The organism is Novosphingobium sp. 11B, from assembly GCF_054589055.1.
Window position 1 is genome coordinate 83,354 of record NZ_BAAILP010000114.1, and the last position, 44,052, is coordinate 127,405.

32 protein-coding genes are annotated in these 44,052 nt (G+C 67.0%); 9 read left to right on the forward strand and 23 right to left on the reverse strand.

All coding sequences use genetic code 11. The annotated features are described in order from the left end of the window. Positions 1-2 precede the first annotated feature (2 nt). The 3 genes from ACYPYD_RS10575 to ACYPYD_RS10585 are packed head-to-tail and all read left to right on the forward strand — an operon-like array spanning position 3 to position 5,322. Entirely contained in the window at positions 3-1,265 is a 1,263-nt protein-coding gene (locus ACYPYD_RS10575) for a TolC family protein (protein WP_459663062.1), read from the forward strand. Next, positions 1,262-2,287, forward strand: a complete 1,026-nt coding sequence (locus ACYPYD_RS10580) for an efflux RND transporter periplasmic adaptor subunit (RefSeq protein WP_459663064.1) — start codon at positions 1,262-1,264, stop codon at positions 2,285-2,287. The genes ACYPYD_RS10575 and ACYPYD_RS10580 overlap by 4 nt, the downstream gene beginning before the upstream one ends. Beyond that, positions 2,284-5,322, forward strand: a complete 3,039-nt coding sequence (locus tag ACYPYD_RS10585) for an efflux RND transporter permease subunit (protein WP_459663065.1) — start codon at positions 2,284-2,286, stop codon at positions 5,320-5,322. Before ACYPYD_RS10580 ends, ACYPYD_RS10585 begins: the two co-directional genes overlap by 4 nt. A 3-nt stretch (positions 5,323-5,325) precedes the next feature. Here the strand turns inward: ACYPYD_RS10585 and ACYPYD_RS10590 are convergent, their stop codons facing one another. From ACYPYD_RS10590 to ACYPYD_RS10645, 12 genes are all read right to left on the reverse strand, one after another. Next, positions 5,326-6,411, reverse strand: a complete 1,086-nt coding sequence (locus ACYPYD_RS10590) for a glycosyltransferase (protein WP_459663141.1) — start codon at positions 6,409-6,411, stop codon at positions 5,326-5,328. After that, positions 6,411-7,715, reverse strand: a complete 1,305-nt coding sequence (locus ACYPYD_RS10595; RefSeq protein WP_459663066.1) for a lipopolysaccharide biosynthesis protein — start codon at positions 7,713-7,715, stop codon at positions 6,411-6,413. Before ACYPYD_RS10595 ends, ACYPYD_RS10590 begins: the two co-directional genes overlap by 1 nt. A gap of 90 nt (positions 7,716-7,805) precedes the next feature. Then, a complete protein-coding gene (locus ACYPYD_RS10600) occupies positions 7,806-8,999 on the reverse strand; it encodes a hypothetical protein (protein WP_459663068.1) in 1,194 nt (397 codons plus the stop codon). A 60-nt stretch (positions 9,000-9,059) separates the two neighbouring features. Continuing rightward, positions 9,060-10,214, reverse strand: coding sequence for a glycosyltransferase (locus ACYPYD_RS10605; protein WP_008828756.1), 1,155 nt, complete (start codon positions 10,212-10,214; stop codon positions 9,060-9,062). 3 nt (positions 10,215-10,217) lie between these two features. After that, positions 10,218-10,748, reverse strand: a complete 531-nt coding sequence (locus ACYPYD_RS10610; protein WP_051587062.1) for a DUF2141 domain-containing protein — start codon at positions 10,746-10,748, stop codon at positions 10,218-10,220. Beyond that, complete coding sequence (locus ACYPYD_RS10615) at positions 10,742-11,626, reverse strand: hypothetical protein (protein WP_008828754.1); 885 nt, start codon at positions 11,624-11,626, stop codon at positions 10,742-10,744. Before ACYPYD_RS10615 ends, ACYPYD_RS10610 begins: the two co-directional genes overlap by 7 nt. 91 nt (positions 11,627-11,717) lie before the next feature. Further along, entirely contained in the window at positions 11,718-12,881 is a 1,164-nt protein-coding gene (locus tag ACYPYD_RS10620; RefSeq protein WP_459663070.1) for a glycosyltransferase, read from the reverse strand. Positions 12,882-12,939: 58 nt separating this feature from the next. Continuing rightward, the gene (locus ACYPYD_RS10625) at positions 12,940-13,686 is read right to left on the reverse strand and encodes a DUF2334 domain-containing protein (RefSeq protein WP_459663071.1); all 747 of its coding nucleotides are present in this window, start codon (positions 13,684-13,686) and stop codon (positions 12,940-12,942) included. Then, positions 13,673-16,048, reverse strand: coding sequence for a TonB-dependent receptor (locus tag ACYPYD_RS10630; RefSeq protein ID WP_459663073.1), 2,376 nt, complete (start codon positions 16,046-16,048; stop codon positions 13,673-13,675). The genes ACYPYD_RS10625 and ACYPYD_RS10630 overlap by 14 nt, the downstream gene beginning before the upstream one ends. Next, the gene (locus ACYPYD_RS10635) at positions 16,026-16,973 is read right to left on the reverse strand and encodes a FecR family protein (RefSeq protein WP_036528375.1); all 948 of its coding nucleotides are present in this window, start codon (positions 16,971-16,973) and stop codon (positions 16,026-16,028) included. The genes ACYPYD_RS10630 and ACYPYD_RS10635 overlap by 23 nt, the downstream gene beginning before the upstream one ends. Continuing rightward, positions 16,957-17,580: an RNA polymerase sigma factor gene (locus tag ACYPYD_RS10640; RefSeq protein WP_008828749.1), complete on the reverse strand. Its 624-nt coding sequence runs from the start codon at positions 17,578-17,580 to the stop codon at positions 16,957-16,959. The genes ACYPYD_RS10635 and ACYPYD_RS10640 overlap by 17 nt, the downstream gene beginning before the upstream one ends. 90 nt (positions 17,581-17,670) lie before the next feature. After that, on the reverse strand, positions 17,671-18,387 hold the full coding sequence (locus ACYPYD_RS10645) for a hypothetical protein (protein WP_459663074.1): 717 nt from the start codon (positions 18,385-18,387) through the stop codon (positions 17,671-17,673). A 147-nt stretch (positions 18,388-18,534) separates the two neighbouring features. Between ACYPYD_RS10645 and ACYPYD_RS10650 the strand changes: the two genes are divergently transcribed. Then, positions 18,535-19,539, forward strand: coding sequence for an endonuclease/exonuclease/phosphatase family protein (locus ACYPYD_RS10650; RefSeq protein ID WP_036528381.1), 1,005 nt, complete (start codon positions 18,535-18,537; stop codon positions 19,537-19,539). A 102-nt stretch (positions 19,540-19,641) separates the two neighbouring features. Here the strand turns inward: ACYPYD_RS10650 and ACYPYD_RS10655 are convergent, their stop codons facing one another. After that, entirely contained in the window at positions 19,642-22,131 is a 2,490-nt protein-coding gene (locus ACYPYD_RS10655; protein ID WP_231958336.1) for a PstS family phosphate ABC transporter substrate-binding protein, read from the reverse strand. A gap of 205 nt (positions 22,132-22,336) precedes the next feature. Here ACYPYD_RS10655 and ACYPYD_RS10660 point away from each other — a divergent pair, with 205 nt between their 5' ends. The 4 genes from ACYPYD_RS10660 (at position 22,337) to ACYPYD_RS10675 (ending at position 26,783) form a co-directional block, all read left to right on the forward strand. Continuing rightward, positions 22,337-23,011 carry a response regulator transcription factor gene (locus tag ACYPYD_RS10660; protein WP_008828745.1) on the forward strand — a complete coding sequence of 225 codons (675 nt, stop codon included), beginning with the start codon at positions 22,337-22,339 and terminating at the stop codon, positions 23,009-23,011. 34 nt (positions 23,012-23,045) lie between these two features. After that, a complete protein-coding gene (locus ACYPYD_RS10665) occupies positions 23,046-24,392 on the forward strand; it encodes a sensor histidine kinase (protein WP_051587063.1) in 1,347 nt (448 codons plus the stop codon). Continuing rightward, positions 24,389-25,453, forward strand: coding sequence for an ABC transporter substrate-binding protein (locus ACYPYD_RS10670; protein WP_036528386.1), 1,065 nt, complete (start codon positions 24,389-24,391; stop codon positions 25,451-25,453). Before ACYPYD_RS10665 ends, ACYPYD_RS10670 begins: the two co-directional genes overlap by 4 nt. Positions 25,454-25,565: 112 nt before the next feature. Next, complete coding sequence (locus ACYPYD_RS10675) at positions 25,566-26,783, forward strand: PstS family phosphate ABC transporter substrate-binding protein (protein ID WP_008828742.1); 1,218 nt, start codon at positions 25,566-25,568, stop codon at positions 26,781-26,783. Positions 26,784-26,828: 45 nt separating this feature from the next. Here the strand turns inward: ACYPYD_RS10675 and ACYPYD_RS10680 are convergent, their stop codons facing one another. The 6 genes from ACYPYD_RS10680 to ACYPYD_RS10705 all read right to left on the reverse strand — a co-directional run bounded on the left by ACYPYD_RS10680 (position 26,829) and on the right by ACYPYD_RS10705 (position 35,296). Beyond that, positions 26,829-27,470 carry a YjbE family putative metal transport protein gene (locus ACYPYD_RS10680; RefSeq protein WP_036528388.1) on the reverse strand — a complete coding sequence of 214 codons (642 nt, stop codon included), beginning with the start codon at positions 27,468-27,470 and terminating at the stop codon, positions 26,829-26,831. Between the two features lie 65 nt (positions 27,471-27,535). Beyond that, positions 27,536-28,942, reverse strand: a complete 1,407-nt coding sequence (locus tag ACYPYD_RS10685) for an efflux transporter outer membrane subunit (RefSeq protein WP_081799147.1) — start codon at positions 28,940-28,942, stop codon at positions 27,536-27,538. Positions 28,943-28,947: 5 nt separating this feature from the next. After that, entirely contained in the window at positions 28,948-32,103 is a 3,156-nt protein-coding gene (locus ACYPYD_RS10690; protein ID WP_459663076.1) for a multidrug efflux RND transporter permease subunit, read from the reverse strand. Between the two features lie 6 nt (positions 32,104-32,109). Beyond that, a complete protein-coding gene (locus ACYPYD_RS10695) occupies positions 32,110-33,270 on the reverse strand; it encodes an efflux RND transporter periplasmic adaptor subunit (protein ID WP_459663077.1) in 1,161 nt (386 codons plus the stop codon). 4 nt (positions 33,271-33,274) lie between these two features. Continuing rightward, positions 33,275-34,618: a CitMHS family transporter gene (locus ACYPYD_RS10700; RefSeq protein WP_459663078.1), complete on the reverse strand. Its 1,344-nt coding sequence runs from the start codon at positions 34,616-34,618 to the stop codon at positions 33,275-33,277. 90 nt (positions 34,619-34,708) lie between these two features. Continuing rightward, on the reverse strand, positions 34,709-35,296 hold the full coding sequence (locus ACYPYD_RS10705; protein WP_459663080.1) for a hypothetical protein: 588 nt from the start codon (positions 35,294-35,296) through the stop codon (positions 34,709-34,711). On the opposite strand from ACYPYD_RS10705, the gene ACYPYD_RS10710 reads away from it, so the two are divergent. Further along, complete coding sequence (locus ACYPYD_RS10710; RefSeq protein ID WP_459663082.1) at positions 35,265-37,607, forward strand: TonB-dependent receptor domain-containing protein; 2,343 nt, start codon at positions 35,265-35,267, stop codon at positions 37,605-37,607. The two genes, ACYPYD_RS10705 and ACYPYD_RS10710, sit on opposite strands and share 32 nt — an antisense overlap. Positions 37,608-37,615: 8 nt before the next feature. On the opposite strand, the gene ACYPYD_RS10715 is transcribed toward ACYPYD_RS10710, so the two are convergent. From ACYPYD_RS10715 to ACYPYD_RS10730, 4 genes are all read right to left on the reverse strand, one after another. After that, on the reverse strand, positions 37,616-38,962 hold the full coding sequence (locus ACYPYD_RS10715) for a HAMP domain-containing sensor histidine kinase (protein WP_459663084.1): 1,347 nt from the start codon (positions 38,960-38,962) through the stop codon (positions 37,616-37,618). Between the two features lie 13 nt (positions 38,963-38,975). Further along, complete coding sequence (locus tag ACYPYD_RS10720) at positions 38,976-39,650, reverse strand: response regulator transcription factor (protein WP_008830052.1); 675 nt, start codon at positions 39,648-39,650, stop codon at positions 38,976-38,978. Between the two features lie 9 nt (positions 39,651-39,659). Further along, on the reverse strand, positions 39,660-41,042 hold the full coding sequence (locus tag ACYPYD_RS10725) for an efflux transporter outer membrane subunit (RefSeq protein ID WP_459663086.1): 1,383 nt from the start codon (positions 41,040-41,042) through the stop codon (positions 39,660-39,662). Next, positions 41,039-44,052, reverse strand: a 3,014-nt coding sequence (locus ACYPYD_RS10730) for an efflux RND transporter permease subunit (RefSeq protein WP_459663088.1), incomplete at its 5' end; no start/stop codon positions are given. The genes ACYPYD_RS10725 and ACYPYD_RS10730, both read right to left, overlap by 4 nt.

The window sequence follows — 44,052 nt, forward strand, 5'->3', positions numbered from 1 at the left end:
CCCTGCCGCTCTCGACCGCCGCCCCGCTTGCGCCGAGCCTCGGCGCCCTCGATGCATCGACGCCGCAAGCTCCCCTGACCGTCGCGCAGGTGATAACGCTGGCGCTCGCCAACAACCCCGACCTCAAGGCAGCGCGCCTGCAACGCGGCATCGCCGCCGGACAGACGGAGCAGGCCGGGCTGCTTGCCAACCCCTCGCTGAGTGCTGCGTTCCTGCCGTTGCTGTCGGGTGCCGGAACGGTTCCCGCCTGGAACCTCGGCCTCGCGCAGGACATCAAGAGCATCCTGACGTACAAGTCGCGCCAGCGCGCGGCCCGTGCCAGCGAGCGGCAAGTGGACGCCAGCGTCGTCTGGCAGGAATGGCAGGTCGCAGGCCAGGCCCGGCAGATCGCCACCGACCTGATCATCGGCGCCCGCAACCGCCAGAACTATCTCGCGGCCTATCAGCTCCTCGCCGAACGCAGCGCCAAGCTGGACAAGGCCCTCGCCAGCCAGACCGTCACGCTGGTGACCGTCGCTCCCGATCGTGTCGCTCTGCAATCCGCCCGCTCCGCGCTGGACGCGCTCGACCAGCAGCAGTTGAACCTGCGACACCAGCTCAATGCTCTGCTGGGCCTGTCCCCGGAAGTGGTTGTCCCCCTCGCCGCCGAGCCTGATCTGCCGCCGTTCGATCCCGCGCAAGTGCGCGGCGAGATCGCCACCCTGCCCGATCGGCGACCGGACCTGCTGGCCCTGCGCATGGGATATGCAGCATCTGACGAGCAACTGCGTCAGGCGATCCAGTCGCAGTTCCCCGACCTCATCCTCGGCGGCAGCGTCGCCAGCGACAATGCCAAGGTCATCAATGGCGGCCCGAACCTGCAGATCGGCCTGCCGATCTTCGATCAGGGCCAGGCCGCCGTCGCGACTGCCCGCGCGACCCGCGCACAGTTGCATGCCGATTACGATGCCCGCCTCTCCGCGGCCATCGGCACGATCGGTTCGCTGCTGCGCGAGTATGAGCAGTTGTCGGCGCAACTGGAGGTCGCCAGGCGCGACCTGCCGAACGCACGCGCCGCCGCCGCTCGCGCCCAGGCCGCGTTCGGCGCATCAAATCTGGACGAGCGCGGCTATGTCGACCTCGTCCTGAACCGCTTCACCAAGGAACAGGAAATCATGACGCTGGAGCTTGCCCTGCTCGATCGCCAGATCGCGATCCAGACGCTTATTGGCGCCGGGCTGCCGACCGTCGATCTTGAATCGACGACCCCGGTGGACGCCCGATGAAAAGGCTTTTCGCTTTCTCGGCCGTGGCGCTGCTGGCGGGCTGCGGCTCGAATGCACCGACCCCGACCCCGTCGCCCACCGTGCTCGTCACCACGATCCCGGCCAGGCAGGGTTCCCTGCCGGCAACGGTCGTGGCCTACGGATCGGTCGGCCCGGCCCTCAACGGCACCATGACGTTCAGCGAGGCCCAGCCCGGCCAAGTGACCGCACTGGCCGTCGCGCCGGGCATGGCAGTGCATGCGGGCCAGACGCTTGCGACGTTCGTCACCGCGCCCGCATCGCGCAGCGGCTACCTGCAGGCCGTGACCGCCCTTGCCGCGGCACGCAAGCAGGAGGCCAGCACCGCGCAGCTCCTGTCCCAGCAGCTCGCCACGCGTGACCAGCTGACCCAGGCCACCAAGGCCGTCACCGATGCGCAGACCGCGCTCGCCGCCTTGCAGGCGGACGGCGCCGGCCGAGCCAGCCACACCATCGTCGCCCCGTTCGACGGGGTCGTCACGACCGTCGCCGTCGCGCAAGGGGACCGCACGCAGGCCGGAGCCCCGATCCTCACCGTCGCCAAGGCAGGCGGGATCGTCGTAACCGTAGGCGTCGATCCGGCGGCGCGGGCCGGGATCGCCGTCGGCCAGTCCGCCAGCCTCAAGCGCCTTTCCGGCGGCGGCGAACTGCACGGCAAGGTGATCCGCGTGGACAGCGCACTGAACGCGACCAGCCGCCTCATCGACGTCGATCTCAGCTTCCCCGCCGGTACGCTGCTGCCGGGCGAATCGATGCAGGTCGCGATCGAGACGGGCGCAGTCCAGGGCTGGGTCGTGCCGCACAAGGCGGTCGTCACCGCCGGAGGTCCATCCCGCGTGTTCCAGGTCATCGGCGGCAAGGCCCGGTCGGTGCCCGTTCGGGTCCTGCTCTCGTCCGACAAGGGCGATGTGGTCCAGGGCAAGCTCGACGCCGGCCGCCCGCTGATCGTCGATGGCGCCTATCAGGTCGATGACGGCGGAGCCGTACGCCGGAGCAACCGATGATCGAGAAATTACTGGGCTCGCAATCGCGGGCCATTGTCCTGGTCGCGCTGGCAATGGCGCTCGCCGGGATCGTCGCCGCCCTCGCGCTGCCGATCGGGCTGTTCCCGCAAGTCTCTTTCCCTCGCGTCGTCGTGGATCTCGATTCCGGCAGCCGCCCTGCCGACCAGACCGCGCTGACCGTCACGCGCCCGGTGGAAGAGGCGATCCGCGCCATTCCCGGCGTGCAGAACGTGCGTTCGGAAACGAGCCGGGGCTCCGCGCAGATCTCGGTCGATTTCGGCTGGGGCCGCGACATGATCGCCAGCACCCTGCTGGTCGATACCGCCGTTGGCCGGGTCGTGCCGACGCTGCCTGCGGGCACGCAGTACGACGTGCGCCGCATGGATCCCACGGTCTTCCCGATCATCTCCTACGCGCTGGTTTCCGACAAGGTCGACCCGGTCACCCTTCAGGATTTCGCCAGGTACCAGATCACGCCGCTGCTCTCGTCGATCAGCGGCCTGGCGCGCATCGGCGTGCAGGGCGGTGACACGGCGGAAGTGCAGGTCCTCGCCGACCCGCACCGCCTGGCCGATTACAACCTGTCGATGACCGACCTCTCCACCGCCATCAAAAGCGGCAACGTCCTGAGCGCGGTGGGCCAGGTGCAGGATCGCGGCCGCCTCTCGCTGGTGATCGCCGACCGCAGCGTCAGCAGCGCCGCCCAGATCGGCGACATCGTGGTCAAGGCCACGCCCACCGGCGTGGTGCGCGTGCGTGACGTCGCGACCGTGCAGAACGGCGCACTTCCGGTCTGGCAGCGCATCGTCGAAGACGGCAAACCGGCCGTCCTCTTCAACATCTACGAACAGCCTGACGGCAACGCGGTCAAGATCGCGCAGGAAGTCGAGCAGAAGCTGAACGGCCTCAAGCTGCCGCCGGGCGTCAAGCTGGTGAACTGGTACGACCAGAGCCAGCTGGTCACGCAGTCCGTCTCCAGCGTGCGCGACGCTGTGCTGATCGGCCTCGTCCTCGCGGGTCTCGTCCTCTTGTGGTTCCTGCGCAGCTGGCGGGTGACGCTGGTGGCGGTGATCGTGGTGCCGGCAACGCTGGCCATCACCGTGCTGGTGCTGAGCATGCTGGGGATGAGCTTCAACATCATGACCCTTGGCGGCATCGCAGCGGCGGTCGGCCTGCTGATCGACGACGTCATCGTCATGGTCGAGCATATCGCCCGCCGCGCAGGGGCAAAGGACGCCGACGGCAAGCTCGCCGGAGACGCCGCCGTCATGCCCGCCGCGCGCGAGTTCATGACCCCGCTGACCGGGTCGAGCATGGCGACGCTGATCGTCTTCCTGCCTCTCTCGTTCCTGACCGGCGTGACCGGCGCGTTCTCCAAGGCGCTGTCGGTGACGATGGCGGCGGCGCTGGCGATCTCCTGGGCGATGACCGCATTCGTCGTGCCCATCCTCGCCCGCCGACTGGTGGACTTCAACAAGTGGCATGACCCCGGCGCGGCCGGAGAGGGCCGTCTCGCGCACGTCCACGACGGCGCGCTCGACCGCCTGTCCGCGCGGCCCTGGCTGCTCGCGGTGATCGCGGTGCCGCTGCTCGTCATCGGCTACGTCGGATATTCCAATGTGCCCACCGGCTTCATGCCGAAGGTAGACGAGGGCGGCTTCGTCATGGACTACCGGACTCCGGCGGGCACCTCGCTGGACGAAACCGGCAGGCAGGTTGGCCAGATCGACGCGATGCTGCGCGCCAATCCCGAAGTCGCGACGTTCTCCCGCCGCCTCGGCACCGGCCTTGGCGGAGACCTTGGCCAAAGCTACCACGGCGACTACTTCGTACGCCTGAAACCGGACCACAGCCGCCCCACCGAGGAAATCGCCGCCGCCGTAGCCGACGAGATCGCCGTCAAGGTGCCCGGCGTGCAGGTCGAGGTCGCGCAGCTGATCGAGGACCTTATCGGCGATCTCACCGCCGTGCCGCAGCCGATCGAGGTCAAGCTCTACGCCTCGGACCCGTCGATCCTCGAAGGGGAAGCGCAGAAGGTCGCCGCGACGATCAGCAAGATCTCCGGCGTCGTCGAGGTCAACGACGGTGTCCAGCTGGCAGGCGATGCGCTCAACGTCCATGTCGATCCGGTTCGCGCCGGGATGGAAGGGGTCGTCCCCGCCGATGTCGAGAGCCAGCTGTCCACCGCGCTGACCGGCGCCGTCGCGACGACGCTGGCCCAGCCCAACAAGGCCGTCGACGTCCGCGTGCGCCTGCCCGACGCCATGACCATGAGCGAAGCGGGTCTTGCCCAGCTGCCGATCCGGGCCACCGATGGCCACGTCTTCCCGCTGTCACGCGTGGCGACGATCGAGCCGGTCACCGGGCAGCCGCAGATCGGGCGCGAGAACCTGGAGCCGATGATCGCCGTCACCGGCCGTATCCAGGGGCGCGGGATCGGCGCGGCAGTCGCCGACGTCACCACCGCCCTCGACAAGCCCGGCGCCCTGAGCCCCGGCGTGCGCTACGAGCTGGGCGGCCTTTACCAGCAGCAGCAGATCGCGTTCTCCGGCCTCATCAAGGTGTTCGCCGCCGCGCTGATCGCCGAACTGGTGTTGCTGCTGGTACTGTACCGCCGCTTCTGGCTGCCGGTCATCATCATCGGCTGTTCGCTGCTCTCGACGACCTCGGTGTTCACGGCGCTGTGGCTGGCGGGCGTCGATCTCAACATCACCGCGCTGATGGGGATGACGATGATCATCGGCATCGGCACCGAGATGGCGATCTTCTACGTCTCGGAGTTCGAGGAACTGGCCCACACCATGCCGCCGGAGCAGGCCACGCGCGAGGCAAGCCGCAACCGCCTGCGGCCGATCACGATGACGACGCTCGCGGCGATCCTGACGCTGCTGCCGCTCGCCTTCGCGATCGGACAGGGATCGGGCATCCAGCAACCGCTGGCCATCGCGATCATCGCCGGTCTGCTGCTGCAGTATCCACTGGTCCTGCTGGCGATGCCGGTGCTGGTGCGGCTGACCCTGCCGAAGACCGCATGACCGTTACCCCAGGCGCGACCAGATGGCCCTTCCGGTCCGTTCGAACCGCGCCTGGGAGTACTCGTCCAGCATCTGCGCCCGGGCCTGCCGCCCCAGCGCCGCCAGGGTATCGGGAGCGGACAGGGCGTCGCGCAGCGCCGTGGCGAGCGAAACCGGGTCGTCGGGCTCGGCGAGCCAGCCGTTGACCTGCGGCCGGACCGAGAAGGCCAGTTCGCCCACGCGCGATGCGATGACCGGAAGGCCAGCAGTCAACGCCTCGTGGGCGGCAATGCAGAAGCCCTCCCGCCGCGAAGGCTGGAGGTAGAGGTGCAGGGTTTCAAGGAAGGCCCGAGGTTCGGTGGCGTAACCGGTGAGGCGCAGCCCTTCGATACCGGCTTCGGCAGCCAGTGCCGCCAGTCGCGGGCCTTGCGCACCGCCGCCCGCAATGGCGATCTCGAAGGGAACCGGGGAACGGAACCCCTGCTCTCGCAATCGGACCAGCGCCGCGATCAGCACGTCGTAGCCCTTGGCCGGGTGAAGCCTGCCGAGACTGCCGAGACGCAGGACTTCCCCAGGGTGCCAGGTGCGCGCCTGCGGCATCGCGGGATCGGCGGCATAGATCGGCCATGTCGCCAACCGGTCCGCAGGGACACCGAGGCGCCGGGCGGTGAGTTCCTCGACCACACGCGAATCCGCCACCCACATTGCCGCGCGGGCTTGAAGCAGGCGCAGGAGACGCTCGTTCCAGGGCTTGAGGAAGGCGTTATGCTGCCATGCGATCACGGGAATTCCCAAATGCGGCCCCAGTACCAGCCCGAGGATCGTCGCGCGGCTGAGCGAGGTCCACAGATGGGTCGCCTCCCACCCGCGCAGTTCGCGGGTCAGCCATCGGGCGGCGGCGAGATGGTCGGTCTCTCCGCCTTCGCGCACCCCGACATCGAGGCCCGCCGCCTCCATGGCAGGCAGAGCCCTGCCGTCTCGGCGGGTCAGGGCAAGGACGCGGACTTGTGCACCGGCACCGCGCAGCACCGCAAGGATGGCAGGCACCGGAAGCGCCGCGCCGCCACCCTCCAGCGAGTTGATGACATAGGCGATCCGGGGACCCGTCATCACCGGCCGCTGGTGCGCCACACGAGGACCGCGAGCAATCCGTTGGCCACGACCGCCTGCGCCACCGCCTGAATGCCCGCCCCCATCAACCCGAACGTCGTCAGCAGCCAGGGCAGAAGCGGCAGGAAGGCGAAGCTCGACAGCAGGTTGGCCCACATCGACCGGGCCGGGTGGCCAAGCGCCGTGAGTGCCGAGGTGCAAGGCGGCCCTATGAGCGCAACAGCACGCGCGGCGACCAGCGCGATCATCACGCCCGACGCGGCTCCGAAGGCCGGACCCGCCATCAGCCGAATGATCTGGGTCGGGAATATCCCGACGATCAGCACGACGGGAACCGCCGCCAGCACCGCAATGCCGACGACCTTGAGAAGCGTCTGGCGCAGCGCCCTGCCCCCGTATCCACCCGCAACGATGTGAGCCAGTTCGGCGTAGGAAGCATTGCCGAGGATCTGCGCGGGCTGCGCAAGGATGACGGTAGCGCGCTGCGCGACCGCGAAGAGGCCCGCCATGGCCGGTCCCATCACCCATCCGATGACCAGCGGCGCGACGCGGCCGGTCAGGTCTCCGAGGGTCACGTCCGCATTGCTCGCCAGCATGAAGCGCCAGATGCCGGTGTTGTCGTCGGTCACCCGGCCGGGTTCGGGACGCACTATCGCATTGCCCAGGCGCTTCGCCGCCATCCACAGGCCGAAGCCCCACATCGCGGCGAATTCCGCCAGCGCCGCGAGCAGCCATGCGAAGAGGAACGATTTCACGCCCCATCCGCACGCGATCACCACCAATGTCCCGATCAGCCTTACCGTAGGCTGCACGAGATTGTGCAGGCCCAGCAGATCGAAGCGCCCGCACAGTTGCAGGTAGCCTGAAGGCGTCGAGCGCACCGATCCCAGCACGGCGAAGGCGTAGTACGGCGCAAAGGCCATCGCCTTCGGAGACCAGCCGAGATGGGGACCGACGAACGGCACCAGCGCCATCGCCGAGATCACTGCGAGGGCGCCCCCGGCCAGTTCGACCTTGGCGCCGAAGCGCAGCAATCGCGAAAGGCGGTGGGCTTGCCCGTCGCGGTCGGCCTCGGCGCCATAGCGCACGATCGCCTGCCACGAGGGGAATTCGATCACCCCGCATACAGTGGTCACATAGGCATGGACAAGGACCAGCACGCCGTAGTCCTTCGGCCCCAGGTAACGCGTCGCCAGCAGCAGATAGCCCAGGCTCATCACGCCTGCGCCCGCCTTGCCGCCCAGCACCAGGCCGAGGCTCGCAAAGATGCGGCGGACCCGGCCCGCCGGTCGATCGGTCACCATTCGCCCATCAGGATTTTCGGCGCGACGTGCTGTTGCCCATTCATCGTGCGCTTCTAGCGGCTTGCTATCCGACATTGCCAGTCTTTGTACTCACGCCGGAACGAGCTTGAGATGGCGGTTATCCCGGCGGCGCCGTTCCGCGAAAGCCGCTACGGCATTCGCGGCACGAATGGAAGACGGGGTGTCCTGAAGATCGAAGCTCTGCGCGAACAGGTCCTGCTGCACGGTACGGTAACGGGTCGCGTGAAGCTCTTCGGCCCGCTCCAGCGCCTGTGGCAATGCTTCGGGCCGGGTGATGACCTCCCCGGCCGTCCAGTGCCGGAAGTTGGGGTCGCCATGCCACTCGTGGCCATGGGTGTTCAGGAAGATGCAGGGCCGCGGCCGCAGCAGGAATTCGTAGACCTGGCTGCTCGCGTCGCCGAGATAGACGTCGGCCGAGAGAGTGTAGCTCATGTCGGTCGATGCCCGGCTGCCGAGATCGACCTTGATGTTGTCGCCGCGCAGGAAACGGGGCGGTATCTCTCCCGCCCGATCGACCGTCAGCCTGTCGATCGTCACCACGTATTGCCGCTGGAACAGCATCACGTGCGGGGCGAACAGCAATCCTTGGTCGGCGCGTCCCAGGAACTGCTCGAAGACGCCGTGGCCGTGGCGATACCATGAAGACAGGTGCGGCGACGGGTGGGGGTTGTAGAGCACGACCTGCTCCACGGTGGGAAGAAAGCTGACCTGCCGGGTTTCGCGGACCAGATCGAACTTGGGGTAGCCGACGATGGTGATCGCCTCGGGGGCCATCCCGGCTTCCTGAACAAGCCGGTCGCGGATTTTGGGGCCTGAGCACAGCACATGGTCGAAGCAGGCGCTGGCCTTGTTGAAACCGATGGCCCTGTCGCCGGCGCCGTGCCGGGTGTGAACGATGCCGAGGTTGGTGAGACCGTATCGCTTCTTGAGGATCAGCGAGGTCTTCTCCGCCACCACCAGTACGTCAAGACCACGGAAAAATGCCAGATTGTCCCGATAGATCAGCAGCTTTCCGGCTGGCACCACTTTGCCGAGCAGTGCATCCACCCGCCGCGACAGCGGGGACGGTTCGAGTTCAACATGTTCGATGGTCGAGCCGATATGTGCGCCGCCGATGCGCCGCACCTCGGCCGCCAGCGCCGCGTTCGTCGTGGCGACCACGATCTTCCCGCCGAAGCCGATCTCGACGAGGGCCATTGCGATCGGAAGACTATGGGCGACCTGGTGTATCTGGTCGTGATTGAACAGGAATCCGATGCGCATAGTCGCTTGACTCCGCGACCTGCGAAGACCCGCACCCCATCCGTCACAATTTTTTCGAGGTCAGGCGGCCCTGACGCTGCGGCGCAGTTCCCCGTAAGCGGCGAAAAGCCCCTCGAAATGCTGAAGGTTGCTGACGACCTTGCGTTGGCCTTGCGGGATTTGCGGGCTCTCGCAGAATTTCACGATCGCATTCGCCAGCGAGAAACGGTTGCCGGCCTTGAAGGTCAGCCCGCCGCCGTTCAGCGCATGATCGGCAGCGCCGCCCGCATCGGGTACGATCACGGTTGTTCCGCTGGCCCGTGCTTCGGCGCCGACCATGCAGAAGGTCTCGGCCTCGCAGCCGTGGACGACAGCATCGGCGCTCGCCAGGATTGCGGCGAAGGCAAAGCGATCGCGCTCGGGCTCGAACAGGCGGACGTGCGGATTGCCGGCGATAGCGCTGCGGATCGCACGCTTCTCGCGGCCTTCGCCGAACAGGACCAGGCCCACCGGCACTTGCGCACTCGCCGCGACGACCGCATCCACCACCATCGGCCAGCGCTTTTCCGGCGCCAGCCTGCCCGCCGCCACCAGCAGTCGGGCATTCGGATCAAGGCCGCACAAGGCCAGAAGCCGTGCCCGCAACTCCGGATCACGTCGCTCGGGCGTGAAAACGCCGGTTTCGACGCCGAGCGGATGAACGCGCACGCCGGACACCCCGCCATCGCGAAGCCTGCCTGCGAGGTCGTGGTTGGCGCAGACGGTCATGTCGAACGCCAGGCCGAGTTCGCGCAGGTGATCCCAATAGCGCTCGAACCCGCGATCGATACGGGAGCGCGCGAGGAACGGCTCGAACCAGCGATAGGCGTAGGCGGACAGCGGATCGGCGTGCATCACCAGGCTGCGGCGCGCGTTGCCCTGCCAGCGGGCCACCATGGCCGGACTGCGCCAGGGCGACGAGACCTCCACCACATCGGGTTTCTGCGCATCCAGTGCGGCATGCAGCGCGGCCTCGTCGGCGAAGTAGCCGTACTTGCGGTCCAGCGGGAAGCGCGGGGACGGCAACGTGACGATCGATGCGCCGGGGCCGCGCTCGACGATCGCATGTTCCTCGCCCGGGACGATGACGACGATCTCGTGGCCGAGTTGCGGCCCGATCCGCAGCTTCTGCTCGATATAGGTACGCACCCCGCCGCCCTGGGGGCTGTAGAAGGCGCAGACATCGACGATTTTCAAGGCTCAGCCCTTTCGCTTGAGCGGCGCGACGCCCAGGCCGCTGCGATAGTTCATCAGGATGGACAGCAGTGTCGGCCCGGCGCCGGTTGTCACCGCAACCCTGGCCGCCTTCGGCTTGCTCCAGCCCAGCTTCGGGTTTCCGGAGAAGCCGATGCCGTCGACGGTCCATCCGAACTTGCGATTGCCATCCCTGTCATGCAGCAGCGAGACCGCATATGCGCCCGGTCCCGGAACACGGATGCACAAGCGGACACTTCCTGTCTGCGGAACCGGCACCTCGACCCGTCGGAAAACCTTTCCGGCGTTGAGCAGGACGTTATCGTCCGCCAGGAAGTCTTCGTCGTTGGCGGGATAGACTTCCAGCTTCAGGGAGCCCTGCCGGTCCTTCAGTCCCTCGACATCGACAAGCAGCGACGGCCCCTGCTCATCCCGGCGGCATTGCCCTTCCTTCTTTCCCAGGTCAGGCGAAGAGGGGAGCGCCGCCGCGCCGAGCAGCAGGGCAGTCACAAACAGCGACGTGGCGCGGATCACCATGCGTCGACGGCTCGGCGCAGCAGGTCGGACATCACCAGGCCGAGCCCCAGGACAAGGTGCACCAGCAGGATCGCCGAAGCCATCATCGTCATGAGCGCGGCGATGTCGGTCTCGTGACCAAGCGTGAAGACGGCGATGCCCGCGAAGACCACGTCCTTGTTCGGGATGAACGGCAGGCGCGAGATCAGCAGGCGCATCGTCGCCAGCAGCAGCCACCACATCGCCGGAACCGAGGGGAGTACCATGTGCCACAGCACCGCCGAGAGGATCGTCGTAAGGACTATGCGCCCCAGATGCATGAAGGTGATGTACCAGAGCGCGTCCCGGTCCAGCGAGAATATCCGGCGCCGGAACGCCATCGCCAGGATCGACGTCGCCAGCACCACCGAAAGCGACAGCATGACCGCCCGGTTCTCGAACCCGATCGTGGACGAGCCCAGGAAGGGCCACAGCACCACCAGCAGGACGAGCGTGACGCCGTTGCCCGTCATCGCGGACAGGATCGACACGTCCTTGATCGCTCCGAAGGGCGCTGCGGTCATGGCGGCACGCTGGCGCGCCCAGGTGTAGAAATAGGCTTCGCCCAAGTAGCCGAGCAGGAGTTCGTTGCACACCAGCTTGCGCAGCAGCGCCGCGAAACCTTCCACGGGGAGCTGCCACAAGCGGCGATAGATGAACCACTCGCTGCCGGGACCGGCGAGATAGCTGAGCGCGAAGACGATCCAGAAGCCCGGATCGCGAGGGACCATGGACAGGATCCGCACCGTGTCCATGCCGCGCAGCTCGAGGACCACCCCAAGCGCGATCAGGATCGAGAACAGGACCGGCAACAGCGCAGTCCGGCGCTTCCACGATAGCGTATCCTGCGCGCGAAGCATCACGTTCGGTCGTTCCGCCATTGAAAGAGAAGGGGGCTGAAGCACAAGGAATTCCTTGAGAGTGAACGGGATATTCAGGGGAAGTTCGCGATTATCGCAGCGTTGGCGAGGCCATCAGGACCTGCATATGTCTGGCCGAAGCAATGGCCCGCCGCATGGTCGTCACGTAGGCTCCGGCAGCGATCTCGACAGTAAAGCGGTGCGAATACTCGCGCTGCATCGGGCCGGGCCGCGGAAGCTCGTCCGCATGCGCAATTTCCCGCGCCATCGCGTCGATGTCCCCGACCGGCACCAGCGTGGCGCGCACCCCTCGTCCAGCCAGTTCCTTCATGCTGGAGGAACAGTCGGTGGCGACGATCTGAAGCCCGGCGGCGATCGCTTCCAGGACGACGGCCGGAACGCCCTCGTAGTTCGAGGAAAGCAGAAGGCAGTCGGCGTCCCGCAGATAAGGGTCGGGATCGATCACATGGCCGCGAAAGCGCACCTTCTCCTCGATCGCCAGACCACGCACGAGCGCTTCGAGTTGCGCCCGTTCCGGCCCGTCGCCCACGATCGTGAGTTCGTCGCCCGGCCTGAAGCCGGCTGCGAAGGCCCGCAGCATGACTTCGAGGTTCTTCTGGGGCACGAGACGCGAAAGCGCCAGGAAGCGATAGCGATGGCGGCTCCTCTGAATGCGGGGGATCGTCAAAAGACGGTCATAGCGCGCCTCGGTGAGCGCCGGATCGTGGATGGTCGTGACACGATGTGCCCCCACTGACATGGATTGGACGATCTCGCCGTGCATGGGTTCGGCCAGCGCCACGAACCGGTCCAGAGTCATCCCCTGCACCCGCAACCACAACTGGTAGACGCGCCGCCGGAAGATCGACTTGTCGCGCCGCACGAGGTCGTTGCTCACCTTGCTCACGATGGGCGGGCAGCGCTCGCCCAGCAGAAGGCGGGCGGCGACGCAGACGATCGCGTATGTGTTGCCGGGGCAGAAGATCACGTCCACCCGCTCGCGGGAAAGATGCAGGAAGAAGCACCAGATCATCCAGAGCGTCTCGAACCGCGCGGTCGGCACGCGGCTCGAGACGATCCGGTAGTCGAGGTGCGCGCTGACGCGCCCCCGATCCGAGCCTTCGTCCCGTCCCAGGACGATGGACACCTGGTGGCCGGTCTGCTGCCAGCGTTCAGCCAGATTGAGAGCCACACGCTCGACCCCACCGGGTTCGAAGCTGTGGATGGGTATTGCGATCCGCAAGGGCTCCGTCATGCCCATGGGACTCCGCGCCCCGACAGGACCCGCACTCCCCGGTGCGGGGATATGCAAATTATTTCAGAAGGTCGGCGTAGCGGCCCGGGACATGGCGGCGGGAGAAAGCCCGCAAGGTGGCATCGACGCTGGCGACGATCGAGGCCTTGGTCACGTCCCCGGGGTGGACCGCCAGCCGCAAGGTCCGCAGCGGCTGCAGCGCCGGCCGCGCCAACGCCGCGAAGGCCAGCGAGGACGCCGTGCGCATCGTGCTGCGCGATGCCCAGGTGACTACCGGTCCGCGCGCCAGCGGCTTGTCCTCTTGCCCCGGTCGCCACACGCGCATGTGGTCCTCGGCCAGAGCAAAGCCGCATTCACCCAGCGCCTGCATCGCGCCCGGACCGTAGAGCCAGGCGGGCGCGATGAAACCGGCGGCCGGTTTGCCGATGATGTCCTCGACCAGCGCCTTGCCGTCGCGCATGCGCTGCAGGGCCTCGGCATGGGAAAGGCCCAGGAACTCCCCCTCGCCCGCCGTCATGTGCCGCGCCTTCAGGCTGGCCGCGCCCTTGTGCTCGGCGGTATCGCGGTGGAACCAGCCATGCACGAACATCTCCACCCCGCTGTCCGCCCAGGCACGCAGCCGGGCCTGGAACCCGCGCGCCTCGGCAAGCGGAGCACGGCCCCAGTGATCGGGCACCACCAGCATGGCATAACGCGCCGGGCCGAGCCGCGCCTCGATCAGGTCGGCAAGCCGGTCCACCTGGCTTTCGAAGCAGGGCGCGACGTCGTGGATCGAGGCCAGCAGGCGCTTCTCAGAAACTTGCATCGAAACCTATCCTGATCGAGCGCGGACGCATCGGCGTCTGCTGCAGTCCGTCCGCGACGGAGAAGGGATTGCCGAAGGCGAATGTATTCGCACGGGTATTGAGTAGGTTGTCGAGGTCCAGCGCCAAGCCCCATTTGCCGAAGCCCAGTCGCGCGCCCGTCGATACGTCGTAGTAGCGCCCCTGCCCCAGCGCGAAAGGCGCCCGGATCGCGAGCTTGGAATGACCGACATAACGTACCGCTGCGTCGAGCGTGATCCGCGCCCATGACAATTCCCGATCGTACTTGGCCGCCACGCGCCAGCCTTCGTCGGCGATGTTGGGCAAGTCACGATCGGTGGCGTCGGCAAAGGCGGCCGCCGGTTTGGACAAGTCGCTGGAATTGAGGAAGCCCGCGGCTTCGAACGACAGATGGTCCTGAGCGCGCCATGCCAGCGAAAACGCCACGTTCTTCACACGGCCGGAACCGATGTTGGCGATATAGGGTAGCCCGTCCAGGCCCACGAGATCGGCCTGCACGTCCCGCCACTGCGCCAGCGAGACCGCGAGGCTTCCCGAGAGGCGGGCATCCTTCTCCATCCCGAAACGAACGCCCGCCTCGACGGTGCGGATACGGTCGGCCCCGAAACGCTCGGCGCTCTGCGAGTTGGAGGAACCCGTCACTTGCAGCCCGCCGGGACGATAGCCCTGCTGGAAACGGCCATAGGCGAGCAGTCCGGGCCGCGCCGTCCACGAAATCGCGGCAGAGGGAAGGAACCGCTTCTGGGTGCGTACCGGCTCGAAGTCCTCGGACGCCATCTGCCCGATGAACTGGCTCGTCTGCCGCACGTAGCTCAGCCGTCCGCCTGCGGTCAGCACGAGCGTTTTCGTGATCGGCACCCCGACTTCCCCGAACCCGGCCAGGTCGAGCGTCGTGTTCGACAGGCTGGTGAGCAGGTCCGGCGAGCCGGGCGTGCCCATGCTGCGCACGACCCGGTCGTCGTTGTGCACGACGCCGAACCCGGCCAGCCAGGTCCCCGATCCGCCCCAACTGCCGGACAATCGCGTCTCGTGGGACAGGAGGTGCACCGTGATCTCCTCGGTGAACTCGGTCGGCGATGCGGCTCCGCCAGGCGTCGCGTCGAACGTGGAATCGATCGTGTGATCGGCGTAGCCGGTGGAGGACACCAACTGCACCGCGCCCCAGTCCCGCCGCACCGTGAGGTCGGCGAGTCGATAGTCGTTGTCGAACGGTTGCGCGATCGCGGACCGGCGGGTCAGGTCCGGCTCGCCCCGCAAGGTGTATTGCCCGTCGCGAGAGGCGATGTCCTGGCTGAGGACCGACAGGTCGACGGTCCACGCCATGTCCGGCTGCCAGCGCAAACCGGCGCGGAAGCCCGTGGTCTTGTTGCGGTTGATGTCGCGCAAGCCCCGCTCGACATCGTCGATATAGCCGCCGTCAACGGTTTCGTAGGCAACTGCGCGCAGCGCCAGCTTGCCCCGCGCGAGCACGAGATTGCCGGTCACCGCCCCGTCGCCGCCCGGCGCACCGTCCTGCGTCAGGCGAACGCCTGCGGACACGTCGAAGGTATCGGATTGCAGGTCGGGCGCGTTGGGCACCAGCCGGATGATGCCGCCCAGCGTCCCCGCACCGTAGAGCGTGCCTTGCGGCCCTTCGAGCACTTCGACACGGGCGATGTCGTAAAGCGCCAGATCGGGATCGGGCGCACTGTAGATCAGACGCGTTTCGCCCAGGTACTGGCTGATCGTCGCCTGGCTGGAACCGTTGAAGCTGCTGTCGGCGATCCCGCGAATGAACACCTTGTTGCGGCCCGGCCCCAGGTTCGTCGAGGACAATTGTGGCAGCTTGCCGAGAATGAACCCGGTGCCCTTGCCACCGGCGCGCGCAAGCTCGGTCCGCTCGGGCGCGACGACCGAGATACTGGCAGGGTAGTCGAGCAGCCCAAGGCGCTGCTTGGTCGCGGTGACGACGATGTCGGGGCCGGAACCCTCCGCAGGCGGGGATGGGCGCGGGGGGCGGGGATTGCTTTTGCGCGGGGCCGGGGCCTGCCGCACCAGCTTCACGGTCCGGGCATCGACGAAGACGAAACCGTAGCCACTGCCCGCAAGCAGCACGGCCAGCGCCTGCTCCGTGTCATAGCGCCCCCTGATCCCGCGCGTACGCAGGGTATCGAGGCGGCTGTCCCCGATCGCGATCGAGATACCCGCCTGCTCCGACAGCACGATCAGTGCGTCCGACAGCCGCCCGGCCGGAACCGAGAACTGCTGCGCGGGCCGCGCCTGAGCCGATACGGGAAGCGCCAGAGCAACCGCCGTTGCCAGGCTTGCGCGCGCCCATCTCCTACCGCGTAATCGACCAACCATCGGCAGTTGCCGTCACCTTCAAACCAAGCAGAGTGCCGACGCGCTTTTGGAGGGAGACGTCATCGCCATCAAGCTGAATGACGCCGGAAAAACGACGATGCGAGATATCCGAACCCAGTTCGACGGCAATGCCCCGCGCGCGGGTGATATCCGCCGCGACCTCAACCATCGGTGCATCGTGATAGACCAGCCGTCCGCGTGTCCAGCCGCCGATCTCCGCCGCCGGCTTCGAACCTTCGACGATGCTGCCGCTCCCCGCATCGAGCGTATCCCCGGCATTCAGGCGCAGGCGAGTCATGCCGTCCTCGAAGCGCACCGCGCCTTCGGCCACTTCGACCCGCAGCACGTCCTTGCCACTGCGCACGTTGAATACGGTGCCCACATCGACGATGCGCTGGTCACCGACCGACAGCGTGAAGGGCCGCGCGGCGTCATGACTAACCGTGAACTGCGCCTCACCGCCCTTGAGCGTGGCGACCCGGGGATCGGACTTGTCCAGCACGATCTCCGTCCCGCCGTTAAGGACGATACGCGTGCCGTCAGACAGCGCGAAAGTCCGGGTCTCTCCAGGTGCGGTACGCACCGAATAATCGCTCGACAGAAGGCCGGAACCGGCCCAGGTGCCCAGCGCTGCGAAAGCGACGGAAGCGGCCATTGCCGGCCACATCCAGCGGCGTGCGGGGCGCAGCTGCGCCATCTCCGGGAACGGATCGACCTCGACTTCAGCGGGCGCTTCGCGGGCGATCTCCACCGCCGGCTCCAGCGCCAGGTCGGCGTCGCAGACGGCTTCGTAGATGTCGTTGTGGCGCGGATCGGCTTCGAGCCAGTCGGCGAAACCGCCCCAGTCCGCGTCCGAACCATCGCTCAGGCGCAAGTGCCAGGCGATCGCTGCATCGCGCATGGTCTGTTCAGCGAGCGGCTGCATCGGTGCCTCCTGCAGTGTCGAGGGCTGTCCCGCCTGAACCGGTCGGCGGCATCGCCTCCGGGTTCAGACGATTGCGGATTTCCAGTACGGCGCCATAGGCGCGCTGGAGATGTTTTTCGACCGCGCTCAGGCTGATGCCGAGATCGCGCGCGATCTCCTTCTGCGACACGCCTTCGATGCGGTATTGCCGGAAGACGTAGGCCGTGCGTTCCGGCAGCTTTGCCAGCCGCGCTTCCACGCGAGCCAGATGATCGCGGGCGAGCAGCGTCGTCTCCTGGTCTGGAGCGAGATCCGCCATCTCGATATCCGTCGCAGCCAGGCCGGACGGCGCGCCGAGCCAGTCCGCATCGCGAGCCTGCTGCCGCGCTTCGGTACGGCGGCGGGTATGCGCCATGTTGTTGAGCATCTGGTAGAGATAGGCCCGCGGCGAGCGTACCGGTCCGGTCACACTCGTCTCCACCCGGAGAAACAGGTCCTGCAACAGGTCATCGACGTCCGTCTCGCTGACACGGCGCGCCAGCAGGAACCGGCGCAGTTCGGGCCGCAGCGTCAGGCACAACTGGCGCAGGCCGGCATCGACCGGAACTTCGTGGCCATCGGATGTCATTGCCCGTCCAGCCTTGGCAAATGCAGTCTCCCCTCCAGGGCGGAGCAGACCCTTACGCGAACGAGCCGCCGGTGTCATCATCGCGCCCATTCAGAACATCGACGTCAGGGTAAGCCCGACGTCGCTCGCATGGCGCATTCCCGTTCCGGCGCCGACCGCGCGGCGCCCCTCGCGAGCCTCCAGCATCAGCCAGGTGCGCGCGTCGTCACCCCCGTCGCTCAGGTTCATCCGCAAGGCGGCGCGCACACCGCGTGCCGCCGCCGGTTCACCGTTGCCCATCCGTATCACATCGAGGTCCATCTGCCGGCCACCCCAGCCGCCCTGCCGGAACCATCCGGTCGAGACCGACCACTGGCCGCGATGATCCCAGGTCACCTGCGCCGATGCGTAGCCCGCCGTCGATTTCGCGGGAAGCACCGCGGGAGACATGCTGCGACGCCCCGCCTTGCCGATATCGGCGCGTAGTCCGACGGTGTCCCCGTCGCCCACGGCGTGCCATGCGCGCAGCCCTGCCTGATGATCGCTGAAATGATCGCCCGACGCGCAGCAGTCCACGTCGCCATCGCGTGAGGATCGCAGGGACAGGTAGTCGAAGCTCCAGCCCGCATCTCCGCCATCGACCGCCAGACTGACGGCCTTCCCGCGATCCACGACGCCGCGATCGTGCCCGCTCCAGCGCACTTGTTCAGGCAGGAGCGAGACCGCGCGGGCACCGTGCATCTTTGCAGAGCGTGCCTCCGCACCGGCCGGCGCAGCCGCCGCCGCCGCCAGCACGCAAAATAGACTCAAGGTTCCGGTTCCGCGCATCCGCGCCGCTTCCCTTCCGTTGCTGTCCGACAAACCCGGGACAATGCTGGGACTCCGTCGCCTGCAGGGAACCGCACATCGAATTTCGAAGGTGCGGGTCACGCCGGACCGCGGGGTCTACTGCGTGAACCTGTGGGAGTATCTCGCGTGAAGCGCCTGCGCATGTTGACCGTCGCCACCCTGGCGGGAATCCTCGCCCTGAACTTGTCCCTGCCTTCCCCCGCCGCCGTCTCGCCCGAGCCGGTGCACGCCCGTCCGCATGTGGCGGGCGAGCTTTCGGTCATGACCTACAACGTCAAGGGCTTGCCCTTCCCCGCCGCCTACGGCCGCGCCGGCAAGCTGACCGAGATCGGGCAGCGCCTGGGCTACTTGCGCCGCGCCGGGGTGCAGCCGCATGTCGTCCTGCTTCAGGAGGCCTTCATACCGGAAGCCAAGGCCATCGCGCAGGCCGCCGGATACGCTCATGTCGCGCTGGGGCCGCAAATCTCCGACGTGCGGAGTGCGCCCACAGATCTTGCCGCGGGCGCGTCCTGGATCAAGGGGGAAAGCCTCGGTAAATGGGTCGATAGCGGCCTCGTGATCCTGTCCGACTATCCCATAGTCCGCACGCGCAAGATGGCGTTCCCGGCCGACATGTGCGCCGGCTTCGACTGCCTGGCCGCCAAGGGTGTGCTGCTAGCGTGGATAAAGGTGCCGGGACACGATGGCCCCGTCGCCATCGCCGACACCCATCTCAACTCACGCAAGGCTTCCGGCGTCGACGTGAACCGGGCCAATACCGCCTATGCGTTGCAAGTCGCCGCCGCACGCAACTTCATTCGCGCCAATGTGCAGGCCGATACGGACATCATCTTCGGCGGGGATTTCAATCTCGGCCACGACCCCAACCGCGTCGCGGCCGAGGAGGCCGAAGGCGGCATCGTGCCCGGGGCGCGGGAGGCAACGTCTCTGGCGAATTCGATCGACACGACGGGGATGGCCGCGCGCGACCGCACCGCGATCCTCTCACGCGCCAAGGACAAGCAGTATTTCCGCGCCGGCACAGACGAGGGACTGGCCTTGCGCGACCTGGAAGTGCCCTTCGGCATCGGCAACGGCGGGACCGAATTGTCGGACCATCTGGGTTTTGTCGCCAGCTACGCGGTTCGCTGAACCGCCGCGACAGCGCAAAAAGAATGGGGCGAACTTGCGTTCGCCCCAAGGTTGGTGGCGCGTCGGCAGCGCAAATGTTGGGGCTAGTGCGCTGCAGCTGCGTCAGGATCCTTCGGACGAGTCCGGCGGCAGGTAGATGTCAGGCTTCTTCGCAGGCTTGGGCGCAACGACCTGCGGTGTCACCACGTCGAGCTTTTCCATCTGCGCCCGCGCGACCTTGGCCGTCAGCGGCAGCCACTTGCCGTCGGCCTGGACGATCTCCTGACCCTCCCGGCTCAGGACAAAGCGCAGGAATTCCTTGAGCCGGGGCTCCATCGGCTGGCCTGCAAGCTGGTCCGCATAGGCATAGACGCCGAGACCCAGTGGATAGCTGCCCTGCTGCACGGTATCGAGGCTGGGCTTGACGAACGCCTTGCCCTTTGCGTCCGAGATCGGCACCACGCGCGTCCCCGCCGCCGCGAAGGTCGAGGGCGCGAAGGTGATCGCGCAAGGGTCCTCGGCGACGATCTTCGCGCGGTCCGCGCTCGGCACGGTCCGGCTCTTGTCCGCGTTCAGCGCGAGCGGAACTTCCCGCGCGGTGTCGTTCCAGATATTGCCGCCCGCCAGCACCTTGCGCTCGAACACCGACATCAGGTGATACTTGAGCGGCGGGATGACCACGTTGATCGGCTTGTTGGCGCAGTAGCCCGTGACCCCGGCCTGCGCCCAGGTCCGGATGTTCTGGTCCGCACCGCGCCCGGCCTGACGGCGCCAGGTCGTACCGGCCCAGCCGCCGCGACGCGGTCCTCCGAAGATGCCGTCGAGCTGCTTCACGCTGAGGCCCTTGATCGGGTTCTTTGCGTTCACCAGGATCGCGAACGCGGGGCTCCAGCCCGAAACATCGGCCGACCCGGTCGCGATCTGTATCTCGCGCGGGGAGCGTTCGTGCTTCATCTGGAAGTTGTAGTATTCGCCCGCGAAGTAGGTCGTCCACTTGCGGCCCATCGAGACATCGACCTGCCCCGAATTGAGATCGCCGTCCTTGAATTCGAACTTGACGCCCGGGTGCAGCTTTTCGAAGGCAGCGACCAATGCCGGGCCGACCTTGCTGGCCATCATCTGCCCACTCGCGGGCATGCGGATCACGCCTGATACCTGCGCGCCCGGCTTGTAAGCGGGCAGGCCCGAAAGGTCGAACCGCTTCGTGTAGTACGCCTGCGTAGCCGAAACCTTGCCGGTTTCGTCGGGGCTTTCGCCTTCCCACTTCTTGGGCGCGATCATGTCGGTCTGCAGCCCGAGTTCGCGCTCATCGACCTGCGGGCCGATGGCATCGAGCCTGGCGATCATCTCGCGCGCGTGCGAGGCCGGGACGGTGAACCACTTGCCATCGCGCTGGATCGCATCCTGCCCTTCCCGGCTGAGCATGAAGGTAAGGAATTCCTTCACCAGCGGATTGAGCGGTTTGCCCGGCGCAAGGCGCGCCTGCGCCCACTGCTCGATGAACAGCGGATAGCTGCGGTCGCGCAGCGACTGCTCGGTGATGGCCACGAACGGCCCCGCCTTGGTGGCCGCAAGCGGCAGCGCCCTCACGCCGGGAATCGACGAGCCCATGTCGCTGAACACGATGCCGTACTTGTCGGCAGCCATGTCCTTCACCATTTCGACCGACGAGGTGTACCGGGTATAGTCCGGGTTCATCTCGTGCGAATACTCCATGGTATTCTCGTTCCAGATGTCGCCGCCCTGGAACACCTTGCGCTCGAAGCCGAGCTGGATGTTGTACTTGAGCGGGCGGCCGTAGATGTGGATGGGCTTGTCCGCCCATTCCCCGGTCAGGCCCAGTTGGCCCCAGGTCCGCAGGTTCTTGTCCGCTCCCCGCGCCGAGCCCGGATCCCAGGTCGTGCCCTTCCAGCCGCCGGTCCGCGCGCCCGCGAAGATGCCGTCGAGCTGGTCGACCGACATGTGCGCGATCGGGTTGTCCTTGTGCACGAAGATGACGAAACCGGGGCTCCAGCCCGGAACGTTGTATGATCCCGTCGCCCAGTCCACCTCGAAGATGCGCTGCTTGGTCGAGCGCTCGTATTCCGACACTTCGCGCAGGCGGTCGGCGATGCGCGGGCCGGTCTGGATGTCGACCTTGCCAGACGCGATCGTGCCTTGCTGGACGATCTCGACCTTCACGCCCGGCTGGAACTTCTGGAACGCCGCGACCCACTGATCCTTGATCAGCCCGTCGTGCAGGTAAAGCCCGGAAATGCGGATCGTACCGGAAAGCTGCTGCTTGGGCGCATAGGCCGGATAATCGTCCATCGGCGCCAGTTGGGTATAGAATCGCTTCTTGGCGCGCGCGTCGGTCCGCGCGTTGTGCTCGCCGCGAATGACGAGGTTTTCGAGCATCCCGTCGCCCAGCCGGTCGATGATCTGCTGGTAGCTCTCGCCGGTCGCGCGCTTGTCGTCCTGTGCGTGCGACGGCGCCGGCGGCGCGGTGTCCTGAGCCTGCGCCGCTGCGAGCCCGCAGAGCATGACGGCCCCGATCGCGTAGCGCGAACTTGCGGCCAGCGCGCGGCTGGTCGAGCGATGTACAGCAGCAGTTCTTCCAGACCTGGAAGTCATGTCTCTCTCCCGATTATTGCCCCTGACGACGCATCGCGCCGTCTGTCAATGGACCCCGTTCTGCCGGACGAAGCTGTCAACGAGCCGTCATTGCGGCGCAGCATCGCGGAATTTCTTCACAAGCGAAATTTGCCGCCGCTCAGGTCTTGAACTGAGCATGCAAACAGCCCCATGCTGCGCAGCAATTGCGTAAGGGAGAGAACGATTGCGCATTCTTCTGGTTGAGGACGACGAGGATGTTGGCGACGCCATCGCAAGGCGGCTGCGCGGCGACGGCCACGCTCTCGACTGGCTCAAGGACGGCGAGGAAGCCGACGACGTGCTGAAATACCAGCCGTTCGACCTCGTCATCCTCGATATCGGACTTCCCGGGATGGACGGCTTTTCCGTCCTGCAGGGCCTGCGCAGCCGGGGAGACCGGTGCCCGGTCCTGATGCTGACGGCGCGATCGGATATCGAGGATCGTGTCACCGGGCTCGATGTCGGCGCCGACGATTACATGTCCAAGCCGTTCGATTTCCGGGAACTGGATGCGCGGTGCCGTGTGCTGCTGCGCCGCACCCAGTCCGTCACCACCAGCACCACGACATTGGGCAAGCTGGTGTTTGACCGCAGCGCCAAGCGCGCGCTGCTCGACGATATCCAGGTCCACCTGCCCAACCGCGAGTACCGGCTGCTCGAAATCCTGATGGGCAACATCGGCAAGGTGCTGACCAAGGAGCAGATCGGCGCGCAACTGTTCGACTTCGACGACGACGCCGGGGCAAATGCCATCGAACTCTACATCGGCCGCCTGCGCCGCAAGCTGGGGGAGGCGCTGACGATCAGGACGGTGCGCGGCATGGGCTATGTGGCCGAGCCCAATGACGCGAACGCCTAGGACGTTCTCGCTCCGCCTGCGCCTTGCGGCGGGCATGGCGGCGCTTTTCCTGGTCGGCATGCTGGGGCTCTACGCTGCCGCGTTCGCGTTCGGACGCACCGCTGCGGACAGATTGTACGACCGGCTGCTGGCCAGCGCGGGACGCTCCATCGCGGAAACGCTCGTCGTGACCAACGCCGGCTTCGACGTCGACATACCGTATTCGGCATTCGAAACGCTCGGCGCGGCCCCGGAGGATCGCGTGTTCTACCGTGTCTTCGACGACGCCGGGCACACCGTCACCGGCTATGGCGATCTCCCGCTGTCCCCGGTCGCCCCGCGCGCCAGCGCCTATCGCCCCGATGCGACGTTCTTCACTGCGGACTATCGCGGCGAGCCAGTCCGTTTCGTCACCGTCGGGCGCAAGCTGGCAAGCGTGGACGCGCCCTCGAACCTGCGTCCGGTCTGGGTCGAGGTGGGCCAGACCCGGCGCGCCCATAGCGCGCTGGTCCATGAACTCGTGCTCCGGTCGCTTTTCCCGATCGCCTTCATGACGATCGTGGGCCTGCTGATCATGTGGTTCGGGGTAGGCCATGCCCTGCGCCCGCTCACACGGATCGGCGACGAACTGTCCACCCGCGCGCCGACCGACCTGCATCCGATCAGCGCCCCGGTCCCTTCCGAAGTGGTGCCCCTAGTCTCCGCGATCGACGGCTTCATGGAGCGCCTGCGGCTCAACATCCACACCTTGCGCAGTTTCGTCGGCGAGGCCGCGCATCAGTTGCGCACGCCGCTCGCCGCGATCCGGGCGCAGGCGCAGGTCGCGGACCGGGCGGATGCGAAAGATCTCGGCCGCAGCCTCGACGCGGTCGAGCGCAATGCAGCGAAGCTGACCCGGCTCGTGAACCAGATGCTCAGCGACGCGACGATGAGCCATCGCTCGGACACGCTGGCTTCCGAGCGGTTCGACGTGATCGACGTGGTGCGCGAAACCGTCCATGAAATGACCGCCTTTCGCCAGGACGGCACGTGCGACCTGACGATTGCGATCGACGAAGCCCCGGCGCAGGGCGATCCGCTCATGCTTGCAGAAGCGCTGCGCAACGTCGTCGACAATGCCTGGGTCCATGGAGGAGGTGAAGCCGAACTCGGCCTTCGCCTGGAGGGCGAGACTTACCTAATCGACGTCGCGGACCGGGGCCGGGGCATCTCGGACCCTATGAAGGAGGCAAGTTTCGAGCGCTTCGTCCAGGGCGCGCAGCCCCGTGGCGGTGCCGGTCTGGGCCTCGCCATCGCCCGCCGCGCGGTGAACAGCCATGGAGGGACGATCGCACTGCTCGACCGGCCAGGCGGAGGTCTCATCGTGCGCATCGGCATTCCGGCATTGGTGCAAGAGGCATGAGCAGGCGACCGGTCATCATTGCCGTCGTCGTGCTGGCGGTCGCGGCGGCGCTTGCCGCCACCATCTTCCCGGTTTCGCACGGCGGCAGGGCTCCGCGCTCGAAGGTGATCGTGCTGGGCACCAGCGGGGAGAGCCTTCTCGCTCCGGCCATCCGGGCATTTCACCAGAAAAATCCTTCGACGACCATCGAGTATCACGAGATGGACGGCCTCTCCATCTACCGCAAGGTCGCCGATGATCTGGCGAAAAGGCGCAGCGGGGCGGATTTCACGCTCAGCACTTCGATGGATCTGCAGGTCAAGCTCGTCAACGATGGTGCATCCAGTCCTCATGTCTCGCAGAATGCCGCCGCGCTCCCGCCTTGGGCACGCTGGCGCAACGAGGCTTTTGGCGTCACTTTCGAGCCCATCGTCATGGTGTTCAACACGAACGTCATGCATGGTCGCACCATCCCGCGCTCACGTTCCGAACTGCTGGAGGCGATCGCAGCCGACCCCGCTTTCTGGCGCGGCAGGATCGGCACTTTCGACCCTCGCCGCAGCGGCACCGGCTACCTGATGCTGTCGCAGGATTATCGCCAGTCCGGCGACGCGAGTGCCCTGTTCCGTGCCTTCGGTGAAAGCGGGGTCTTCCTCGACGAAGACAGTTCCGCCATCTTCCGCAGGCTGGACCGGGGCGAGCTGGCGATGTCCTACAACAGCCTGAGCAGCTACGCGCGGCGGCGGCAGGCTGCTGGGGCGCCGCTCGAGATCGTGTTCCCGCACGAATTCACCCTCGCCATCCTGCGCACCGCCGTCATCCCGCGCAACGCGGCAAACCCGCAGGGCGCGCATGCCTTCCTGGAATTCCTGCTCTCGCCGGAAGGCCAGCGCGCGCTCTCGCGCAATACAGGGTTCTACGGCATCCGCGAGGATGCGGTCACCGGCGGCATCGGCATCACCGAATCGGGCATCGTCCGTCCGGTGCCGCTTGGGCCGGGCTTGCTGGTCTACCTCGATCAACACAAACGACGGCGCCTGCTGGAAAACTGGGACAGCCTGATGGAACGGCAGTCCCCCTGAAGAAAGCCCGCGTCACGCCGTTGCTGCGCTGCAATGTCAGGTGGATGATAGGTTGAACTGCCATCCTGACCGGCAGGCACGTATCGTGTCGCCATTGTCAGGAGAGGATACCATGAAATTTTTGGCGTTGACTGCCGCGCTGTTGCTGTCGGCGGCACCATCGGCTTCGATCGCGGCCGAGCAAGGCGCGCAGCCGGAAACCACCCGCGATGCGGACGCCCTGTCGAAGGCCCGTGCGATCGGCACCAAGATCCGCAAGGTGAAGAAATTCTACGAGCCCCAGTTCGATATCTCCGGGCTCGAATCCTACAAGCCGCAGCAGCAGGTCTCGGGCACGATCCGGCAGTGGGGTAACAACTACATCAAGGATTCCGGGCTCGTCGATGTCTGGGAAGCCGAGTTCAGGAAGCATCAGCCCGGCATCCAGTTCTCCGACAACCTCTACTCCTCCGCCGTCGGCTTCCCCGGGTTGGTGGCAAACGTCGCGGACCTCGCGCCGATGGGCCGTCAGGCGCTGTGGGACGAACTCAAGGGCTTCGAGCGCGAAGGCGCGGGCGGCGGTGACGACGGCGCGAGTTCGACCGAACTGGTCGAGATCGTCATGGCCACCGGCAGCTTCGACGTGCGCGGCTGGACGTATGCGCTCGGCTTCTTCGTCAACAAGGACAACCCGCTCGCCTCGCTCAGCATGGAGCAGCTCGACGGCATCTTCGGCGCACGGCGCGATGGCGGCTGGGACGGACTGACCTGGCGCACGGACTGGGCGCGCGGACCGGAGAAGAACATCCGGACCTGGGGGCAGCTGGGCCTTAAAGGCAAGTGGGCCGACAAGCCGATCCACGTCTACGGCTACAACGCGAAGTACCACTTCCAGGACGAGATCGACAAGAAGGTGCTCAAGGGATCGTCCAAGTGGAACGAGGACCTGCGCGCCTATTCGAACATCACCGGGCTGAAGAAGGACGGATCGCTGACGGCGGGCGGCGAACTCATCATGAACGCGGTCGCTGCCGACCCTTACGGCATCGGCTATACCGGCATGCCCTTCGCCCAGCCCGGCGGGAAGGTCCTCGCCCTCTCAACCGGCAAGGGCGCCCCGGTTCCGCTGACGCTCAAGACCGTGCAGGATCGCAGCTATCCGCTGCTTCGCGACGTCTATTATTACGTGAAGAAGCAGAAGGGGAAGCCGATCGACCCCAAGGTCAAGGAATTCCTGCGCTACGTCCTCAGCCGTGAAGGCCAGGCGGCGGTGCAGGCCGATGGCAAGTATCTGCCCCTCACCCCCGAGGCCGCGAAGGAACAGCTGGCCAAGCTCGACGCGATCGACTGAGGTCCAACGGCTCCGGCGGTGCATCGCGCCGCCGGAGCTGCTGCCTTATTGCAGAAACGCGGCAAGGCCCCGCTCGGGATCGAGAATGCCTTCGTAGATCATACGCAGCGCCACGAAGAGGATGGCGGCAAGGCCGATATAGGCGATCCAGCGATACCGCTCGATCAGTCGCGCCAGGAAGTTCGCGGCCACGCCCATCAGCACCACGGATAGCACCAGCCCGGTAACGAGCAGGCCGGGATGCTCTCGCGCCACTCCGGCCACGGCCAGGACGTTGTCGAGGCTCATGCTGACGTCCGCCACCATGACGGCCACCGCTGCTGCAGCGAAGGACTTGGGCGCTGCCGGCTTGGCCGCAATCTCCGCATCGTCGCCGGATGCCTGCAGTTCGCGCCAGAATTTCCAGCCGACCCAGAGCAGCAGCAGGCCGCCTGCAAACACCAGTCCCGTCACCTGCAGCAACTGCGTCACCGCAAGTGCGAAAACGATGCGCAGCACCAGCGCCGCCGCGATCCCCATGAGAATGATGCGGTGCCGCCGCGACGGCGAGAAACCCGCCGCCAGCGCCCCGACGACGATGGCGTTGTCGGCGGCAAGGACGACGTCGATCAGCACGATCTGGCCGAGCGATGCCAGCATGACGGGGTCGGCCAGATGCATGGCGTCGGACGCCATGGTATCGAACATGGACAAGGGGATCACCTCGCAGGAATTCGGGGCAGGAAGTCAGTAAGAAAAGCGGTTACGCGCCGTCATTCCCAGCGGGCATCGCCGCCGAGGGCACGGAACAGCGCGACGCGGTTGCTCGCGGCCTCCAGTTCTATGGCGACGATGTCGCGCCGCGCGGAATAGGCGGCGCGCTGGGCGACGAGACTGGAAAGGAACGTATCGACGCCGCGCCGGTATCGGGCATCGGCAAGCGCATAGCCATCTTCGGCGGCCACGGCCTGACGGCGGATCGCGGCCATTTCCGCGTCGATCGTGCCGCGCCGTGCGAGCCCGTCCGCCACGTCGCGAAAGGCCGACTGGATCGACTTTTCGTAAGTGGCCAGCGCCGCATCCCGCTGTGCCTGCGAGAGGCGAACACCCGCCTTCGCCGCGCCCGCCTGGAAGATGGCATAGCTGGCATCCCCCGAACCCGAGTAGCGAAACGCCCCGCCGGTAAAGAGGCCGGAGAGCGCGTTGCTCGCGAAGCCCAGCAGGCCGGTGAGCGAGATGCGGGGGAACATGGCTGCCCGTGCGGCGCCGATCTCGGCATTTTCCGCAAGCATCAGGTATTCGGCCTGGATGACGTCGGGCCGTCGCAGCAGAACCCGGGAATCCACCCCTGCGGGGACCTCCTTTACGCCTTGCGCGGCCTGCTCGATCCGGTCGGGGAGCAGGTCATTCGCGATCGGGCCTCCGACGAGAAGCTGCAGACCGTTGATGTCCTGCGCCAGCGCGGTGCGCTGCCTCGCAACGTCCGCCTCGGCGGTGGCGAGGATCTGCTCCGCCTGTCGCAAGTCCGAGCGCGGCGCGATGCCCCCGTCCAGGCGCGCACGGGTGAGCGCGACGGTCCGCTGCGCACTGGCGACGGTATCGAGCGCGACCTGCAGCAGCGACGCATCGGCGGCATGGGCCAGCCAGCCGTCCGCGATGTCCCCCACGAGCGCGAGCCGCGTGGCGCGGGCGCCCGCTTCGCTTGCGAGATAGCGATTCTGTTCGGCCTCGCTCAGCGATGCCAGCCTGCCGAACAGGTCCAGTTCGAAGGCGGTGATGCCCAGCTGCGCCGAATAGCTCGTACGCGATCGGACCTGCCCGCCGGTCGCGGCGCCCTGATTGCCCAGGGTGCCGTTGTTGCTGCGCGTATGCGTGGCACCGGCGGTCAGGTCGAGCTGGGGCAATTGCTCCGCGCGCTGGATACGAACTTGCGCTCGCGCCGCCATGACGTTGGCGGCGGCGACCTTGAGGTCGCGGTTGCTCTCCAGCGCCTGCTCGATCAGGCTCTGCAGCCGCTGGTCGGCGAAGATGCCGCGATAACCGATTGTTTCGGGCAAGGCAGCTTGCGGTGCGCCATAGGCCGGCCCGCTCGGCCAGGTTTCCGGCACCGGCGGCGCTACCGCCACATCCCGCGGCGCCATCGAGCAGGCCGAAAGCAGCAGCGGCAGGGCGAATTTCATAGGCTTCATGCCATTTCCTCCTGCGGCCGCGCGGGATGCTCCCTGCCGCCCAGCTTGAGCGCGGCTGCCCGCACCAGCACGAAGAAGAACGGGATGTAGAAGATCGCCAGGATCGTCGCGGTGATCATCCCGCCCACGACAGAGGTGCCAATGGCGATGCGGCTGTTCGCGCCCGCGCCGGTGGAAAGCGCGAGCGGGAGGACGCCGAAAATGAAGGCGAAGCTGGTCATCAGGATCGGGCGGAGCCTGACGCGCGCAGCCTCGAAGGCGGCTTCCATCACGCTGCTGCCGCGCTTTTCCGCCTGTTCCGCGAACTCGATCATCAGGATCGCGTTCTTCGCCGCCAGCCCCATCGTCGTCAGCAGGCCGATCTGAAGGTAGATGTCGTTGTCCAGGCCGCGCAAGCTGACGGCCACAACGGCACCTATGAGACCCAAAGGCACCACCAAAAGCACCGCAAGCGGAATCGTCCAGCTCTCGTAGAGCGCCGCAAGGCAGAGGAACACGACGATCAGCGACAGCGCATAGAGCATCGGCGCCTGACCCGACGACAGCCGCTCCTGATAGGACAGGCCCGACCATGCGACCGTCGTGCCGGGGATTTGGGCGGCGAGCTGTTCCATGCGATCCATCGCCTGGCCCGAGCTGTACCCGCTTGCCGCCTGGCCCGAGAATTCAAACGAAGGCAGGCCCTGGAAGCGCGACAGGCTGGTGGGGACCACCGACCAGCTCGTACTGGCGAAGGAGGAGAACGGCACCATTGCGCCGGTCTGCGCGCGGACGAACCACTGGTCGATGTCGGTGGGCTCGTCGCGGTACGGGGCGTCGCCCTGCACATAGACGCGCTTGACCCGGCCACGGTCGATGAAGTCGTTCACGTAGCGCCCGCCCCATGCCGTGGCCAGCGTGGCGTTGACGTCGTCCTGATCCAAGCCTGATGCGGCGATCTTCTGCTGGTCGACGTCGACCTTGAAGGTATCGACGTCCGGCAGTTCGGTCACCGTCACCGCGTTCAGCATCGGGTCGGACGAGGCCAGCTCGAGCAGCTTCGCGCGGGCAGCCGCAAATTCGGCCTGCGGCATCCCGGTGGCGTTCTGCAGCAGCATGGTGAATCCCGCCGACTTGCCAAGACCGCGGATCGAGGGCGGAACCTGCGCGACCGCCTTGGCATCGCGCAGGCTCTTGAACGCCTCGGTCGCCCGCTTGGTGATGGCGTCGGCGGTGTTCTCCTCGCCGCTGCGCTTCGCCCAGTCGGTCAGGTTGAGGAACCCCTGCCCAGTGTTCTGGCCCGAAGCACCGCCGCCGCCCGCATTGAGCAGCATGAGATCGACGTTGTCCTTCTCGTATTTCGCGAAATAGCGCTCGATCTCGTTCTCGACCTCCAGCGTGCGGCCCTGCGTCGCGCCGGGCGGCAGTTCGAAGCGGACGCGGGCGATGCCCTGGTCCTCGTTGGGCAGGAAACCGGTCGGCAGCATCACGAACAGGCCGTAAAGCGCGGCGGAAATCAGAGCGAACACTGCCAGCGAAGCCCACTTGCGCTTCAGCACCGTGCGCGCGCCGGAAAGATACCTCTGCGTGCCGTTCTCGATCGCGGCGTTGAACCTGTCGCCAATCCGGTGCAGCCGCGCAAGCGCCCCCTTGCGCGCCTCACCGCGGTGCTTCTGCCGCAACAGGGTGGCGGTCAGCGCCGGGCTGAGGATCAGAGCCACCAGCACCGACAAGGTCATCGAGGCGACGATGGTGAGCGAGAACTGGCGATAGATCACGCCGGTCGATCCGCCGAAGAACGCCATCGGCAGGAACACCGCCGACAGCACGACCGCGATCGCCACCAGCGCGACCTGGATCTCCTTCATCGACTGGAACGTCGCCTGCCTTGGCGTCAGCGACGGGTTCTCCTCCATCAGACGCTCGACGTTCTCGACCACGACGATCGCGTCATCGACGAGCAGCCCGATCGCCAGCACGAGCGCGAACAGCGTCATCGTGTTGATCGAGAAGCCCGCCAGATAGATGATCCCGAAGGTGCCGAGCAGCACCACGGGCACCGCAATCGCGGGGATCAGCGTGGCGCGCCAGCTTTGGAGGAACACGAACATGACGATGACGACGAGGACGATCGCCTCGATCAGCGTCTTTACCACCTCGTCCACCGACAGCGTGATGAAGTCGGTCGCATCGTTGGCGTAGGCGTACTGCATGCCCGGCGGGAAGGTCTTCGCCACCTTCTCCACTTCCGCCCTGACCATTTCGGCCGTCTTCAGCGCGTCCGCGCCGGGTGCCAGCGAAATCGCCATGCCCGCGCCGGGGTGGCCGTTCAGGCGGCTGACGGTCTGGTAGCTTTCCGCGCCCAGTTCCACGCGGGCGACATCGGCCAGCCTGATCGTCGCGCCGCTCGGCTGGGTCTTGACGATGATCGCGGCGAACTGCGCCGGGGTCTGGAGCCGCGACTGCGCGGTTACGGTGGCGTTGAGCATCTGCGTGCGCGGCTGCGGCTGGCCGCCGATCTCGCCCGCTGCCACTTCGGTGTTCTGCTTGCGGATGGCGTTGATGATGTCGGACGGCATGAGCTGGTAGCTCGCCAGCTTCTCCGGGATCAGCCAGATGCGCATGGCATAGGGGGCGCCGAAGACGTCGATGTCGCCCACGCCGCTGACCCGCGCGACGGTGTCCTGCACGCGCGAGGTCAGGAGATCGGAGACGTCCTGATTGGTGAGCCGGTCGGTCTCGTCATAGACAGTGACGATCATCAGCAGGTCGGGATTGGACTTGGTGACGCGCAGCCCCTGCTGCTGCACTTGCGTCGGCAGGCGGGGCAGCGCCTGCTGCACCTGGTTCTGCACCTGCACTTGCGCGGTATCGGGATCGACGCCCTTCGCGAACGTCGCGGTGATGACTGCCTGCCCGCGCGAACTCGACGTGGAGGAGAAGTAGAGCAGGTGGTCCACGCCGGTCAGCGTCTGCTCGATGACCTGGGTGACGCTGTTCTGCAGCGTCTCCGCATTGGCGCCGGGATAGCTGGCGCGGATGTTCACCTGCGGCGGCGCGACGTCCGGATATTGCGCGATCGGCAGCCCGACGATGGCGAGACCGCCCGCAAGCATGGTGAGGATGGCGATGACCCAGGCGAGAATGGGCCGCTTGATGAAGATGCTCGACATGGCGGGTCAGGCGCCCTTCTTCGTCTTCTTGGGCGCCACCTTCTGCGGCTCGGATGCGGGCACGGGCTTCACGGCGATGTCCGGCCGGATATTGCCGAGGCCCTGGATGATCAGCCTGTCGCCCGGCTTGAGGCCCGAGGTGACGACCCAAGAGGTGCCTTGCGCGGAAGGCACGACGACCTTGCGCTCCACCGCCTTGTCTCCCTCGACCACGTAGACGCTGGCGGCGCCCCGGGGATCGCGGCGCAGGGCCTGCTGGGGGATCAGGAAGGCCCTGGAATTGACCTGCTGGACGAAGCGGGCGCGCACGAACATGCCCGGCAGCAACACGCCGTCGGGGTTGGGGAACGATGCCCGCAAGGTCACCGTCCCGGTGGTGGGATCGACGATGACTTCGGAGAACGCGATCTTGCCGGGCAACTCGTAGTCGCTGCCGTCTTCCAGCTTGAGCCGCACGGAGGCGTCGCCGGGCGTCGATCCATCGGCAAGCGCGCGGCGCAGGCGCAGCAGTTCCGCGCTCGACTGCTGGATATCGACGAAGACCGGGTCCATCCGTTGGATCACCGCCAGCGGCTCGGCCTGATTGGCGGTGACCAGTGCGCCCTCGGTAAAGAGCGAGCGGCCGATGCGGCCGGAGATCGGCGCGGGGACACGGGTGAACTGGAGGCTGACTTGGGCCGAGCGCAGGCGCGCCTGTGCCTGCGCGACGGCGGCGCGGGTCTGGCGGGCCTGCGCCGCCGCGTTGACGTAGTCCTGCCGCGCCACCGCTTCCATGTCGGCGAGCGGCTTGTAGCGATCGGCGAGTTCCCGGGCGGAATCGGCGCTTGCCATCGCGCTGTTGCGGTTGGCCACGGCCTCGTCCACCGCCGCCGAATAGACGCGCGGGTCGATCTCGTAGAGGGTTTGCCCCTTGGTGACCAGGCTGCCTTCCTTGAAGAAGCGGCGGCGCACTATGCCGGCCACTTGCGGGCGCACCTCGGACATCTGCAGCGCGCTGACGCGGCCCGCCAGTTCGGTGTCGACGGGCACGCTGGTCGGCTGGACGACCACGAAGCCGACGGTCGGCGGGGCCTTGTCCTTCTTGCCCTCGTCCTTGCCGCAGGACGACAGGAGCAGGCAGGCGGGCGCGAGGGCAAGCAGCCCGGTTCGGACGACGATGCGCGTCATAGCCTTACCCTTGAGCGCCGAAGAAGGGAAACAGGCCGAGGCCCAGCGAGGCGACGAGCATCAGCACGCAGATCACCGTCGCCCACTTGAGGGTGAACTTCTGGTGATCGCCGAACTCGACCCCGGCAAGGCCGACCAGCAGGTAAGTCGAGGGAACCAGCGGACTCAGCAGGTGCACCGGCTGGCCGATCAGCGAGGCGCGGGCCATCTCCAGCGGCGCGATGCCGTAAGCATGCGCCGCGTTCGCCGCCACCGGCAGGACGCCGAAATAGAACGCGTCGTTGGAGATGAAGAACGTCAAAGGCAGGCTCGCCAGTGCGACGATCGGGGCGAGGAACGGCCCGGCCTGCGGCGGGATCAGTGCAAGGAGGCTGTTGGACATCGCCTCGACCATGCCGGTCTCGCCCAGGATGCCGGTGAAGATGCCCGCCGCGAAGATCAGCGAGACGACGGCGATGACGTTGCGGGCATGACCGGCGATCCGCGCGCGCTGGTCCTCGAGTCGGGGATAGTTCACGAGGATAGCGATGGCGAAGCCGATCATGAACATGATCGAGAGCGGCAGCACCGCGAAGACCAGTCCGGCGAGCAGGCCGATCGTCAGCAGCGCGTTGAACCACAGCAGGCGGGGGCGCTTCAGCTCGGCGTCGGCGGTGTCGGTCGGCTCGATGAGCCCGGCGGGGACGGCGCTTTCGGGCAGGCGCGCGCCGCCGGTCGCCGCGAGGCGTGCACGCTCGTGCTTGCCCAGGATATAGGCGAGCGCAATCACGCCCAGCACGCCGATCGCCATGACCGGGATCATCGGCATGAAGACCTCGCCCGGCTCGACATGCAGCGCACTCGCCGCGCGGGCCAGAGGGCCGCCCCAGGGCGTGAGGTTCATTACGCCGCCCGCAAGGATGGTCACGCAGGTGAGTTTCAGCGGGTCCATGCCGATGCGCCGGTAGAGCGGCAGCATCGAGGCGACGGTGATCATGTAGGTCGTCGAACCGTCGCCATCGAGCGAAACCACGGTGGCCAGCACCGCCGTGCCGACCAGGATCTTCACCGGGTCGCCGTCGACAACCTGGACGATGCGCCGCACCACCGGATCGAACAGGCCCACGTCGATCATCAGACCGAAATAGAGGATCGCGAACATCAGCATGATGCCCGTCGGCGCCAGCTTGGTAATGCCGGCCAGCATCATGTCGCCCAGCTCCTTCCCGCCGAACCCCGCGACGAGCGCGAAGACGATCGGGATCAGGGTCAGCGCCACCAGCGGCGACAGCCGCTTGAGCATGATGAGGGTCATGAAGGTGACGACCATGCCAAATCCGAGCACGGTCAAAAGTGTATCGCTTGCCATCTTAGCCTGCCGCTCCCTGGTCGGCGCATCGGCGCGCGACCTTATCGGTTGTGGTGTGCCGTTCTGGCGAGAAATCCTGTCAGCGAGCCGTCATTGCAGCGCAGCACCAGCAAAAATCGTGCGGCCCGCCGCAATGTGCAGGCGAATTGCCGGCGTAATCCTTTGATTTTCTCCCGCTCTGTTCGCTATCGAGCAAACAAGCGGAAACATTTTTAGTGATGCTGCAGCGCAATGATGGCTGATTGACAGGATCAGCCGCGAAAAGGGCTCATCCAATATGCGTTTGGGAGCGCATGCCCGGCACGCCATCAAGAGAAAGGCGCCGGGAGGGGGAGAGGAGCTTAACACGATGTACGGCCAGCCGGATTCCGCCGATCTATTCAACGCCAGCCGCAGCAAGGTTTCGTTTGCCGCGCGCAAGGCCAGAGCGCGCCTTGCGTTGCTGTCCTGTGTCACGGTGGGTGCATGGCATCCAGTCATGGCCGAGGCCCAGACAGTGACGCCGCCGGACCAGACCGTCGCGATCGCTGGTCCGCAGATCCCCGGAGAGTCGTCGACCAGAAGCGTCCTGATCGAAAAGACGAAGAAGAAATCGAAGAAGTCGGTCACCTTCGAAAACCCGGCCGAAGACGGCACTTTCGGTGACATGGGGCCGTTCTTCGGCTTCTCGACCTTCAACGGCCGCGAGATCACCGGTTCCAACAATTTCCGCGACATCTCCTTCCGCCAGTTCCCGATCGAACTGCAGAAGGAAGTCGGCTACCGCAGCTTCTACGGGGCGGACCAGGTCGAGGGCGCGCTGTTCGGCCTCACCACCAGCGAGGCGCTGCGACCGCTCGACCTCAAGAAGGCGCGCTTCCAGGCCGACCTCAGGGGCATATACTCGTCCTACGCCGACCGCTCCGGCCAATCGCCCGGGCGCAGGCTTTCCGCCTCCTACGTCGATCAGTTCGACACCGGGATCGGGCGCATCGGTTTCTCCGCCGGCGTCATGCTGAGCGATTCCTTCCTGCCCAAGGACTTCTACAAGGGCACCACCGCCGTGAAGCCGTGCAACAGCATAGGCCCGACCGCGAGCGGCAACTGCACGTATGATCCCAATTCGACGAATGCGCTCTACTTCCCGACGGGTTCGCACACCTTCCGCCAGCAGCGCTCCGACGAAGAGCAGCGCGCCTATTTCGGGACGATCCAGTGGCAGCCCAACGAGAAGTGGGACATCATGATCGACGGCGAACGGTCCAGCCGCATCCAGTCGCGCTATCGCAGCGAATTCGCGCTGACCGAAGGTTTCCGCTCGCTCACCCCGCTGGAAATCGCCCCGAGCGGCGCGCCGCTGCGCTTTTCCGGCGAGACCAAGCTGGAATCGCTGGGCTTCGCCCGAACCCGTGACGAGAAGTACACCGGCTACGGCATCAACGTGCGGTTTCGTCCGACCGAACGGCTCGAAATCCGCACCGATCTGTCCTATTCGCGCACCGAGCGCAGCCAGACCGACATCTCGGCCAGCGCCTCGACCAACGACCTGGTCGGCCCCGGCGGCCGCATCGGCTACACGCTGGACCTGAGCCACGGCGGCGTCCCCTATATCGAGTTCGCGACACCGATCGATCTCAACGATCACAGCCTGTTCACCGCGTCCGCCGCCGCAAGGCGCGGGCGCGACACGCGCAGGGATGCGATCAAGGCCTGGCGCACCGACGTCATCTACGAGCTTGGCGGCCTGTTCGAAACGATCTGGCTGGGTGCCCGCTACTCCGAGCACAAGCGCCATGGCCAGTTGCTGACCTACCAGAGCGACGGCATCCGGGACGCGAACGTGCAGGCCGGCAACGCCAGCTGCCGCCGCGGCCCGATCACGACCGACTTCCTCGCCGACAGCGGCACCAACATCAACAGCTGGGCAGTATTCGACCCGGCCTGCCTCTACACCGCCTTTACCGGCAACACCGACTACGACATCCCTCTCGCCCGAAAGTCGGGCGGCGAGCAGGACGTCTCGGAAAAGATCCTTGCCGGCTACATCATGGGTAACTTCAAGGGCGAGCTTGCCGACCTGCCGGTCCACGGCAACATCGGTCTTCGGGTCACCCAGACCCGCCGCACGACGCGGGTGGCGCGCTATACCGGCAGCCCCGATCCGATCATCGACCGCTCCGGCTCGCTCGTGGACTTCCTGCCGAGCGCCAACGTCGTCGTGGAAGCGGGACGCGGGCTGGAGATCGAAGGCTCGGTGTACCGCACGCTCCTGCGCAGCGCGATCGACGGGTTCAACCTGCGCCGCGTCATCGCCGGTCCTTCGGGCACGATCGAGCGGCAGGACCCTGTCAAGGCATGGAACATGGACCTTTCCCTGCGCTACAGCCCCGCGCCGGACACCGCGATTTCGCTCGATGCCTACTACAAGTTCCTAAGCAGTTCGGCCTGGCCGGGTGACCTCATCATGCCCGGCGGCCCGGTGCTGAACCCGGCGCTGCAGGCAGACAGCCTGAAGAAGTCCTATATCCGCGGCGCCGCCGTATCGCTGCGCCAGACCTTCTCGATGCTGCCCGCGCCGCTGGACGGACTGGCGCTGGAGGCGAGCTATTCCTTCACCGACAGCAACTTCCGCTTCAACGATCCTTCGGCCACCGACCCGGCCAATCCGCTCTACCTGTTCGTGCCGCCATCGGGCGTACCGGGCCTGTCGAAGCACGCGGTCAACCTGTCGGGAAGCTGGGAAAAGGGCAACTTCGGGATCGGCGCGACATACGAGTATCGCTCGGGCTTCCTGCGCCCCACCGGCCTGACGGCCAACCGTGTGCTGGGGCCGACCAACTACCTCAACGCCTACGTATCATACCGGATCGACGATCACATGCAGCTTCGCCTGGCGGCACTGAATCTGACGAACGAACACGAAGTGCTCTACCGCCCTGTCGCCGATGCCGCTGCGCAGACCAGCTACTTCGGCCAGACATTCTCGCTGAGCCTGAAGCTGCGGTACTGAATTGCTCGTCACCCCCGGATCCTGATCTCGACGGCAAAGCCGTGCCGATCGTCGAGGATCCGGGCATCGCCGCCATGGGCAAGGGCGATGGCCCGCACCATCGCCAGCCCAAGCCCGTGCCCCGGCGTCGAACGCGCCGCTTCCGCGCGGGCGAAGCGGTCGAACAGGCGGGCCCTGTGCTGCGCCGGAACCCCCGGCCCGTCGTCGGCGATGGTCACCTTCACCCCGCCCTTCACCCGTTCGCCGCTGATCGTCACGCCGGTGCCCGCAGGCGTGTGCCGCAAGGCGTTGTCGAGCAGGTTCGCAAGGGCCTGGTTGAGAAGGCGCCGGTCGCCCTCCACCTGCATCTCCTGCACCAGTACGAGGTGCAGCGAACGCCCACTGTCCTCGAAATCGGGGCGATAGCTCTCCGCCATCCTTTCGAGCAACGTGGAGAGGTCAAGGCGTTCGCGCGGAAGCCGCTCGCTCATGCCCTCGATCTCGGCGATGCGCAGCAGGGCGGAGAAGATCTCCAGCAGTTCGGCTGCCTGCGCGCGGGCGCTTTCGAGCCGTTCCGATCGGACCTCCTCATCGCTCTCCTGCGCGGCCTGGTCGAGGCTGGAACACAGCCGGGTCAAAGGCGTGCGCAAGTCGTGCGCGACGTCGCTGGAGACTTGCCGCAAGTTCTCCATTAGCCCCTCGATACGGTCCAGCATCGCATTGAGAGTGCCCGCGAGCCGGTCGAATTCACTGCCCGATCCGTCACGCGGGACGCGCCGGGCAAAGTCGCCGCCGATGATCGCCCGCGCGGTCGCGTCGATGCGCTCCAGCCGGTGCTGCGTCAGCCAGCCGATGATCCCGGCGGCGACCGCGCCGACCACCAGCAAGGCCGCAAGGGCCGCCGCGAAAAGGACAGCAAGCGTGCGGTCGATCTCGTCGAGGCCGGAACGGTCGGCTGCAACCACCAGCATGCCGCCCGCCACTTTCGTCGTCAGCGCCTGCGCAATGCCGGGGTCCGGCTCGCCGGGCCTGCGATAATGCAGGAACTCCTCGAACCCGACTTTCGAAGGCACTTGCGCCTGCAGCTTTCCCGCGACCCGGTTCCCTGCCTCGTCCACAAGCAGGTAGTCGAGGCTTGCAGTGGACCGGGATGCCTCGCGCCGCTCGATGGCGGAGGCGATCGCGGGCAGTCCGTGCCTGTGCGCCTCCGCCAGCAACCCCGCGGTCTCGGCGGAGATGCGGTGGTCGAGCTGTTGCTCCAGCGCCTCGTGCGTGACTTCATACGAGATCGCCCCGATCCCCACGATGGCCAGCGCGAAGACGAGACCGACGATGGCGACAAGCCCGGTCGTCGTCTTCCATGCCTTCCCCAACATCACAGTATCCACATCATCCGGGCCGCATCATGTAGCCCGAGCCGCGAACGGTCTCGATCGCGTCCTCCTCGAACCCGGCGTTCAGCTTGGAGCGCAACCGGCTCATGTGCGTGTCGACGATGTTGGTCTTGGGATCGAAGTCGAAATCCCACACCCGCTCCAGCAGCATCGTGCGCGTCACCACCCGGCGCGGGTTGCGCATCAGTTCGGCCAGCAGGCTGAATTCGCGCGGTTGCAGGGCCACGCGCCTGCCGCCCCGCTCGACCGTGCGGCTATCGAGGTCCAGCACGATGTCGCCGACGCTGAGCCGCCGCGCCTCGATCCGGGCGTGGGTGCGCCGCCCCAGCGCATTGATCCGCGCGCTGAGTTCGGAGAATGCGAAAGGTTTGACGAGATAGTCGTCCGCACCCGCCTCCAGCCCGTTCACCCGGTCGGCGATGCTGCCGAGTGCGGTAAGCATCAGCACCGGCGTCGCATCGCCGGTCGCCCGCAGCGCCTTGAGCAGCGAGAGCCCGTCGAGCCCCGGCAGCATCCGGTCCACGACGACGACGTCGAACCCGCCACCGGCGGCATGGTACAACCCCTCGGTCCCGTCCGAAGCGAGCATGACGGCGTGGCCCGCCTCCTCCAGCCCCTTGGCAATGAAGCGCAGGGTGTCTTGGTCATCTTCGACGATCAGGATTCGCATGAGGCCAGCCTAGCGCGCCTGCGCCCCGCCGCGCCAGCCACCTCCGAGCGCTCGGAACAGTGTTACCTCTGCCTGCGCGAGCGCCATGTCGCTCTGTACCCGGGCGAGCCGGGCGGTGGCGAGCGTACGCTCGGCATCGACTTGCAGCAGTCCCGCAGCATCGCCGTAGCGTACGCGCGCTGCGGTGCGCCGGGCGTAGGCCTGCGCCTGCGCCTGCGCCTCGGCGAGATCGCGGTTGCGGCGCATCTCCGCATCATAGCTGGCGAGCCCGGTCTCGACCTCGCGCAGCGCCTTGAGCATGGCGACGTCCCACCCGGCCAGCGCCGCCTGTTCGGACGCGCGGGCCTGTGCCATCTTCGCGCGCGCCGGGGCCATGTTGGGGAAAGCCCAGCTGATCAGCGGCGAGGCGACCGCATCGAACCCGCCCGCCAGCAGGCCGAGCGCGCCGCCGAGATTGACTTTGGGATAGAAGTCCGCCCGCGCCACGCCGACGCGGGCGCTGGCGGCGGCCAGCTTGCGCTCTGCCTCGCGCACGTCGGGGCGGCGCAGCAGCAGCGCGGTGCCATCGCCCACGGGCAGTGCACCCTTGAGGCGCGGCGCAGCCTCGCAGGCCAGCGCGAACCCGCGCGCCTCCGCCGGGGGACGCCCCTGCAACGTGGCGATGCGGTAGAGCGCGTTCATCCGCTGCGCCTCGAACGGCGCGACCGCCGCGCGCGACGATGCCGACAACGCGGCGACTTGCGAGACTTCCAGCGGCGAGACCTCGCCTGCGGCCAACTGCTCCTTCACCAGCGCCACCGAGCGATCCTGCGCGGCGGCGACCGACTTGGCCTCGGTAATGGCGCGGGAGGCAGCACAGAATTCGACATAGGCCTGTACGGTATCGGCAACCACCGCCACCCGCACGCCGTCGAGCGCAGCGGCCTGCGCTTCGGCATCGGCGCGCGCGGCGAGTGCCCCGGAGCGCAGGCGGCCAAACAGGTCGATGTCCCAGCTGGCGGTCGCGGCGATGTCCCAGTCGCTGGCGGAGACCGAGGCGGCGCTCGGCTGGTTGCTGGGATTGTCCAGCGTCAGCGCACTTTCCACCGTGGTCGTCGGCAAGCGCGCCGCCTGCGCCTGCCGCAAGGCCGCGCGGGCGCCGTCGAGGTTGGCGTAGGCCACGCGCAAGTCGGCGTTGGCGGCAAGGCTGGCCATGACGAGCGCGTCGAGCTGCGGGTCGTCGTAGAGCCGCCACCAGTCTTCCGGCACCGGCTCTATCGAGGCGACCGGAAGCGCCGCGAAAGCGCCGCCCGCAGCGGGCGGAACCACGGTCTTCGGAGGCGTCCCCGCACCCATGCAGGCCGACAGGGCAAGCGCCAGCAGCGGCGCGGCGAGCGAAATGCGGCGCGTCATGCCAGGACCTCCTGAGCCTGAGCGGGCGGCGTGCGCTTCTCCTCGCCGTAGCGCGCATAGAGCGCGGGCATCAGGAACAGGTTGAGCACGGTGGAGGACAGCAGGCCGCCGAGGATGACGATGGCCATCGGGTGCTCGATCTCGTGCCCCGGGGCATTGCCCGCGACGATCAGCGGCACCAGCGCCAGCCCAGCGCAGGCCGCCGTCATCAGGATGGGCACCAGCCGTTCCTCCGCCCCGCGCAGGACGAGGTCGCGGCCGAACGCCATCCCCTCCTCTCGCTCCAGATGGCGATAGTGCGACAGCAGCATGATCCCGTTGCGCGCGGCGATGCCGATCACGGTGACGAAGCCCACCAGCGAGCCGAGCGAGAGCACCCCGCCCGTCAGCGCCACCGCAACGACCCCGCCGACCAGCGCGAACGGCAGGCTTACCCCGACCAGCGCGGTGATACGGCGCGAGCGGAACTCGATCCACACCAGCAGCAGCACGCCGATCAGGCACAGCGCCCCGGTGGTCCAGAGCCGCTGGCGCGACTCCTTCAGCGCGGCGTATTCGCCCAGCACTTCGGGGTGATAACCGCTGGCGAAAGGCACCTTGGCGACGGCCGCCTCGACCCCGCGCGCCACCGTGCCGAGATCCGCGCCCGAGACGTTGAGCGTCACGTCGAGGCGGCGCTGCCCGTTCTCACGCTTCACTTCGTTGGGCGCGGGCACCACTTCGACATCGGCGATGTCGGCGAGGCGTACCGGCGCACCGGCCGGCGACTGGATCATCAGATCGCGCAGGGCGTGGATATTGCCGCGCACTGCGGGCTCGCCCCATAGCGCGACGTCGAAGGCGCGCTGGTCGCGGTAGATCTCGCCGACCTTCTGCTGGGCCACCAGCGTCTGCGCCTGACGGCGCACTTCGCCCGCCGTCAGGCCGAACCGCCCCAGATCCTCGGGACGCGGGCGGATGCGCAGCTGGGCGACCAGCACCTGGCTCTCCAGCTTGAGGTCCGCCACGCCGGGAATACCCGAAACCGCATCGCGCACGCGCTGCCCGGCGGCGCGCAGTTCCTCCTGCTCGGGGCCGTAGATGCGCACCACCACGGTGGCACCGGCGCCGGTCAACACTTCCTTGATGCGTTCGCGCAAGTACGTCAGCACATCGCGGAACAGGCCGGGGTAGCCGTCGACCACTTCCTTGATCTTCGCGACCGAGCCGTCGTAGTCGGCCTTTTCGTCGAGGCTGATCCACAGTTCGGTGAAGTTCGGGCCGACGACCTCGTCCGCCTGCTCGGCGCGGCCGATGTGCGCGCCGAAATTGCGCACGCCGGGGATCGAGCGCAGTTCCTTCGACGCGCGGATGGTTATGCGGTCCATCGCCTCGATCGAGGTGCCCGGCTTCTCGACGAAGTGCATCAGGAAATCGGTTTCGCGAAAGTCGGGCAGGAACTGGTCCTTGAAGGTCATGTAACCCAGCCCTGAAAGCAGCAGGCCGCCCGCCACCACGCCGATCGCCGCTCTGGGGCGCACCACCGCGCGTGGCAGGATGCGGGCGTAGCGGCCCTTGAGCCAGCCGACGAAGCGGGTGTCGCGCTCCTCGGTCAACGGCGCGCGGGGCAGCAGCAACAGGCACATCGCGGGGGTCACCGTCAGCGCCACCAGCAGCGAGGCCCCGATCGCCAGCACGTAAGCGATCGCCAGCGGCTGGAAGAACGTCCCCGCCAGCCCGCCGAGGAAGAAGATCGGCAGGAACACCAGCATCACGATGAGCGAGGCAAAGACCACTGCCGAGCGCACTTCCAGCGAGGCGGCGAGGACCACCTCGAAAGCCGGTTTCGGATGCTCCGCCTCGCGGTTGAGGCGCAGGCGGCGGGCGATGTTCTCGACGTCGATGATGGCATCGTCCACCACTTCGCCCAGCGCGATGACAAGGCCCGCGATCACCATGACGTTGATCGTCGCCCCGCTCCACAGCAGCACCAGCCCGGCGCCGAGCAGCGACAGGGGTATCGCCGTCAGGCTGATGACCGCCTGCCGCCAGTCGCGGGTGAACAGGAACAGCACCGCCGCCACCAGCGCGCAGCCGATCAGCAGGGCGCGGGTCAGGTTGTCGATCGAGCGTTCGATGAAGGTGGCCGGGCGGAAGATCGTGGTATCGATCTTCACGTCGGTCAGGCCCGGCTTCAACTCGGCGATGGCGGCCTCGACCGCGCGGGTCATCTCGAGCGTGTTGGCGGTCGGCTGCTTCTCGACGATCAGCATGATGCCGGGCACGTCGTCGATGATCGCGTTGCCGATCGGTGGCGCATGGCCGTCGATCACGCGGGCGACGTCGGACAGGCGGACGGGAGCGTTGCCAGACTGCCTGACGATCGCCTGACCCAGCTGGGCGGCGTCCTGCACCATGCCCGCCTGCTGCACGGCGATGCGCTGGTTGGGGGTATCGACGAAGCCGCCCCCGCCCACCAGCACCGCATCCCCCGCAGCGGCGCGCACTTCGGCAAGGGTCACGCCCGAGGCGCGCAGGCGGTCGGGATCGACGAGCACCTGCAACTGCCGGTCGCGCTGGCCCCAGACCGCCACGTTGGCGACGCCGGGCACGGCCATCAGCCGGGGGCGGATCGTCCAGCGCACCAGTTCGGACAGCTTCATCTGGTCGAGTTTGGTGGAGGTCAGCCCGATCTTCATCGCGCGGCTGGTCGAGGACAGCGGCGGCATCAGCACCGGCTGGCGCGCGGCCAGCGGCAGGCGCGCCTGCACTTGCGCGATGCGCTCGCCGACGATCTGCCTTGCACGCATGACGTCGGTGCCGCGATCGAACAGGATCTGGACCGACGACAGGCCGAGCACCGATTTGGAGCGCAGCGTCATCAGGTCCGGCACCCCGTTCACCGCCGTCTCGATCGGCACGGTGACGAGGCTTTCGACTTCCTCGGTGGACAGACCGGGCGCCTCGGTCTGGATCTCGACCATGGGCGGGGCGAATTCGGGGAACACGTCGAGCGGGACGTCCCGCCCGG

What these genes read in the sequence shown, in the direction of transcription:
- ACYPYD_RS10670 (WP_036528386.1), top strand. Translation starts at nt 24,389, where the DNA reads ATGAGCAGGCGACCGGTCATCATTGCCGTCGTCGTGCTGGCGGTCGCG.
- ACYPYD_RS10590 (WP_459663141.1), bottom strand. Translation starts at nt 6,411, where the DNA reads ATGACGGGTCCCCGGATCGCCTATGTCATCAACTCGCTGGAGGGTGGC.
- ACYPYD_RS10595 (WP_459663066.1), bottom strand. Translation starts at nt 7,715, where the DNA reads ATGGTGACCGATCGACCGGCGGGCCGGGTCCGCCGCATCTTTGCGAGC.
- ACYPYD_RS10695 (WP_459663077.1), bottom strand. Translation starts at nt 33,270, where the DNA reads ATGACGCGCATCGTCGTCCGAACCGGGCTGCTTGCCCTCGCGCCCGCC.
- ACYPYD_RS10580 (WP_459663064.1), top strand. Translation starts at nt 1,262, where the DNA reads ATGAAAAGGCTTTTCGCTTTCTCGGCCGTGGCGCTGCTGGCGGGCTGC.
- ACYPYD_RS10600 (WP_459663068.1), bottom strand. Translation starts at nt 8,999, where the DNA reads ATGCGCATCGGATTCCTGTTCAATCACGACCAGATACACCAGGTCGCC.
- ACYPYD_RS10645 (WP_459663074.1), bottom strand. Translation starts at nt 18,387, where the DNA reads ATGCGCGGAACCGGAACCTTGAGTCTATTTTGCGTGCTGGCGGCGGCG.
- ACYPYD_RS10675 (WP_008828742.1), top strand. Translation starts at nt 25,566, where the DNA reads ATGAAATTTTTGGCGTTGACTGCCGCGCTGTTGCTGTCGGCGGCACCA.
- ACYPYD_RS10725 (WP_459663086.1), bottom strand. Translation starts at nt 41,042, where the DNA reads ATGACGCGCCGCATTTCGCTCGCCGCGCCGCTGCTGGCGCTTGCCCTG.
- ACYPYD_RS10625 (WP_459663071.1), bottom strand. Translation starts at nt 13,686, where the DNA reads ATGCAAGTTTCTGAGAAGCGCCTGCTGGCCTCGATCCACGACGTCGCG.
- ACYPYD_RS10615 (WP_008828754.1), bottom strand. Translation starts at nt 11,626, where the DNA reads ATGCTTCGCGCGCAGGATACGCTATCGTGGAAGCGCCGGACTGCGCTG.
- ACYPYD_RS10640 (WP_008828749.1), bottom strand. Translation starts at nt 17,580, where the DNA reads ATGACATCCGATGGCCACGAAGTTCCGGTCGATGCCGGCCTGCGCCAG.
- ACYPYD_RS10665 (WP_051587063.1), top strand. Translation starts at nt 23,046, where the DNA reads ATGGCGGCGCTTTTCCTGGTCGGCATGCTGGGGCTCTACGCTGCCGCG.
- ACYPYD_RS10700 (WP_459663078.1), bottom strand. Translation starts at nt 34,618, where the DNA reads ATGGCAAGCGATACACTTTTGACCGTGCTCGGATTTGGCATGGTCGTC.
- ACYPYD_RS10635 (WP_036528375.1), bottom strand. Translation starts at nt 16,973, where the DNA reads ATGCAGCCGCTCGCTGAACAGACCATGCGCGATGCAGCGATCGCCTGG.
- ACYPYD_RS10630 (WP_459663073.1), bottom strand. Translation starts at nt 16,048, where the DNA reads ATGGTTGGTCGATTACGCGGTAGGAGATGGGCGCGCGCAAGCCTGGCA.
- ACYPYD_RS10710 (WP_459663082.1), top strand. Translation starts at nt 35,265, where the DNA reads ATGGGGCCGTTCTTCGGCTTCTCGACCTTCAACGGCCGCGAGATCACC.
- ACYPYD_RS10585 (WP_459663065.1), top strand. Translation starts at nt 2,284, where the DNA reads ATGATCGAGAAATTACTGGGCTCGCAATCGCGGGCCATTGTCCTGGTC.
- ACYPYD_RS10690 (WP_459663076.1), bottom strand. Translation starts at nt 32,103, where the DNA reads ATGTCGAGCATCTTCATCAAGCGGCCCATTCTCGCCTGGGTCATCGCC.
- ACYPYD_RS10610 (WP_051587062.1), bottom strand. Translation starts at nt 10,748, where the DNA reads ATGGTGATCCGCGCCACGTCGCTGTTTGTGACTGCCCTGCTGCTCGGC.
- ACYPYD_RS10715 (WP_459663084.1), bottom strand. Translation starts at nt 38,962, where the DNA reads ATGTTGGGGAAGGCATGGAAGACGACGACCGGGCTTGTCGCCATCGTC.
- ACYPYD_RS10685 (WP_081799147.1), bottom strand. Translation starts at nt 28,942, where the DNA reads ATGAAATTCGCCCTGCCGCTGCTGCTTTCGGCCTGCTCGATGGCGCCG.
- ACYPYD_RS10620 (WP_459663070.1), bottom strand. Translation starts at nt 12,881, where the DNA reads ATGACGGAGCCCTTGCGGATCGCAATACCCATCCACAGCTTCGAACCC.
- ACYPYD_RS10720 (WP_008830052.1), bottom strand. Translation starts at nt 39,650, where the DNA reads ATGCGAATCCTGATCGTCGAAGATGACCAAGACACCCTGCGCTTCATT.
- ACYPYD_RS10655 (WP_231958336.1), bottom strand. Translation starts at nt 22,131, where the DNA reads ATGACTTCCAGGTCTGGAAGAACTGCTGCTGTACATCGCTCGACCAGC.
- ACYPYD_RS10680 (WP_036528388.1), bottom strand. Translation starts at nt 27,470, where the DNA reads ATGTTCGATACCATGGCGTCCGACGCCATGCATCTGGCCGACCCCGTC.